Origin of the sequence: Nonomuraea sp. C10 (genome assembly GCF_008017515.1) — a bacterium.
Lineage (GTDB): Bacteria > Actinomycetota > Actinomycetes > Streptosporangiales > Streptosporangiaceae > Nonomuraea > Nonomuraea ferruginea.
This window is the reverse complement of record NZ_VPFF01000001.1, coordinates 3400085-3455419: the sequence shown is the minus strand read 5'-3', so window position 1 is coordinate 3455419 and position 55335 is coordinate 3400085. Positions and strand designations below refer to the sequence as shown.

The window sequence follows — 55335 nt, the reverse complement described above, 5'->3', positions numbered from 1 at the left end:
GCTCGCGAACAGCTTCACCACCTGCCAGTCGACCGTCTCAGAACACCTGGGCATCCTGCGTCGGGCCGCTCTGGTGAGCTACACCGAGCACGCCGGTCGCCGCATCTACACCCTCGCGCCTTCTCCGCTTGCCGAGATCGCCACGTGGTCCGCGCAATACGCCCGGCACTAGGCCGCCCCAGGCGGGCGCCGGGGTCAGTGCGGGTGCCTTCTGAACCCGGCACCCGCTCACCGACGATCGGAGTCCCTGGATCGGACTGCGAAGATCAGCCGAGCGTGAACGTCCTGGCGCGGGTACGGCGCCGGCTGGGAGGGTGGACCTCATGATGGAGGACTTGCGGGACGCCGAGCGCCGACTCCAGGCCGCGCAGCTCGCTGGAGATGCCGAGGCGCTGGATCGGCTTCTGGATGATCGGCTGATCTTCACCTTCGGTGGGAACGTCGCGACCAAGGCGGACGACCTGGAGCTGCACCGCACTCGGGCGCAGGTGATGACGAAGGTGGCCGAGGAGGAGTTGACCGTGCTCGCCGATGGGCACACCGGGGTGACGTGGTTTCTCGGCACCGTCGAAGGGACCGTCTCCGGTACGCCGTTCGCGGCCAGGATGCGCTACACCCGTACGTGGCTGTACGGCGAGGAGCACGGCTGGCGCATCATCGCCGTGCACGCCGGCACGACCGATTGACCTAGCCGACCACCTTCAGTTCGCGTGAAATCTGGGCCTTGTCAAGATTCACTCATGGTGGGTCCGAGGCTCATGCGTGCTGGAGGGCGACGAGCTTCCGGTGACACGAACCGGGTCGCGAGACACTACATCCTGCTGTTCCAGCCACTTGAGGATCGCTTGGTTCGTGTCTTCGGGCTTTTCCTGCTGGATCCAGTGACCGCAGTCCAGGCCGACCACTTCCACGTTGGGCACGAACTCTGTCAGGTTCTCGGACCTCGGGATCGCCAGGTCCCGGTCGCCGTAGATCATGAGGGCGGGCTGTTGGATGATCGGGTTCACGTCCGCCAGCAGACGCCAGTTGCGGTCGAGGTTCCTGTACCAGTTGATGCCGCCCGTGAATCCCGATGATTCGAATGCCGAGACGAAGACGGCCAGTTCGCTGTCGCTCATGACGGGCTCGCCGAGTGGTGTGTCCGCCCTGGCGAGATTCATCAGCGCCATGCCCGGCTCAGGGGCCGCGAAGGGCACGTTCTTGCGGTACATGTTGCGAAGAAATTGGAAGGTGTTGTCGTCGAATACGGCGTCCGCGACGCCCGGCCGCCGATTGAAGTGGACGAAGTAGAAGTCGCCGCCGAGCATGTCTTCCATGAACTCGATCCACGGCCTTTCTCCGCGCTCCTGGTAAGGCAGGCTCAGGTTGATCACCTTGTTCACACGGTCGGGGTGCAACAGGGTCAGTCCCCAGACGACGAACGCACCCCAGTCATGGCCGACGAAGGTGGCGTCTTGGTATCCGTAGTGGTCGAGAAGCGCGACGAGGTCACCCGACAGGTGTTCGATGTCGTAATCCGTCACCTCCGTCGGGCGGGACGAGTTGCCGTAACCCCGCTGGTTCGGTGCGATGACGTGGTAACCGGCCGCGGCGAGGGCGGGCATCTGGTGACGCCAGGAGAAGGCGTGCTCCGGCCAGCCGTGGCAAAGCACGACAGGCTTTCCCTCGTTTTCTCGGCCTGCTTCGAAGACTTCGAGTTCCACACCGTTGACCGGAATAAGGGTGGGCTCAGGAAAATCGGTTGGTTCGAGCATCGCGTGTTCCTCATTGTCTTTGCGGATGATCGGGCGCCGGCGCACCCCTGACAGGCCCGGGTGTTCGCTTGCGGTCGACCTCGCCGGTGAGGTCGTATCGCCATCCTGCCGACCGAAACCGGTCACCCCACGACCGGTTTCGTGTGAGAGTTTTGTCGGCGTGCGAACCGACCGGCTGGTGGCCATCCTTCTGATGCTGCAGCGGCGCGAGCAGGTGACAGCAGCAGAGGTCTCCCGAGAGCTGGAGGTCTCCGAGCGCACCGCCCGCCGCGACCTCGACGCCCTGGCCATGGCCGGGGTGCCCGTCTACTCGGTGCAGGGCCGAGGTGGCGGCTGGCGCCTGGTGGGCGGCGCCCGTACCGACCTGTCCGGATTGACCGCGAGCGAGGCCCGCGCCCTGTTCCTGGTCGCCGGCCCGGCCTCGGCTGCGACGCCGGCCGTGAAAGCGGCTCTGCGCAAGCTCGTCCATGCCCTGCCGGAGCCCTTCCGGACGCAGGCCGAGGCGGCAGCGTCGTCATTGGTCATGGACCCGCAGCGATGGGGGTCGAGCCCGGTCGAGCGCCGACCGCCTCGCTTCCTCGACGAACTCCAGGACGCGGTGATCCGCGGCGTCCAGGTGCGGCTCGGCTACGTCGACCGCGACGGCGCCGAAACCGAGAGAACCGTCCACCCGCTGGGCATCGTCGCCAAAGGCCCGTCGTGGTACCTCGTCTCCACCACCGAGACCGGCCGGCGGACCTTCCGGATCGACCGCGTGTCATCCGCCGACCCGACCGGCGATCCCGTGCGCCGGCCCGAGGACTTCGACCTCGCCGAGAGCTGGCGCGAGATCGCCGACGAGGTCGACCGCAAACGAACACCGGTGGAGGTCCAGGCGGTCTGCGCTCCCCACGGGATCGGCATACTCCGGATGGGGCTCGGTGCTCGGCTCGAGGTGGGAGGTTCCACGACCGACGGCCGCATCGAGGTCGTGATCCGCGGCTACGACGAGTACACGCTCGCCGGCGAGCTCGCGGGGCTGGTCGAATGGCTCGAGGTGACCGGCCCTCCGGGTGTCCGAGACCACCTGGCCTCGATCGGCAACGCGCTCGCCGAACGCTACCGCTGAGACCGTCACCTGAGCAGACCGAGTACGTCGGAACCGTAGGGTGGTTTGCTCCAATGAGCACATCAGGCGGCGGTCTCAGGGTGGTCGGTCGGCGTCGGGTCCTGCGATGTCGGCCGCTTCGGGCGCGCCCACCGAGGTGAACAGGGTGAGGGCGCGCTTCCTGGCGGCGTCGGCGGCGGTCCGGTCGCCGTGGGCCTCGCGCGCGTCGGCGAGCGCCCGGTACGCCCGCCCGCTCCACAGCGGGATGCCGATCGCGTCGAAGATCCCGGCGGCCTCCGTGAGATGGCCGATCGCCTGACGCGGCTGCCCGTTCCGGCAGTGCAGGATGCCGAGCGCGGTCCGGATCCGGCCCTCGGTCAGCGGTTCGCCGAGAGGCCGGTTCAGCGCCAGGGCCTGCCTGAAGAGGCCGGCCGCGGCACCGAGCGCCCCGGTGTTCAGACGGACCAGGCCGAGACCGTAGCGGGCCTCGGCCTCCTCGCGCGGGTCGGCGAGGTCCTCCGCGATCGCGAGCATGTCCTTGAACGCCGACCCGGCCGGTCCCACCTCCGCGGCGGCGAGGTGGAGCTGCCCCAGCCAGTACAGGACCTCGGCGTGCACCCGCCGGTCACCGTCGCGTCCGGCCAGGGGCGCCCGCTCCAGGTGCGGCCTGGCGTGCTCCAGGCGGCCTATCTCCACCAGGAGCTGCCCGAGCGAGCGCAGCAGCAGGAGGGCGTCGAGCTCGCCGGGCAGGACGCGCAGCAGGTAGCCGCCGCGCCGGGTCTCCAGCGTCGTGGCCGGGACGCCGCCGGCGACGAGCGTCCGGCGCAGGCGGCCGACGCTGTTCTGGATCTGCCTGCGGGCGGAGGGAGGGGAGCGGCCCGGCCACAGCGAGTCGATCATGAAGTCGACCTCGACCGGCCGGTTGGCCCTCAGCAACAGCACGGCCAGCAGTTCGCGCTGGCTGCGCCCGGCCACGGTCACCGGTCGCCCGGACGCCGTCACCTCCAGCGGGCCGAGTATGCCGAACCAGACGACGCCGTCCACGCTGTCCTCTGAACCGCAGCGGCACCGAGGAAATCGATCACGGCGAGTGTAACGTGTTCTGCCTCACAGACCTCCGGCTTGTTGACAGATCAGTGGCGGCAATTGACAGGCGCGGGAAATGGCGCGCGCCATTTTCAGGCCGGCGCTCAGCCGGGCCTGCAGTGCCGATCCGTACGGGGACGCCAGGTCCAGTTCGGTGTCGTCCTGCCGCGGATGGAAATGGTGAGGCACCCGCCCCTGTTGTGGTCGATGTCCACGAGCGCCCCACGGAAGTCCGACCACCGGCCGCCGCCGGTCGCCTCGTTGCACTTGGCCCTGATGGCTTGGTTGCGGATGTCACGGCACGCGGGCCGCAGGATGTCGCTCAAGGTCTTCCTGGCGGCGGATTCGACGGAGCGGCCCCGGGCCCGCAGGTTCTTGTAGTGCCCGAGAATGATCGAGGAGACTCCGAGATAACGGCCGCTGCCGTTCCTGTAGAGCGTGATGTCGTATGACTGCGGATCGCCGTACCGCAGGGTCCACTCCCCGACGCGTTTGCCGCCGACGAGGACGTACGACTCGTCCCACTTACACGCCGACGCGACCAGCACCGTGACCATGAGCAGGGGAATGAGTAATCGCTTCATGGCGCCTCCTCAGGGGGGTTTCCCCCAGTGTCCGCAGCGGCGTCATAAGCGAGTCATACGACGGCGGTCAGGTGGCGGCCTCCTCACGGCGGCGCTTGGCGAAGTGGCCGCGGCAGTGGGGGCAGCAGAACCCGTACGTGTGCCCGTCCAGCTCCAGCGTGACCGCCTTCTCCTTCGCCACCGTGGCCCCGCACACGGGGTCGACGTAGGTCCCCGGTGGCGCCTCCGCGGGCGCTTCCCGCTTGGCTTCCTCGATCATGGTGAGCACGTCGGACGCCCGGCGCACCCGCCCTCCGATGCCGTACCCGCCCTGAGGGACGCCGAAGACGTGCACGATCGCGTCGCCGCCCGGTACGGCGGCGGTGACCTCTGAGACGAGGTGCTCGCTCATCTCCTTGGCCCAGGCCGGCGCGTACACGTTCACCACGCACCGCGCCGAACCTTCGGTCACCCAGATCGCGGGCTCGTGCACCACCACGTGGCCGAGCGAGTCGAACAGGGCCAGCACGCCGGGGTCGGCGGCCTCCTCGTCGCCCTCGGTCGCGGCGAAGATCCGGCTGGGCGCCAGCCTGGCGGCGATCTGTCGCAGCTCCTCCTGACCGAACGCGCCCCGGCGGGCGTAACCCTCGATGAAAAGCATGATTGTCCTTCCCGGTGTGGTGTCGTCTCCGAGGCTGCGTGGACGCGCTGTCAGATCACGCACAAGCTCCTGTCAGCCGGCTCCAGAGCGTCCTCCAAGGGACCGTCAGCAGCTCAGATGAGGATGAACAGGTACGAACAGCCCTTATGCTGAGTCCAGATCGTTACCGGATGGGCCCGCGGTTCACGTGTGATGACCCCTGCTGCGGGCACTGTCCATCGACCGGAAGAGGACGACAGCCACACGGCGCTGTCTGGAGAGGGTGGCGGTGCCGGAATGATCGCTGGGGATCCCCCCGCTCTTCCGCTGGTGCTTTTGGTGGAGGACGACCCCCAAGACGCGTTCATCGTGCGGGAGCTGCTGGAAGACGGCGACCTGTCGGTGCGGCTGGAATGGGCGCGATCGCTGGACGAGGCGCGGCACCTGCTCGCGCGGCAGCGGGTCCAGTGCGTGCTGCTCGACCTGGGCCTGCCCGACGCGCGCGGTCTGTCGGCGCTGGCCGCGATGCGGGAGGCGAGCGGCGACGCCGCGGTGGTCGTGCTGACCGGGCTGGCCGAGGAGCAGGCGGGCCTCGCCGCGGTCACCGCGGGCGCCCAGGACTACCTGGTCAAAGGGCGCGTCGAAGGCGAGTGGCTGGGCCGCACCCTCCGTTACGCGATGCAGCGCAAGCAGGCCGAGCAGGCGGCGGTGGCGCTGCACGCCGAGCGGCTGCGCGCCGAGGAGAACGCCCGCCTGGAGCGCGGCCTGCTGCCGACGCCGCTGCTGCAGCAGATGCCGATCCAGGTGGCCACCCGCTACCGCGCCAGCCGCGTGTCGGGCACGCTCGGCGGCGACTTCTTCGACGTGGTGGAGGACGACGACAAAGTCGTGCACGCGATGATCGGAGACGTGTGCGGCCACGGCCCCGACGAGGCCGCGCTCGGCGTGTGCCTGCGCATCGCCTGGCGCACGCTCGTGCTCAGCGGCGTGACGGGCACCGCCCTGCTGCGCCAGCTGGAGCGCGTCCTGCGGGCCGAGCGCGGCGGCGACGAGATCTTCGTGACCATGTCGACGCTCGCGCTGGAGTCCGACCAGCGCACGGTCCGTGTGTGGCGGGCGGGCCATCCGGGGCTGCTGGTCCACTCCGGCAGCTCGGTCACCTGGGCCGAGCCCGGCATCGGCCCGGCGCTGGGGCTGCCGCTGGAGTCGGAGTGGGAGCCGACCGAGCTGGAGCTGCCCGCGGGCGGCGGGCTGACGCTGTTCACCGACGGGCTGTTCGAGCGCCGGCTGCCCGGCGACGGCATGCGACTGCTGGGCGAGGAGGGCCTGCTCGCGGTGGCGCGCAGGCACGCCCACCTGAACGGAGAGGAGTTCGTGGACGCGTTGATCTCCGGCACCGAGCAGGCCACCGCGCCCGACGCGTCCGCCGACGACGTCGCCGTCGTCCATCTGCGCTGGAAGGAGGAGCAGTGAACGCCAGCACCGCGTGGCGGCGACTCACCGTCCATCAGTGGTTCCTGCTCGTGCTCGCCGCGATCATGATCGTGGTCATGATCTTCGGCGTGATCGCCGCGGTGATGCTCCAACGCACCACCGACCTGGCGGACGACCTGGTCGACCGCATCTCGCCGGCGCGGATCGAGGCCGCCGAGCTCCAGGGCACCCTGCTCGACCAGGAGACCGGCGTCCGCGGGTTCCTCCTGACGGGGAACCGGCAACTGCTCGAACCGTACGAGCGCGGCATGGCCGACGAGCAGCGCCAGTACGAGCGCGTCGAGGAGCTCGTCCGCGACGAGCCGGAGATCCTCTCCCACCTGCGGCAGATCAGTGAGGCGTCCGCCGCCTGGCGGCGCGACTACGCCGAGCCGCTCGTCGCGGAGCGGCAGGCCGCCAGCCCGATCAGCAACGCGCAGATGGAGAGCGGCAAGCCCGCGTTCGACCGCATCCGGGCGCTGACCGAGACCTTGAACGACAGCCTGGCGCAGAGCCGTCAGCAGGCGCGCGACGAGCTGATCCAGGCGCAGACCCTGCGCAACTGGATGTTCGTCGCCATGATCACGACGTTCCTGGTGGCCGGGCTGGCGATGGCAGTGCTGCTGCGCCGGGCCGTGGTCCGGCCGCTGGACGAGCTGCGCATGGCCTCGCGCGAGGTGGCCGAGGGCAACTTCGACCACCCGATCCCGGCCCACGGACCGGCCGACATCCGCGAGGTCGCGCTGGACGTGGACGCGATGCGTACCAAGCTCGTGGCGGCGCTGGAGACCTCCCGCGAGCACGAGGCGACGCTGAGCACGCAGGCCGCCGACCTCGACGCGCAGGCGGTCGAGCTGCGCCGCTCCAACGCCGAGCTGGAGCAGTTCGCCTACGTGGCCTCGCACGACCTGCAGGAGCCGCTGCGCAAGATCGCCACCTTCTGCCAGCTGCTGGAGAAGCGCTACACCGACGCGCTCGACGACCGCGGCCGGCAGTACATCCGCTTCGCCGTCGACGGCGCCACCCGCATGCAGGGCCTGATCAACGACCTGCTGAGCTACTCGCGGGTGGGCCGGTTGTACGACGCGCGCCGGGCGGTGAACCTCAACCTGAAGCTGGACAAGGCGCTGGACAACCTGGCCACCGGCATCGAGGAGTCGGGCGCGACGGTCGAGCGGCCGGACGACCTGCCGGAGATCACCGGCGACCCGATGCTGCTGACCATGCTCTGGCAGAACCTCATCGGCAACTCCATCAAGTTCCGCCACCCGGACCGCCCGCTGGTCATCCGGATCGACCATGAGCAGGTGGAGGAGAGTGAGTGGCGCTTCTCACTCACCGACAACGGCATCGGCGTCGACCCGGAGTTCGCCGACAAGATCTTCGTCATCTTCCAGCGTCTCCACAGCCGCGAGGCCTACAGCGGCACCGGGATCGGTCTGGCGATGTGCAAGAAGATCGTGGAGAACCACGGCGGACGAATCTGGCTGGACACCGCATATCAGGACGGCGGAATCCGGATCTGCTTTACGCTTCGTTCTGACACGCTCTCCTCGGAGGCCCGATTCGCGGCCGCCACAGCCAGCTCAGAAGGATCCCGTACATGAGCTCCATCGGACAACCCATCGAAGTGCTCCTCGTCGAGGACGACCCCGGCGACGAGCTCATCACCCGGGAGGCCTTCGAGGACAACAAGATCGGCAACAACCTCCACGTGGTCCGTGACGGCCTGGAGGCGCTCGACTTCCTCTACCGGCGGGGCGGCTACGAGGGCAAGCCGCGCCCCGACCTGATCCTGCTCGACCTCAACCTGCCCAAGTACGACGGCCGCCAGGTGCTGGAGAAGATCAAGGGCGACCCGGAGCTGCGGGCCATCCCGGTGGTGGTGCTCACCACGTCCTCCGCCGAGGAGGACATCCTGCGCAGCTACAAGCTGTTCGCGAACGCCTACGTGACCAAACCCGTCGACCTGAGCCAGTTCATGGCCGTGATCCGGCAGATCGACGAGTTCTTCGTCACCGTGGTGCGGCTGCCGGGCCGCAGCCACTAGCCCGGATCAGCCCACCTGCTCCAGGTAGTGCGGGTTGTACATGACGCCCAGGATGTTGCCGAACGGGTCGACCACGGACCCGGTCACGAAGCCCGCACCCCGTTCGGTGATCTCATGGTGCTCCTTGGCGCCCATCGCCAGCAGCCGCTCGTAGGCCGCCCGCACGTCGTCGACGTGCCAGTACGCGACCACCCCGGCCTGTTCCCCGCCGTGCGGGCGCCAGGCGCTGTCCACGAGGCCGAGCTCGGCCTCGTGGTCGCCGATGCGGAACTCGGTGTAGCCGAGCCGCCCATCGGGCCCGTTCCGGTGGAAGTACGGCTCGACGCCGAGGAGTTCGGTGTACCACCGCTTGGCCGCCTCCAGGTCGTCGGCCCAGTAGCTGATCGTCGCGAGTCCGCGCAACATGTGTTGCCCCTTTCGTTCGGTAGGTACCACGCTAGGAGTCGTTGAGGAACGTGCGTTTCCTCAACGGCTGGCATCATCGGGTCATGCTGGAAACCTCGGTACGGCTGCTGCGGCTGCTGTCGCTCTTCCAGGCCCGCCCCGGCTGGACCGGCGCCGAGCTGGCCGGGCGGCTCGGCGTGACCACCCGCACCGTGCGCAACGACGTCGAGCGGCTGCGCCTCATGGGCTACGAGATCTCCTCGACCACCGGCACCGCGGGCGGCTACCGGCTGGGGGCGGGGGCCGCGCTGCCGCCGCTGCTGCTCGACGACGAGGAGGCCGTCGCGGTGGCGGTCAGCCTGCACGCGGCCGCCGGTGGCACGGTCACCGGTATCGAGGAGACCTCGCTGCGCGCGCTCGCCAAGCTGCGGCAGCTGCTGCCGTCGCGGCTGCGCCACCGCATCGAGGCGGTACGGGACGCGACGGTCTCGGTCACCGGCCGCGGCCCCACCGTGGACGCGGCGACCCTGACCGCCGTCGCCGACGCCGTCCGCGCCAGGGAGACGCTCCGCTTCGACTACCGGGGCCATGACGGGACCGTCAGCACTCGGGCCGCCGAGCCGCACCGGCTGGTCCACACCGGCCGCCGCTGGTATCTGCTGGCCTGGGACACCGCGCGGGGCGACTGGCGGACGTTCCGCGCGGACCGCCTCACCCTCCGCGTCCCCAACGGCCCCCGCTTCACCCCCCGCGAGCTGCCCGACGAGGACGCGGCGACCCGCGTGGTCCGCGGCGCGGGCTCCACCGCCTGGCGCCACCAGGCCAGGGTCCGCCTGCACGCCCCCGTCGAGGTGGTGGCGGATCGGCTCACCCCGGCCGCCGGGCTGCTCACCGCGGACGGCGACGGCGCCCTGCTGGAGACCGGCGGCGACTCGCTGCACGACCTGGCGGGCTTCCTCGGCAGCCTGGGCGTCGGGTTCGAGGTGCTGGACCCGCCCGAGCTCCGCGCCCACCTGCGCGAGCTGGCCGCCCGCTACGCGAGCGCGGCCGGGGTCAGCGGCTGAGCGCCGCGCGGGACTCCTGCAGGAACGCCCGTTCCGCCCCGTTCTCCGTACGGGCGATCGCCTCCTCGTACGCCCGAGCCGCCTCCCGCGTACGGCCGAGCCGCCTGAGCAGGTCGGCGCGTACGGCGTGGAAGAGGTAGTAGCGGTCCAGGTCGAGGGCCTCGACCAGGTCGAGAGCCTCTCGCGGGCCGGACACCTCGGCGACCGCGACCGCGCGGTTGAGCGCCGCCACCGGGCTCGGCGCGACGGCCATCAGCAGGTCGTACAGCGCCACCACCTGCCGCCAGTCCGTCGGCGGCTCGCTGTGCACGGCGTTGATCGCCGCCTGGATCTGGTACGGCCCCGGCCGGTCGCGCCGCAGGCAGCGGCGCACCAGCTCCCGCCCCTCCTCGGCCAGCTCGCCGTTCCACAGCCGCGGGTCCTGGTCGGCGAGCCGGACGAGCCGGCCGTCGGGGGTCGTGCGGGCCGGGCGGCGCGACTCCAGCAGCAGCATGAGCGCCAGCAGGCCGAGCACCTCCGGCTCGTCCGGCATCAGCTCCGCCAGCAGCCGCCCCAGCCGGATCGCCTCCGCGCACAGGTCCTCGCGCACCAGCCGCTCGCCGGACCCGGCCGCGTACCCCTCGTTGAAGATCAGGTAGAGGACGGCCAGCACCGGTCGCAGCCGGTCCGGCAGGTCCGCCTCGCGCGGGATCCGGTACGGGATGCGCGCGTCGCGGATCTTGCCCTTGGCGCGCACCAGCCGCTGCGCCATGGTCGTCTCCGGCACCAGGAAGGCACGCGCGATCTCGGCGGTGCCCAGGCCGCCGAGCAGCCGCAGCGTCAGCGCCACCTGGGCGGGCCTGGACAGGGCCGGATGGCAGCAGGTGAAGATCAGGCGCAGCCGGTCGTCGCGCACGGGCCCCTCCTCGGCGGGTTCGTCACGGGCGTGCAGCAGGGCCGCCTGGGCGTGCTTCCCGGCCCGCGCGGACTCGCGGCGCAGCCGGTCGACGGCGCGGTTGCGGGCGGTGGTGATGATCCATCCGGCGGGGGAGGGCGGCGGCCCTTCCTCGGGCCACCGCCGGACCGCGACGGCGAACGCGTCCTGGACCGCCTCCTCGGCGAGGTCGATGTCGCCGAGGATGCGGGTGAGCACGGCCACGGCCCGGCCGTACTCCTCGGCGAAGACGCGTTCGACGTCGGTCATCGGAACGGGCGGACCTCGATCGGCAGCCCGACGGCCTCGGCCAGCCTGCCGCCCCAGCCGAGCGCCGCGTCGAGGTCGGGCGCCTGGATGACGGTGAAGCCGCCCAGGTGCTCCTTGCCCTCGGTGTACGGGCCGTCGGTCATCAGCACGTCGCCGTCCTTCGCCCGCAGTACGGTGGCGGTGCTCGGCGGGTGCAGGGCGGCGGCGAACACCCACGCGCCGGCCGTCCGCATCTCCTCGTTGAGCGCGTCCAGCTTCCGTATGACCGGCTCCAGGACCTCGGGCGGCGGCGGGTCGCCGTCAGGCTGGTAGATGCTGAGCAGATACTGCTTCATCGGCTTTTCCTCTCTCTCACCCGTTATACGAACGGCCCGCGCCGGGATCGACAGCGGGCCGGCCCGTTTTCCGGCAGCGGTCAGCGTGCCGTCAGGCGAAGTGGAGGATGGGGACCGTGAGCGGGCCGCCGGTGGTTACGGACGTGGACTGTAGTAGCCCTCGACCGGGGCCCGCGCCTCCTGCGGCAGCGCCGGGCCTTCCTGGGGCACCGGCGGGAAGCCGCCGCCCGGCTTCATCGCGTCGAGCTGCTCGCCGGAGAGGGCGAACACGACGCGGCCGAGGCCGGAGCGCTCGATGGCGCCCGCGCACATGCCGCACGGCTGGCAGCTCGTGTACATGGTGGTGCCGGCCGCGGTGGCGGGGTCGAGCTCGCGCGCGGCCCAGCGGGCCAGCTTCAGCTCAGGGTGGGCGGTGATGTCGCGGTCGGCGACGGTGGTGTTGCGCTCCTCGGCCAGCACGGTGCCGTCGGGGCCCACCAGCAGCGACCCGAACGGCGGGTTGCCGGCGTCGCGGGCGGAGGCGGCCAGCTCGATGGCCCTGCGCAGGCGGCGCTCGTCGTCGTGGTTCACCGGAGTTCCCTTCGGGCGGCGACGGCGGCCAGCGCGTGCCAGGCCGTCTCGGGGTGCGCGGTCTCGGCGGGGTCGCCGTTGAACGGGTCGAGCACGACCGTGGCGGCGCCGAGGTCGCGCAGCTCGGCGAGGTCGCCGATGATCTGGTCGAGGGTGCCCTCGCCGGCCAGCCGGTCGGGGCCGGTGACGGGGGTGTCGGTCATCCGGAGGGCGATGCGCGGCACCAGCTCCGGCACCTCCGCCCGGCCGAGCGTCTCGCGCAGCCAGGGGAGCCGGAAGCGCAGCGGGTGCCAGGCGTCGCCGAGCCGGGCGGCCCGGCGCAGGGCGGCGTCGCTGTTGCCGCCGACCCAGATCGGGATGCGGCCGGGCCCGTAGTCGCGCTCGTCGGCCCAGGCCGCGCGCATCGCCTCGACGTACTCGTCGGTGAGCGCGCCGCGCCGCCCGAACGGCACGCCGAGCGCGTCGAACTCCTGCCGCGCCCAGCCGACGCCCACGCCGAGCACCAGCCGCCCGCCGCTGAGCTGCTGCAGGTTGGCGGCCATGCGGGCGGTCAGCAGGGGATGCCGGTACGGCACCACCAGCACGGTGGTGCCGAGCCGGATCCGCCGCGTGACGCCCGCCAGCCAGGCCAGCGTGGTGAACGGCTCGTAGAACGGCGCGGGGTACTGTCCGGCCACGTCGGGGGTGATCACGAGGTGGTCGGAGAGCATGAGCAGGTCGTAGCCGAGCCCTTCGACGGTCAACGCCCAGCGTTCGAGCGTGCCGGGATCGGTGCCGGGTCCGAAGTTGGGAACGTTCACCCCGAGGCGCATCGGATCAGCTTAGAGCCTGATCGCCGGAGCCTCCAGCGGCCCCGGTGGATCGAGGCGGCGGCCCGCCCGCGCCCGGATGTGCGCGGTGGCGTCCTCCAGCGCCTCCCCGGTGAGGGTGGTGTTGTCCTCGTACGTCACTCCCGGCGGGACGGCGTCGCTGCCGACCGGGTCGGCGTCCCAGAAGTTGCCCCGGTACGTGACGTTCTCCAAGGGCGGGAAGACCTGCAGGACCGCGGTGTTGTCGGCGCGCGCCACGACGTTCCCCTCGACCGTCACCCAGGCGGCGCCGTAGTCGGTGTAGAGGGCGAAGTGGTACGGGGTGCGGGTGTCGGTGATGACGTTGCCGCTGATCAGCGCGGCGTCGGCCGCCGTCGCGCCCTGCGGGCCGGAGACGTAGACGCCGCCGCCGTCGGCGAGCACCCGCATCGCGCCGGTGACCAGGTTGCGCAGGATCCGGGTGCCGCCGGCGGGCCCGGCGGCGATGCCGCAGTGGGCGGCGTCGGTGATCTCGTTGTGCGCGATCGTGCACCCGGTGGTGCCGGACACGGCGATGCCGGGGGAGCCGGGGTAGTCGAGGCCGGGGCGTTCGATCAGGTTGTCCTCGATGACGACGCCCGCGGAGCCGTCGGCGGAGACGGCCGAGGCGGAGAGGTCGTCGAAGACGCAGGCCCGCACCGTCAGGCCGGAGCCGCCGGACAGGCCGAGCGCGGTGGCGCCCATCCGGGTGAACCGGCACCGCTCGAACGTCACGCCCGCGCAGCCGTCGAGGGTGACGGCGGCGGGGATGCTCTTCGACTCGCCCGGTACGGTGACCCACGCCTGGTCCTCGACCATGACGACCTTCTCGATGGGGCCGCCGTCGTAGTAGCCGGTGCTGTGGTAGTGCAGGAAGCCCTCTGGTGAGCCGGGCCGGGACCAGGTCGTGTCGGCGAAGGTCAGGCCGCGCACGGTGACGTTCCTGGCTCCGGTGGCGCGCAGCACGGTCCCGGCTTCGGCGGCGACGGCTGCTCCCGGCCGCTCGCCGCGGTACAGGAGCCTGCGGCGGGAGCGGTCGAGGACGAACGTGCCCGGCTCGGTGAGGAAGGACGGGTCGTTCTCGATCCTGGTGGGCAGGCCGGGGCCTGACTGGGTCTGGCCGTCCCAGGCCGAGTTGTACAGGTCGAGCGCCCAGCCGAAGGCGGGCTGCGCCATGACGACCTCGGTGCCGCCGGCGGTGACGGCGGCGACCGGGCATCTGGCCTCGGTCCAGGGATAGACGCCCCGGTAGACGAACTCGACGCCGGCCGGGTTCTCCCAGGCGAGCGGCTCGGACGTGACGTAACCCGTGACGGTCTGGGTGGCGTCGCCGGGGAAGCCTTCGATGCCCGCGCGCTCGGCCCTGCGGCCGTCGACGTGCAGCCCGCGGGTGTCGAGGTCGCCCGCGTCGGCGGCCCACACGCCGTCCTCCCAGGTCCAGCCGGTGATCGTCCGGCCGCCGCTGATGACGGCCTCCTCCTGGTCGTGGGGCTGGAGGGTGAGGTCGCGGTCCTGGTCGGTCAGCTCGAACGGCGGGTACGAGCCCGCCCTCAGATGGATGACGGCCTCGCCGCCCTGCCTGGCGGCCTCAAGTGCGCGGGGGATGGTGGCGAAGGGACGGTCGAGGGTGCCGGGGGCGTCGTCGTCGCCGGTGGGGGACACGAAGATGTCGTTTATGGCGTACACAGGTATATACCATAAACCATGGCGTACGTAGATCCGGTGGAATTGTTGTGGCGGGACGCGGACAGCGATCCGCGGCAGGGGTTGAGCGTGGACGCGATCGTGCGGGCGGGCATCGAGGTGGCCGACGCCGAAGGGCTGTCGGGACTGTCGATGCGCAAGGTGGCCGAACGGCTCGGCTTCACCACCATGTCCCTCTACCGCCACGTCCCCAGCCGCGACCACCTCGTCGACCTCATGCGCGACACCGCCATCGGCGAACCCCCCGGCACCTCCGCGCCGTCCTCTCGGTCGCGCGCCGGTGGAACGGGCACCGCTGCGGGGGAGGCCGCCGAGGGGGCAGATGCTGTTCCGGCGAGGGCAGCCGAGAGGGCGGACGTCGGAGCGGCCGGTGGCTGGCGGGAGGAGTTGGAGGCGTGTCTGCGGCAGGGCTGGGAGGTGCGCAGGCGGCACCCGTGGCTGGCGGAGGTCCGGGGGACCCGGCGCCTTCCCGGCCCGAACGCCGTCGCGTTCTACGACCGCCTGCTCGGCATACTCTCCGGCGCCGGCCTCACCCCGGCCCGGACGGTCGCGGCCGCCGACCTGCTGGGGAGGTTCGTGGACGCCGAGGCGTTGCGCCTGGTCGAGGTCGCCGCGGCAGAGCGGGCCAGCGGCGTGGGCGAGGAGGAGTGGTGGGGCGCGCGGGACTCGCTCTACGAGCGCCTGAGCGCCTACCCGGTCGTCACCGCCCTGTGGGAGGCGGGCGCCTGGGACGAGCCGGCCGACCCCTTCGAGTTCGGCCTGGCTCGGCTGCTGGACGCCATAAAACTGCTCGCGGGTGACGAAACGCGTGACGAAACCTGCGGCGTGTGCGGGACTCCTCTGCCGGGCGCCATGACCGGCCGGCCGCGCGCGTACTGCTCCAGGGCCTGCCGCCAGCGCGCCTACCGGGAACGGCGGGCCCGGCGATGACGGCACGCCCGGGGCCCGCGCGGGCGTGCGAAATCAACCCCCGTGCTGAGACTGACGTTCACCGAAGCCGATCTGCGCAAAATCACCTTCGCCCCCGAGCCGAACGCCGTGTTCGAGACGGCGCTCAGCGTGCGACTGCTGTCCAGTGCCCGCGGCGGAGGCCGGTGGCGGCCCGGCGCGCGACGCCCGCCCCGCGGCGACTTACCGGCCCGGTCGGGCGTCATCAAGGAGCTGGTCAGCGCCGACGGCTTCGTGCCGGACTTCCTGCTGCAGCCGGACTGCCATGATTTCGCCGCCGCAGTGGAGCGGATCGGCCAGATCCCCGCCGACCGGATCGCCGCCGAAGTAGGGCTGTTGTCCGCCCGCGACCCGAGCCGGGGATTACGGGAGCTGGCCGCCGGGTCGGACGCCGGGCGGCGGGCGCTGACGACCGACCTGCGCGCCTATTTCGCCTCGTCGCTGGCGCCCATGTGGCCGGCGGTGCGGGCGGCCGCCGCCGCCGACCGCTCGGTGCGCCTCGAAACCATGCTCCGCGGCGGGCTCGACGCCATGCTGGCCACGCTCAGCGTCACGTGGCCCTGGGACCCGCCCGTCCTGCACATCCCTTCGGCTCACACGTACGACGTCCGGCTGTGCGGGCGCGGGCTGCTGCTGATCCCCTCGTACTTCGCGCCGTCGCCCGTACTGACGTACCGGCCCGACGACTCCACGGTGCTCGTGTACCCGATATGCCGCGGCGAGGAGTCGTCGGGTTCAGCGGACGCCCTCGGCCCGCTGCTGGGCCGCACCCGGGCGGCGGTCCTGGCCGCCCTGCGCGTCCCGGCCACGACGACGGCGCTGGCGGAGCGCGTCGGGATCTCCCTCCCCTCCGCCAGCCAGCACGCCACCGTGCTGCGCAACGCCGGCCTGATCCGCACGTCCAGGATCGGGGGAGCCGTCCTGCACACGCTGACCCCGTCGGGCGAGTCACTCCTGCGGGGGGACCCGGCGGCCCGGTAAGGGTCAGTACGGGTGATGGTCCTTCCGCCACGGGTCCCGCAGCGGCGTCGAAGTCCTGTCGGCCCCGGGCTTCGTGTAGAGATCCAGGAAGACCATTCCCCCGCTGCCGGGTTCGAGGGCCAGGGACGTGGATCGCCACACCCCGTCGCACTCCTTGGTCGACGTTTCCTCGATCTTCCAGCTGTTGATCGACGTGTGCAGCCCGAAACGGGCGCAGTAGCCGTCACCGGGGCCGGAGTCGCGGAGCCGGCCGCTGACCGTGACCCAGACCCGCCGGTCGGCGCGGTCCCTGCGCCAGGTCACGCGGATGTTCTGGAGCTCGAAAGGGTCGTCCGCTCGCAGGCGAAGGCCGCCGACTCCAGCATCGCGACGAGCGCTTCGGCCGCGGCCCCGGCGTCATAGGCGGGGTCCTGCAGGCGCTCGCCGACGATCGCGTCGATCGCCCCGCCGGTGATGATCGCGAGCGTGCGCAGGTCGGGCCCGGGGCCGAGACCGCGGGCTTCGCGGGCATGACCCAGTAGGGTGGCGAGCGGCTTCCAGCGGGCCGAGGAGTCGGGGCGGTGGTCGTGGATCATCGCCTCGATGATCATCCGGGCGTGGTCCGGCCGCTCGGCCAGGTGCCCGACCATCCGCCGCACGTACGCGGCCGGTGCCCCGTCGGCCGGCGCGGCATCGACCGCCGCCCCGATGTCGGCCACGAGCGCGTCGAGCACGTGCGCGTGGGCCGCCGCCACGACCGCGTCCTTGGATGCGAAGTGGTAGAGCACCGCGCCCTTGGTGATCCCCGCCGCCTCCGCGATCCGGGCCAGCGAGGCGGCGGCATGACCGTGCTCGGCCACCACGCCGATGGTGACCTCCACGAGCTGGTCGCGCCGCGCCTGCTCGATGAAGCTGAGCGGCCGGTCCTCGGTTCGCCTTCCTGCCATGGCCACCACCGTACCCGCCCCTCGCGTATGCTCTGACCGTGTGGTCAAAAAATTGACCCTAGTTCAGCAGGGAGGGAAGGATGACCGAGCAGACCGTCGGAACGACACCGCCGAAGCGCCGTCGCCGGAGACTGAAGATCGCGGGTGTCGTGGTCGCCGTGGCGGCCGTCGCCCTGGCCTTCGCCTTTCGCCAGTCGTCACCGGTGGGACACTGGAACAGCGCCGAGGGCCACGCCCGCTTCACGGCCGCCTACGACAGGGCGATGGCCGACATGCCGCGGGCCGCCGAGACGATCGACGTGCGCACCGGCTTCGGTTTCGTGCGGGTCCACCGCTACCAGGGCGCCTCCGGCCGGGCCGGGCCGCTGGTGCTGCTGCCCGGCAGGGCGTCCGCGTCGCCGGTCTGGGCCGACAACCTGCCGCACCTGCTCAAGATCGGTGACGTCTACACCATCGACCTGCTGGGCGAGCCGGGCAAGAGCGTGCAGGAGGCGCCGATCACCTCCGACGCCGACCAGGCGGCCTGGCTCGACCAGGTGCTCGCGCAGCTTCCGGAGGAGTCCTTCCACCTGGTCGGGCTGTCCATCGGCGGCTGGACGGCCGTCAACCTCGCCGTCCACCGGCCGCGGCACGTCGCCACGCTGACCCTGCTCGACCCCGTGTACACCTTCTCGGGCATCCCGGCCGGCACCGCGATCCGCGCCATCCCCGCGTCCGTGCCGTGGCTGCCGAAGTCCTGGCGCGACTCGTTCAACTCCTACACCGCCGGCGGCGCTCCCGTGGAGGACGTGCCGGTGGCGGACATGATCGAGTCCGGGATGGAGAACTACACGCTCCGCCTGCCGCAGCCCTCGCTCATCGCCGAAGGGGCGCTGAGCGGCCTGACGATGCCGGTGCTGGCGATCCTGGCCGGCGAGTCCGTGATGCACGACCCCGGCGTCTCCCGCGAGGTCGCCGGGCGCGTGCTGCGGAACGGCACGGTGAAGGTCTACCCGGACGCCTCGCACGCGATCAACGGCGAGCACCCCGAGGAGGTCGCCGCGGACATCGCCGCCTTCCTCGACGCCCACTGAACCAGATGTATGCAAAACCTTGCCATTACTCCTCAGCACTCCCCATAATCGGGGAATTCGGCGTGAGGATGTATGCATGTCCGTCATCGATGATCTTCGGTCCCTGATACTCGGCGGCCGTTACGCGCCCGGCGACCGGCTGGGCGAGGTCGAGCTCGCCCAGCTGCTCCAGGTGAGCCGCACCCCCGTCCGTGAGGCGCTGCGCCAGCTGCAGTCGGAGGGCCTGGTCGAGGTCACGGCCAACAAGGGCGCCAGGGTCATCGAGTATCCGGCGGCGGACCTGGAGACCATCTTCGAGCTGCGGGCCAGGATCGAGGGCCTGGCCGCGCGGCAGGCCGCCGCGACCGCCACCGACGAGGACGTCGAGCGGCTGCACGAGGTGGCCGTGTCGCTCGGCGAGCACGCCGGCAGGCGGGAGCTCGACGCGGTCTACCGGCTCAACGCCGAGTTCCACCAGGAGCTGGTGCGCCTGGGCGGCAGCACCGTGCTCGCCCAGTCGATCAGCGCCCTGGTCCACTCGCCCGTCCTGCTGCGCACGTACAGCGCCTTCGACGAGGAGGCGATGCGGCGCAGCGTCAACCACCACATCGAGATCGCGGCGGCCGTACGGGCCGGGGACCCCGAATGGGCGGAGGCCGTCATGCGGGCCCATCTGTTCTCGGCCCGCGCGTCCCTGCTCGGCCCGAGGAAGCCCAGGAAGCCGAGGAAGCAGGCATGACACATCTCCCGTTGGACGACGTCCGGGTCATCGAGCTCGGCCAGCTGCTGGCCGGGCCGTTCTGCGGGCAGCTGCTCGGCGACTTCGGCGCGGAAGTGATCAAGGTTGAGGACCCGGGCCGCGGCGACCCGATGCGGCAGTGGGGCAGGGAGAAGCCGCACGGCAAGTCGCTGTGGTGGCCGGTCGTGGCGCGCAACAAGAAGTCGGTCACCTGCGACCTGCGCACCCCGCAGGGCCAGGACCTGGTCAGGAAGCTGGTCGCCGGGGCGGACGTGCTGCTGGAGAACTTCCGCCCCGGCACGCTGGAGCGCTGGGGCATGTCGCCGGAGGAGCTGCACGCGGTCAACCCCCGGCTGGTGATCACGCGGGTGACCGGGTTCGGGCAGACCGGCCCGTACGCGCCGCGCGCCGGCTACGGGTCGATCGGCGAGGCCATGGGCGGCATCCGCTACGTCACCGGCGACCCCTGCCTGCCGCCGTCGCGGGCCGGGATCTCGATCGGCGACTCCCTGGCCGCCACCCACGCGTGCGTCGGCACGCTGGTGGCGCTGCACGAGCGCGAGCGCAGCGGCCGCGGCCAGGTGGTCGACTCGGCGATCTACGAGGCGGTGCTGGCGATGATGGAGTCGCTGCTGCCGGAGTGGCAGCAGGCCGGCTACCAGCGCGAGCGCACCGGCCCCGTGCTGCCGAACGTCTCGCCCAGCAACGTCTACCCCACCCGGGACGGCGACGCGATCCTCATCGCCGCCAACCAGGACAGCGTCTTCACCCGGCTGGCCCAGGTCATGGGCGCCAAGGAGCTGGCGGACGACGAGCGGTACGCCACCCACGGCGCGCGGGGCGAGCACATGGCCGAGCTGGACGAGCTCATCTCCGCCTGGACCGTCACGTATCCGGCCGACGAGCTGCTCCGCCTGCTGCACGACGGCGGCGTGCCGGCCGGGCGGATCTACACGGCCCAGGACATGTTCGCCGACCCGCACTTCGAGGCCCGCGAGGCCATCGTGCGGGTGCCGCATCCGGACTTCGGCGAGGTGGCCATGCAGAACGTGGTGCCGAAGCTGTCGGGCACCCCCGGCCGGGTGCGCAGCGCGGGCCCCGCGCTCGGCCAGCACAACGACGAGGTCTACGGAGGACTGCTCGGTCTCTCCCCCCAGGAGATCGCCGGCCTTTCCACGGCCGGAATCATCTAGAAGCGAGGAACCCCCCATGCGCTACCGGCTCGGGGTGGACGTCGGAGGGACGTTCACCGACATCCTTCTCATCGATCAGGAGTCAGGGCAGACCTACCGCGCCAAGACTCCGTCCACTCCCCATGACCAGTCGATCGGTGTCCTGGCCGGCATCCGGAAGGCGTGCGCGGTGGCGGGCGTCTCCCCGGACGAGATCGGGGAGATCCTGCACGGCACCACCGTCGCCACCAACGCCATCCTGGAGGGCAAGGGCGCCAGGGTGGGCCTGGTCACCACGGCGGGCTTCCGCCAGGTGCTGCAGATCGCCCGCTCGTTCGTGCCCGGCGGCCTGGCCGGATGGATCATCTGGCCCAAGCCGGAGCCGCTGGCCGCGCTGGAGGACACCGTCGAGGCCGTCGAACGGGTCGCCGCCGACGGCTCGGTGGTGACGCCGCTGGACGAGGACGACCTGCGGGCCAAGCTGCGCTCCCTGCGCGGCGTGGAGGCGCTGGCCGTCTCGCTGATCAACTCCTTCGCCTTCGACGGCCACGAGCGCCGCATCGCCGAGCTGGCGGCCGAGGAGCTGCCGGGCGTGCCCGTCTCGATCTCCTCCGAGGTGCTGCCCGAACTGCGGGAGTACGAGCGGACCGTCACCACGGTCGCCAACGCCTACGTCCAGCCGAGGGTGGCCAGGTACCTCGACAACCTGGGCCTGGACCTGTACGCGCTGCGCAGCGACGGCGGCCTGGCCTCCCAGGCGAGCGCCAAGGCGGCGCCGGTCAACATGCTGCTGTCCGGCCCGGCGGGCGGCGTCGCGGGCGCGACCTGGGTCGCCGAGCAGGCCGGATTCACCGACTTCCTCACCTTCGACATGGGCGGCACCTCCACCGACGTGGCGCTCGTCCAGGACGCCCGGCCGCGGGTCGGCCGCGAGACCAAGGTCGGCGACCTCACCGTCCGCTCGGCCTCGGTCGACGTGCGGACGGTCGGCGCGGGCGGCGGCTCGGTCGCGCACGTCCCCGAGCTGACGCGGGCGCTGCGCGTCGGCCCGCAGTCGGCGGGCGCGGAGCCCGGACCGGCCGCCTACGGCAAGGGCGGCACCGATCCCACCGTCACCGACGCCAACGTGGTGCTCGGCTACCTGCCGTCGCGGCTGGCCGGCGGCGAGATCGTGCTGGACCGGGAACGGTCCCGTGCGGCCGTGGCCCAGGTCGCGGACGCGATGGGGCTGTCGGTCGAGGCCGCCGCGCAGGGCATCGTCGACATCGTCAACGAGAACATGTTCGGCGCGCTCCGCCTCGTCTCCGTCCAGCAGGGCTTCGACCCGCGCGACTTCGCGCTGGTCGCCTTCGGCGGGGCCGGGCCGCTGCACGCCAACGCGCTGGGCCGGCTGACCGGCTCGTGGCCGGTGATCATCCCGCCGTCGCCCGGCGTGCTCTGCGCGTACGGGGACGCCACCACGTGCCTGCGCGACGAGGCGTCCAGGACCAGCATCAAGCGTTTCTCCCAGCTCACCGACGACGAGCTGCGGCAGATGCTGACCGAGCTGGCCGAGCGGGCCGCCGCCACGCTGGAGGCCGAGGGGGTGGGCCGCGCCGACCAGACCGTCACGTACCAGGTCGACGTGCGCTACCACGGCCAGGGCTTCGAGATCCCCATCGACCTCGGCCTGGACACCGGGCTGGAGGCGCTGGGCAAGGCGTTCGACGCCGAGCACGAGCGGCTGTTCTCGTTCCTGCTGAGCAACGAGCACGAGGTCGTCAGCGCCCGCGCCTCGGTGAGCGGGCCGCGCCCCGACGTCCGGCCGGTCCGCCTCGACCAGGGCGGCCCCGCCGCCGAGCCGGTCGACAAGCACGAGGTATGGATCGACGGCGGCTGGGCCGAGGCCTCGATCTACGACCGCGGCACCCTGCTCGCGGGCAACCGGATCGAAGGTCCCGCGATCGTCACCGAGATGGACTCCACCACGCTCGTCCTGCCCGGCCACGTGGCCGACGTGCACGAGAGCGGCAGCCTGCTCATCCGGCCACTGGAGGCATGATGGCCCAGATCATCCAGACCGCGACGGGACCCCTGGCCGAGACCGAGGTCGACCCCGTCACGCTCGACATCATCGAGAACGCGCTGCGCAACGCCCGCTACGAGATGGACGAGGTGCTCTTCCGCACCGCCCTGTCGCCGGGCATCCGCGAGCAGCACGACGAGTTCCCGCTCATCGCCGACGCCGAGGGGCGGATGGTCGCCGGGCAGTTCGGCCTGTCGATCCCGGCCCTGCTCGACCGGTTCGACGGGACGGTGGAGGAGGGCGACGTGCTGCTCACCTCCGACCCGTACTCCTGCGACGGCGCGATCAGCCACGCCAACGACTGGCTGGTGGTCATGCCGGTGTACGTGGACGGACGGGTGGTCGGCTGGGCCTCGATGTTCGGCCACATGTCGGACGTCGGCGGCAAGACCGCCTGCTCGATGCCCACCGACGCGCGCACCATCTTCGAGGAGGGCGTGGTCATCCCGCCCTTCAAGCTCTACTCCAAGGGCGTGCTGAACGAGGACGCGCTGCGGATCATCCTCAACCAGGTGCGCAGGCCCGACTGGAACCGGGCCGACCTCAACGGCATCGTGGCGGCCTGCCGCACCGCCGGGCGCCGGATCCAGGAGCTGTGCGCCCGTTTCGGCGCGGACACCTACACCTCGGCCCTGCGGGCCCTGCTCCAGCGCAACCACGACGCGATGCGCGTCCTGCTCACCACGCTGTTCGAGGACGGCGAGACGCTCACCTTCAAGGACTACATCTGCGACGACGGCGTCGGCAACGGCCCGTACGAGCTGTCGCTGTCGCTGACGCGGACCGGCGACAAGGTGCTGCTCGACTTCACCGGCAGCTCCGAGCAGGCCGAGGGGCCGATCAACTACTACCTGAACGAGAACCTCGCCCGGATGTTCTTCGGGATCTACCTCATCACGGTGGCCGACCCGCAGATCCTCTGGAACGACGGCTTCTACCCGCTGGTCGACGTGCGGATCCCGGAGAAGAGCTTCTGGAAGCCGGAGTATCCGGCCGCGCTCAACGCCCGCAACCATGGCATCGGCCGCATCTTCGACCTGTTCGGCGGGCTGCTCGGGCAGAAGACGCCCGACCTGCTGAACGCGGCCGGCTTCTCCTCCTCACCCCACTTCATGTACGCGGGCGAGGGGTTCCAGCTGTACTCCATCGGCTTCGGCGGCATCCCCGGCAGGCCGATCGGCGACGGCCCCGACGGGCACTCGCTGTGGCCGTCGTTCACCAACATCCCGTGCGAGTTCCTGGAGTCGTACTACCCGCTGCGCATCGAACGCTGGGAGACCGTCGCCGACACCGGGGGAGCGGGCCTGCACCGGGGCGGCAACGGCGTGGACGTGGCGTACCGGTTCCTGAAGCCGGGCACCATCGCCATCCACGACGACCGCTGGCTGACCTACCCGTGGGGCGTCAACGGCGGCGAGCCGGGCGCGCGCGGCCGCAAGTGGATCGAGCGGGCGGACGGCGGCAAGGAGATCCTGCCGAGCAAGGTGCACGACGTGCCGGTCCGGCCGGGTGACGTGCTGCACTTCGTCACCTGGGGCGGCGGCGGCTGGGGCGATCCGCTGGCCCGCGACCCCGCCCTGGTCGGGCTGGAGGTGCGGCGCGGCCTGCTGACGGCCGGCGGCGCCCGCCGGTACGGGGTGGTGTGCGCGGCCGACGGCACGGTGGACGAGGCGGCCACCCGCGACCTGCGGGCGGAGCTGGAGGGCACCAGGCCGGAGCTCAAGGTGTTCGACATGGGCCCGCCGATGGCGGAGATCCTGGCCAGGTGCGAGGAGGAGACCGGCCTGCCCGCCCCCCGGCCCCCGGCCAGGGCGTGAACCCGTTCGACGGGACGCTCCCGTTCGGGGAGCGTCCCGCGCTCATCCTCATCGACCTGATGCGGGCCTACTTCGAGCCCGGCGCGGACCTCTGCATGGGGTCGCGCGACTGCCTCGACAGCGCCGCCCGGGTGCTGTCGGCGGCCCGCGCGGCCGGCGTGCCGGTGGTCCACACCCGGGTCGCGTTCGGCGCGGGCGGCCTCGACGGCGGGCTGTTCTACCGGAAGGTGCCGCCGCTGCGGCACCTGGCCGGCCCGCTGGGCGAGCTGATGCCGGAGGTGGCGCCCGCCGACGGCGAGGTGGTGATCGTCAAGCAGTACGCGAGCGCGTTCTTCGGCACCACCCTCGCCTCCACGCTGACCGCGCTGCGGGTGGACACGCTGCTCATCGCCGGGGTGTCCACCAGCGGGTGCGTACGGGCCAGCGCCGTGGACGCGGTGCAGCACGGCTTCGTCCCGGTCGTGGTCCGCCAGGCGGTCGGCGACCGCGACCCGGGGCCGCACGAGGCGAACCTGTTCGACATCGGCGCCAAGTACGGCGAGATCTGGGACGAGGAGGCGGTGCTCCGGCGCCTGGGAGCCTAGAAAGCCGGGTGCCGGCTCGGCCGGCACCCGGCTTCGCACGCCGCCTCATGTTAAAGATTATTGACACCATGTCTGCGCTGCTTTACCTTTGACCATGTAAAAGTTTCTTTACATGGGAGCAGGGCATGTCCTCCGAAGAGAAACGCTCGTGGATCTACCTCGTGGTGGGCGTCGGCGTCTACGCGGTCTACTTCGTCGTCGTCCTGTCGCAGGTGCCGGGAGCGGACGTCGCGCGGATCGCCTACGTGCGGCCGATGCTCATCGCGATCGGCGCCGGGATCGGCCTGGGCATCGTCGCCAACATCGCGGCCGCCGTCGCCTCGCCGAAGGAGGCCGGCCGGACCGACGAGCGCGACCGGCAGATCAACCGGCTGGGCGATTACGTCGGCTTCTACGTCATGAGCATCGCGGCGCTCGTGCCGCTGGCCCTGGCCATGGCGGAGGCCGCCCACTTCTGGATCGCCAACGCGCTGTACCTGGCGTTCGTCCTGGCCACCGTCGTCTCCTCGGCCGTGAAGATCGTCCTGTACCGCCGGGGCTTCTGACCATGGTCAAGCCCACGAAGGTCACGAACTCGATCCGAGCCCTGCGGTTCGCGCACGGCGAGATGACGCAGGCACAGCTGGCCGACCGCATCGGGGTCACCAGGCAGACCGTCATCGCCATCGAGCAGGGCCGCTACTCGCCGTCGCTGGAGGTGGCGTTCCAGATCGCCCGGGTGTTCGGGGTGCCGCTCGACGACGTCTTCCAGTACCCGGACCCCCAGGACTGACCACACCCCATGACCACCCCGGCCAGGATCGAGACGACCATGACGAAGAAGACGATGACCGCGATCGCCCGCGACGCCTACTGCGCACCGGCGCAGCTCCAGCTGCGCGACATGGCCGTCCCGGCCGTCGGCGCCGGCGACGTGCTCGTCCGCGTCGAAGCCGCCGGCGTCGACCAGGGCGTGTGGCACGTCGTCACCGGCCTGCCCTACGTGGTGCGCGCCGCCGGTTTCGGGCTGCGCCGGCCCAGGAACCCCGTCCCCGGCATGGACGTGGCCGGCCGCGTCGCGGCCGTCGGCGCCGACGTCACCCGGTTCCGTCCCGGCGACGAGGTCTACGGCACCTGCGACGGCGCCTACGCCGAGTACGCCCGCGCCCACCAGGACAAGCTCGCCCCCAAACCGGCCTCCCTCAGCTTCGCCCAGGCCGCCACCGTGCCCATCTCCGCCTGCGCCGCCCTCCACGGGCTGCGCGACGCCGGCCGGCTCACCGCCGGGCAGCGGGTCCTCATCACCGGCGCGGGCGGCGGCGTGGGCAGCTACGCCGTCCAGATCGCCAAGGCCGACGGCGCCCACGTCACCGGCGTGTGCCGCACCGCGAAGACCGGCCTGGTCCGCTCCCTCGGCGCCGACCACGTCATCGACCACACCCGCGAGGACTTCACCACCGGCGCCGACCGGTACGACCTCATCCTCGACACGGCCGGCAACCGCCGCCTGGGCCGGCTGCGCCGCGTCCTCGCCCCCCGGGGCGCGCTCGTCATCGTGGGCGGGCCCGGAGGCGGGCGCGTGCTCCAGGGCGCCGACCGCCAGATCCGGGCGATGCTGCTGTCGCTCTTCGTCGGCCAGCGCCTGACCGGCCTCATGTCCACCGAGTCCGCCGCCGACCTGGAAACCCTGACCGGGCTCATCGACTCCGGCGCCCTCACCCCGGCTCTCGACCGCACCTACCCCCTCGCCCAGACGCCCGACGCCTTGGCCTACCTCACCACCGGCCAGGTCGCCGGCAAGATCGCCATCACCATCTGAGCCGCCCCTAGAGGTCGGCGTCGTGGACGAGGATCGCGGCCTGCACCCGGTTGGCCAGGCCCAGCTTGGCCAGCACCCGGCTGACATGCGCCTTCACCGTCGCCTCGGTCAGCCGGAGCTGCCGGCCGATCTCGGCGTTCGACAGGCCGCGCGCGACAGCCCTCATCACGTCCTCCTCCCGGGCGGTCAGCGCGGCCAGCCGCTCGCGCGCGGACACGGCCCGCGAGGGAGCCTTGCCGGCGAACGAGCTGATCAACCGCTTGGTGACGGCGGGGGAGAGGATGGCCTGGCCCGCCGCGACCGTGCGGACCGCGGCGGCGAGGTCCCGCGGCGGGGTGTCCTTGAGCAGGAAGCCGACGGCGCCCAGCCGGAGCGCCTCGTGGACGTACTCGTCGAGGTCGAACGTGGTGAGCATGATCAGCTTCGGCGGGCCGGGCAGGGCCAGGATGCCGGCGGCGGCGGTCAGGCCGTCGGTGCCCGGCATGCGCACGTCCATCAGCACGACATGCGGCCTGAGCCGGACGGCTGCGGTCACCGCGGCCGCGCCGTCGCCCGCCTCGCCGACCACCGCGATCTCGCCGGACGCCTCCAGGATCATCCGCAGTCCTGACCTGACCAGCGCCTCGTCGTCGACGACCAGTACGCGGATCATGCGGTGGGAATCCCGGCCAGCACCCGGAACCCGCCCTCCTCCTGCGGCCCGGCCTCCAGCCTGCCGCCGAGGAGCTCCACGCGTTCGCGCAGCCCGACCAGCCCCCAGCCGGAGCCGGGCAGGCCGCCCTCCGCCGCCGTGGCGGGCCGGTTGCGGACGAGGACCTCCAGCTCGGCGCTCCGGAACCGCAGGTGCACGTCGGTCTCGGCGTCGCCCGCGTGTTTGTGCACGTTCGTCAGAGCCTCCTGGACGACCCGGTACGCGGTGCGCTCCGCGGTGGGCGGGAGCGGGCGGGCCTCGCCCTCGTCGTGGCGGTTGACCACGATGCCCAGGGCCCGGGACTGGTCGAGCAGCCGGTCCAGGTCGGCCAGCGTGGGCTGCGGGCCGCTCACCGGATCCGGCGAGCGCAGCACGCCGAGCACCTCCCTGAGGTTCGTCAGGGCCTCCCTGCCGACCTGGCCGATCAGCGCGGCGGCCTCCGCCGTACGGGCGTCGGAGGCGTTGACCTCCAGAGCCCCGGCGTGCAGGACCATCAGCGACACCCGGTGGGCGACCACGTCGTGCATCTCCCGCGCGATGCGCGACCGCTCCTGCTCCCGCGCCTGCCCGGCGCGGAGCACCTGCTCGCGCAGCAGCTGCGCGGCCTGCTCGCGCGCGGCGTCGAGCACCTGCCGCCTGGCGCCCACCCACAGCCCGGCGACCAGCGGAAGCCCGAGCATCGCGCCGCCCATGAGCAGCGCGTTGAGCGGGGTGCCGGCGACCAGGGCGCGATAACCCTCGCTCCAGTACGAGACGAGCCCGGCGAGCGCGTGCACCACCACCGCGCCGGCGACGTAGAGCCACAGGTCGCGGCGGCGCAACCGGGTGCCGGCGTAGTAGGAGGCCACGACGGCGGCCGGCCACATCACCAGCCAGAGGTGGGCCACGGCCGCCACCGCGACGAGAGGCCACAGCGCCCGCCCGGCGAAGGCCGCGGCCACACCGCAGCACGCCGCCACGGCCACGAGCACCGGGGCGGGCAGCGCCGAACGCACCCCCATGGATCCGGTGACCGCGGCCATGGACAGCAGGAACACCGTCAGCCCCAGAGCCCAGGGGGTGATCCGTTCGGCGATCCTCGATGCCCCGTCAAGCATGGCCAGAGACTACAAGGCGCAACGATTCAGACATCCCCTACGAAAGTCGCAGACACCGCGCAGCTTTCGTCGGGGACGGTACGGCGGGACCACCCGGCACGGTGGGACGCATGAGGAAAACCGTTGCCACGCTCGCGCTCTCCGCATCACTCGCCACCCCGGCCGTGGCCGCCCTGCCGGCAGAAGCCGTCCCCGTGGCGAAGAAGCCCGTGACCGCCCTGCCGGCGCCGACCGGTGACCACCCGGTCGGCAGGACGGACCTGCACCTGATCGATGACAGCCGGCCCGACCCCTGGGTCCCCAGCCGGAAGGCGCGCGAGCTGATGGTCTCGATCTGGTACCCGGCGCGCAAGGCCACCGGGAAGCCCTCCCGGTACCTCACGCCACGGGAATCAGAACTGGTCATCAGAAGCGTGCCGCAGCTCAAGGACGTACCGGCGGACACCCTCGCCAAGACCAGGACGCACGCCCGCGCCGACGCTCCCGCGTTGCCGCGCAAGGGCGGCCGGCCCCTGGTGGTCCTGTCACCCGGCATGACGATGCCCCGCGCGACCATGACCTCGCTGGCCGAGGAGTTCGCCAGCCGCGGTTACCTGGTGGCGGGCATCGAGCACACCTACGAGTCGCTGGCGACCACGTTCCCCGGCGGCCGGACCGTCACCTTCGAGGCGGGAAAGGCCGGTCAGACCCCCGAGACGGGCGCGAAGGTGGCCCGGGTACGGGCCGCCGACACCGAGTTCGTGCTGGACCGGCTGGCCCAGAGCAAGCGCTGGAACCGGCTGATCGACGAGAGGCGGATCGCGATGGTCGGACACTCGGCGGGCGGCCAGAGCGCCGCGCACCTGCTGCCCTCCTCCAAGCGGATCAAGGCCGCGGTCAACCTCGACGGCACCTACCACCCCGGCACCCCGGCCAAGCCGCTGGACAAGCCCTTCATGATGATCGGCAATCCCCGGCACGCGCCGGGATACGGCGGGAGCGACGGCTCGTGGGACACGTTCTGGCCGCACGTGACCGGCGACTGGAAGCGCTGGCTGACCGTGACCGGCGCCGAGCACGCGAGCTTCACCGACTACGCGGTGCTCCAGCCCCAGCTCGGCCTGCCCGCGGCGCCGATGGACGGCGCGCGGTCGATCGGGATCACCCGCGCGTACGTGACCGCCTTCCTCGACCTGCACCTGAAGGGCGAGCGCCGGCCCCTGCTGGACAAGCCGTCGAAGGACTATCCCGAGGTGCGGTTCTGGTGATGGTGGAGTTCGTCGTCTCGGAGATCGCCTGGGAGGCCGACGACGCGATGGACACCGGCTCGCGGGGCTCAGTGCGTCACTTGCCACCAGAAGCCGTCCGGGTCGGTGAAAAAACCGGAATATCCCTCGGTAGTCCGCGTGGCGGCGACGGTGGTCCGGCCTCCGGCAGCGGCGGCCGCCGACAGGAGGAGATCGACTTCTTCCCGGGACTCGGCCCTGTGGGTGAGGACCATCGAGGGGAAGCCGTCGCCGTCCTTGGCCGTGCCCGCATCCCTGGCCAGGACCCCGCCTTCCATCAGGCACAGCCTGGCCGCGCCTGCGGCGGGGTGGAAGTCGATGTACTTGCTGCCGTAGTCCCGGTCGACCGACATGCCCAGGGCCTCGTAGAAGGCCTTCGACGCCTTCGGCGCGGATACGCCGAGAATGAGGGTGGTCTCAGTCGGCAGCGGACTTTCCGCCGCGGGGCCGGTGTCCTTGCCGGTGGCCGCCGCCAGCTTCCAGATGGCGCCGTCCGGTGCCCGGAACACCCCGGAGAACGAACCGAAGAGGGCCTTCTTGGCGGGCTTGAGAACCTCCGCGCCGCCGCGGACGGCGGCGTCCATCAGCGTCTTGACCTCGGTGGGCTGGTTGACGACATAGGTCAGCACGTAGCCGCGGAATCCCGGCGCCGCCGGTTGCGCGCCCGCGCCCGCGGCGAGCCTCTCGGCCGCGGACAGAGTGAGTCGCCCGGTCCCGTGCAGGTCGAGGTTCACCGAGTCGTCGTCGTCGGCGACGGTGGGGGAGAGCGTCGTGCTGTAGAACCTGCGCGCGGCCTCCACCTCGGGCGTCCCGAGGGTGATGACGTCGAGCGTGAGGCCCATGGAAGCTGGGGTGGCTGTGCTGTTCACGCGGGCAACGCTAGGTCCAGCCTGGAGGGCGACGCTTCTCGATTCCTGACCACTTCGGGATCGCGCCCTCGCCGCAGGGCGGGGCCCTCAGGCCGGGAAGTCGCCGGCGCGGCCGAGCAGGGCGGGCACCGGCGCGCCCAGCCGTTCGCCGATGTAGGCCGCGGCCTCGGTCAGCCGGCCCAGGTCCACTCCGGTACGGACGCGCGACCGGCGCAGGGCGTAGGCCAGGTCCTCGGTGGCGATGTTGCCGGTGGCGGCCGGGGCGAACGGGCAGCCGCCGATCCCGCCGCTGCTGGCGTCCAGCGCGCTCGCGCCGGCCTCGACGGCGGCCAGCGCGTTGGCGTACCCGGTGTTGCGGGTGTTGTGGAAGTGGAAGCGCAGCGGCAGGCCGGTGACGGCGCGCACCGCCTCGACCAGGCGGCGCACGTCGGCGGGCACGCCGACGCCGATCGTGTCGGCGAGCGCGATCTCGTCGGCGCCCGCCTCGGCGCAGCGCCGCACCATCGCGGCCACGTGGTCCGGCGACACCTCGCCCTCGAAGGGGCAGCCGAACGAGGCGCCGACCGTCGCGGTGACCGGCAGCCCGGCGGCGTGCGCGCGGGCCGAGACGGCGGCGAAGGAGTCGAGCGCCTCGGCGATGCTCATGCCCTGGTTGCGCCGGGAGAAGGTCTCGGTGGCGACCACGGTCATGTTGACCTCGTCGACTCCGGCGTCCAGCGCCCGGTCGAGGCCGCGCGCGTTGACGATCAGGCCGATGTAGCTGAGCCCGTCGCGTCTCGGCACCCGGGCCATCACCTGCTCGGCGTCGGCCATCTGCGGCACCAGGCGCGGGTGGACGAAGCTGACCGCCTCGATGCGGGTCAGCCCGGCGTCGGCCAGGGCCTCGATGTAGGCGACCTTGTCATCGGTGCCCACCAGGACGGACTCGTTCTGGAGCCCGTCCCTGGGGCCGACTTCGACGAGGTTCACTTCGGGGGGATGCATGCTTCCTGGATACCAACATGTATGCAAAAAATCCAGATATAAGGTCATAAAGGGAGATATCTGTCGTTGATGCATACAATCCTCATCCGGCCGCCCGGTCGAGGTCGTCGGCCTGGCGGGCGTACAGGCGGGCGTAGGCGTCCTGGCGGGCCAGGAGCTCCTCGTGGGTGCCCTGCTCCACCAGGCGGCCGCGGTCCAGCACGAGGATGCGGCCGGCGCCGGTCACCGTGGCCAGGCGGTGCGCGATGACCAGGAGGGTCCGGCCCTCGGCCAGGTCGTCGATCTGCCGCTGGATCTCGGCCTCCGTGTGCGTGTCGAGCTCGGAGGTCGCCTCGTCCAGGACGATGATCGGGGCGTCCTTCAGCAGGGCGCGGGCGATCGCCAGCCGCTGCCGCTGGCCGCCGGACAGCCGTTCGCCCATCTCGCCGATCACGGTGTCGTAGCCCTCGGGCATCGCCGTGATCGTGTCGTGCAGGGCGGCGCGGCGGCAGGCGGCCTCCAGCTCGTCCTGGGTGGCGGCCGGCCGGGCGAGCCTCAGGTTGGCGGCCACGGTGTCGTTGAACAGGTAGGTCCGCTGGCCGACCACGGCCACCAGGTCGCGCAGGTCGCCGAGGCCGAGCCGGTCGACCGGGACGCCGCCGACGCGCACCCTGCCGGAGTCCGGGTCCCAGAACCGGAGCAGGAGCGAGACCAGCGTGGACTTGCCCGAGCCGGACGCGCCGACGACGGCGTACCGCTCGCCCTCGGGGACGGTGAAGGAGACGTCCCGCAGCGCGGGAGCCGGCCCGCCCGGGTAGGTGAAGGTCACCGACTCGAAGGCGATCGACCGGCCGGCGGGCCGGGGCTCGGGGGAGCCGGGGTCGACGACCAGGGGCGGCCGGTCGGTGATCTCCCAGAGGCGGCGGGCGGCGGCGAACGCCTGCTCCAGGTCGGCGACGAACTCCTCCACGCCCAGCACCGGCCCGAAGGCCGCCAGGCCGATCGCGACGGTGATCGCGATGTCCTGCCAGCCGAGGCCCTGCGCGTGGCCGGTGAACAGGACCGCGATCATCCCGGCGGCGACGAGCAGCTCGTTGAGGCCCCGGCGCAGCGCGATCAGGCGGCCGAGCCGGCCGACGGCCGACGCGCCGGCGCCGCCGAGCGCGCCCAGCTCGGCCAGGCGGCGCGGCCCGTACCCGAAGGCGAGCACTTCCCTGATGCCCTGGACGCCGTCGGTGAGGTGCTGGGAGACCTCGCCGCGCGAGCGGCGCAGCTCGGTGGCGGCGGTGGCGGCGGCGCGGTGGCTCAGCCACGGGACCCCGATGCCCACCCCGATCAGGAACGGCGCGAGCACGAGCGCCACCACCGGGCTGAAGACCGTCCCCAGCACGGTCAGGGAGATCACCGGCACGACGGCGGCGGCCAGCGCCGGCGCGATGGTGTGGGCGTAGAACACCTCGATGCGGTCGATGTCCTTCATCACGCGGGCGAGCAGGTCGCCGGAGCGGCCGCCCTCGGTCCCGGCGGGCGCCTGCGGCTCGATCCGCTCGTAGAAGTCGTCGCGGAGCAGGGCGAGCAGCTTGAAGGCGACGAAGTGCCCCGAGTACTGCTCGACGTAGCGGAACAGGCCCTTGGCGAAGGCCATGACGACCATGGCCACGGCGATCCCGCCGATCACCTCCGGCTCGCCGGACACGACCCTGACCACGCCCCAGGCGCCCACGCCGTACAGGGCGATGCCCAGGCACTGCTGCAGCACGCGGAAGAGGACCGAGACGGCGAGCGGGACCAGGAGGGGCCGGCCGAAGGCCAGCAGCCGCCGGCTGATCTGGATCCTGGTCATCGTGACCTCACCGCCCTGGCGTAGTGGCCGTCGCCTGTCATCAGTTCCTCGTGCGTGCCCTGCTCGGTGACGGCTCCGTCCTCCAGGACCGCGATCCGGTCGGCGTCGCGGACGGTGGACAGCCGGTGCGCGATCATCAGCACGGTCCGCCCGGCGGTGAGCCGGTCCAGCGCGGCCAGGATCGCGGCCTCGGACTCCAGGTCCACGTTGGAGGTCGGCTCGTCGAGGACGAGGATGGGCGCGTCCTTCAGCGCGGCCCGCGCGATCGACACGCGCTGCGCCTGGCCGCCGGAGAGGGTCAGGCCGCGTTCGCCCACCGGCGTGTCGAGGTCCAGGTCGAGGTCGGCCACGGCGAGCGCCTCGCGCAGCCGGTCGTCGTCGGCGTCGGGCGCGGCGACCTTGAGGTTGTCCCTGAGCGTGCCGGTGAACAGGTAGGTCGTCTGGGCGACGACGCTGATCTGCTCGCGCACCCAGGCGGCGGGCACCGCGGTGACGTCGTGACCGCCGACGCGGATCGTGCCCTCGCCGGGGTCCAGGTTGCGCTGGAGCAGGGCGGCGACGGTGGTCTTGCCCGATCCCGAGGGGCCGACCAGCGCCAGTTTCTCGCCGGGCGCGATGGTGAAGCTCACCTCGCGCAGCACCGGGGTGTCCGGCAGGTAGCCGAAGCCGACCGCGTCGAAGGTCACCTCGGAGGTGGTCCTTGCCGGGTGCCCGGCGTCGGCGTCGGTGACCGAGGGCCGCTCCGCGAGCAGGGTCCTGATCTCCTTGGCGGCGGCCATGCCGCCCATGCCGACGTAGAAGAACTGGCCGACCTTGTCCAGCGGCTCGACGAGCTGGGTGGCCAGCAGCACCAGGGCGACCGCCTCGCCCGTGCCGATCGCGCCGTCGCGGAAGCGGATCATCGCCAGGACCGTCGCCGCGGTGATCATCCCCAGTGAGAAGACCGTGTCGATCACGAAGAGGATGACCTGGTTGCCGGCCAGCAGCCGCATGATCGCCTGGCGCAGGTCCTCCGAGGCTCTGGCCAGGGTCCGGCCGTGCGCGGTGCCCTGGTTGAAGAGCTTGAGCGTGGTCAGGCCCTGCAGGGCGTCCAGGAAGCGGGCGGCCAGCCGGTTGGCGGTGTCGCGGTAGCCGTCGCTGACCCTGGCGAAGGCCCGCTGGAAGACGCCGACGGTGAGCGGGATGGCCGGGACCGCGACGGCCAGGACGAGCGCGGTCCACGGGTCGACGAGGATCGCGATGGCGGCCAGCACGAGGATCGGCACGGTCATCGAGGCGAGGATCGGGCCGAGGAAGGTGGCGTAGTAGGTGGCGACGAGCTCGACGGCCTCGGTTCCGGTGGAGACCAGGCGGCCGGTCTGCTCGCTGGAGCGCAGCGGGGCGCCCAGCCGGAGCAGGTGGCGGTAGACCCGGTCGCGCAGGTCGAGCTCCAGCCGCCCGCCGGCCCTGACGGTGATCGCCGGCACCCAGGCGGCGCACAGCGCCCGGGCGACGGCCGCGACGGCCAGCCCGGCGACGACGCCGCCGTCAGGCGGCCCGCCCGCGGCGATCCGGCCGATCGCGTGGCCGGTGAACAGCAGCAGCGCGGTCGTGGCCAGGGCCTGGAGCCACGTGCCCAGCACGGACAGCAGGACCGGCCCGCGGATGGGCCGCATCAGCGACTCCACGTGAACCTCCGCGAATGTGCCACAGGCGACTTCGTCCGCGTCAGGAGCCAGACCCCCAGGGCGAAGGCCGACCAGTTCAGCGTGTTGAGGATCTCCTCCGCCCACTGCAAGGCGATCGTCTGCTCGGGCCGCGAGGCCAGCAGGCCCATCACGTACGTGCCGAGAAGGTTGAACCCGAACAGGTAGACCGCGGCGGCCGCCCCGGCCCGGCGGGACAGCAGCAGGAGCCGGATGCCCACGAGGGTGGCCGAGACGGTGGTCACGATCAGCATCGGCCAGGTGTCCATGACCGCGATCGCGGCGGCGACGCCCAGCAGGGCGAAGCCGGCGAACGCCCACGCCGGCGGCCGCCGGCCGGATCCGGTCCCCAGCAGCGCCCAGGCCATCAGCGTGAACCCGGTGCCGAGCAGGAAGAACTGGGCCTCGGCCAGCCACACGAGGTCCGGCCCGCGGATCGCCATGATCAGTTTCCAGACGGCCTTGAGCGCGCCGCCCAGCACCGTGAGCCAGCCGCCTGCGGCCACGGCCGGATGGCGGGCGTAGGGGACGAGCAGCGCGACCCCGACGGCCATGGCGATGACCGGCAGGAAGTCGACGAGGGCGAGGGAGAGTGGGTATTCCATGGCAACTCCCATTGGGGAAACGTCGTTTCCAAGTAAGACACGAGATCCATTGACGGGAAACAGTGTTTCCATAACGATGTGCGCATGGCGGGCGCTGACGACTACGTCGAGATCCCCGTCGCGGGCAGGGGCCCCCGGCGGGTGCGCCTGGACGCGGCGGCGCCGTTCGGATGGTGGCCCGCGATCTGCGTCGCGCTGATCGCCTTCGTCGACCGGGTGGAGTACAACCTGATGGCGGGGGCGCTGGCCGATATCCAGCGGGATCTCGGGTTCGGCGACACGGCGGGCGGCGCCATCGCGACCTCCGCCGCGCTGGCCGGCGTCATCCTGCTGATCCCCGCCGGGCGGCTGGCCGACCACGGCCGCAGGACCTGGACGCTGTTCCTGGTGGTGGCCGTCTGGTCACTGCTGACGCTCGGCAGCGGGCTGGTGACCTCGTACGCGATGCTGTTCGCCGTGCGGGTGCTGCTCGGCGGCACGGGGCTGCTCTACAACCCGGCCGCCTCCAGCCTGCTGGCCGACTACTTCCCGGGCGGCAGCCGGACCCGGGCGTTCTCGCTGGAGCGGTTCGGCTACTTCGCCGGGCCGCCGGTCGGCATCGTCGCCGGAGGCGCGCTGGCGGAGGCGTACGGCTGGCGGACCATGTTCTTCCTCGTGGCGGTGCCGGGCATGGTGATCGCCCTGCTCTGCCTGACCCTGCGCGAGCCCGAGCGGGGGACCGGGGACCGCATCGAGATGCTCAGGACGGGCCGGCGGCCGCAGCCCGCCGCCGCGCCGGAACGCCGCGGCCCGGTCCTGGCCGAGATGCGGGAGCTGCTCCGGATCAGGACCCTGCGCGCCATCGCCGTCGGGCTCGGCACGGTCTTCTTCGGGCTGGGCGGGCTGATGTTCTGGCTGCCCACTTTCTACCAGCGCGCCTTCGACCTGTCCGTGGGCGCCGCCTCGGGGCTGGCAGGCGGCGTCGGACTGCTCGGCATGGTCACCGGCAGCGTGCTCGGCGCCCGGCTCGGTGACAGGGGGCACCTGGTCAGGCCGGGATGGCGGGTGACCGTCGGCGCCTGGGGGCTGCTCGTCGGGGCGCTGGCCCTGACGGGTGTCGCCCTGCTGCTGGTGCTGCCGGTGCAGTTGCTCTGCCTGGCGGTCGCCTCGGGCGGGTTCCTGGTGGCCATCCCCAGCCTGACGGCGGCGGCCGCCGACGTGGTGCCCGCCGCGCGGCGAGGGCTCGGGTTCGCGCTGCTGCAGTTCCTGCTCTCCCTGGCGGGATCGGCTGGACCGCTGCTGGTCGGCGCGTTCTCCGACGCCACCGGATCGCTGCGCTGGGCGTACGCCATCCTCGCCGTCCCGTTGCTGGCCGGCGCGCTGCTGGCGTTCCGGGGCAGGGCGAGCCTGGAGGACGACAGGGGGACCGCCCTCCGGGCCCTTCAGTGATCGCGCAGGAGGGAGCCCGCGCCGTACACCTTGTCCTCGATGCCGTTGTCCCGCAGCGCCATCCACCAGGTGGCGGCGTTGATGGCGATGACGGGCTTGCCCAGCCAGCGCTCGGCCTCGTCGGCCAGCCGCACCATCGACAGGTTCGTCCCGCACTGCACCAGCACGTCCACCTCGGCGGAGTTCACCTCCACCAGCGCGTCGCGCAGCTCGGCCTCGCCCACGTGCGCGATCGACACGGCGGTGGGGCACTTGAGTCCCTTGATCGCGGTCACCTCGAAGCCGATCTCAGAGAAGAAACGGACCACGTTCTCGTCGCCGACCGGCTGGTAGGGGGTGACGACGCCGATCCGGCGGGCGCCGAAGAGCTTCAGCGCGCGCTCGCAGGCCTCGGCGCCGGTGGCGACCCGCAGGCCGGTGAGGCCGTGGATCTGCTCGACGAACTGCCGGTTGCCCTCGACGCCGCCCCAGAAGGTCTCCGCGGACATGCCCATGACCATGTAGTCGGGCTCGCAGGTCATCACCCGTTCGCAGGCGGCGCCGAGCTCGTCGCGGATCTGGCCGAGCAGGCGTTCCATGCCCTCATTTCCGGACATGTTCTGATCTCTGATGTGGATCCTGCCGAAGTGCGCGGTCACCCCCGGCACGGTCATCGCATAGAAGTCCGGCTCCACGATCGTGTTCGTCGACGGCGCGATCACGCCGAACTTGCGTCGCCAGCCGAGCGCGTCGGTCACGGCAGCACCTTTCTCCTCGTGAAGGGGGCGGTGGCGAAGCGGGCCATGACCTTGCGGTTGGTCAGCCAGCGGACGTGCGCGCCGTTCCCGATCCGGGCGAGCGCCTGCTCGGCCAGCCACGGGGTCACGGTCTCGACCCGGTCGGCCAGGATGTCGAAGATCTTGCGGGACTTCGGGTTCAGGTCGCGGACGAGCAGGTCGGTGACGACCATGCCGGGGCTGAGCAGCCCGACGGACACCCCGTCGGGCACCTCCTTGGCCAGGGCCTTGGTCAGGTAGGTCAGCGCCCGCTTGGTGGACCCGTACACCGACAGTCCGGGCACCGCCCGGCCGTCGCTGCCCAGGCCCTCCATGTTCCACACGTGGCCGTGGCCCTGGCCTGCCATGCCCGCCAGCGCCACCGCGCAGCCGTTGATCACCCCGTTCAGGTTGACGTCGACGACCGCGCGGGTCTCCTGCTCGGTCAGCTCCCACAGCGGCACGCGCCGCTGGGTGACGCCGGCGTTGTTGATCCACACGTCCACCCGGCCGTACTCGGCGACGGCCGTGTCCCACAGCTCGCGCACCTGGGCCCGGTCGGTGACGTCGGCGACGACGCCGAGCCCGTCCTCGGGCGCCTTGGCGCTGCCGCAGGTCACCACCTGGTGGCCGCGTGCCAGGAACTCCCTGACCAGGCCGCGCCCGATGCCGCGGCTGCCGCCGGTCACGACGATGACCATGTCAGCACCCCGTGCATCACCGCGGCGAGCGTGCCGCCCTCGAACAGTTCGTAGACCACCGCCAGTTCCGTCCCCGAGCCCATGCCGGGCGTGGCGTCGAGCATGAACTCCCGGCCCTTCAGCTTCCACACGTCCGCGAAGTGCACGCTGGGGTAGTCGGCCCGGCCGAACGCCTGGGCGTTGCCCCACGCGTCCGGCCCCTCGTAGAAGGAACGGCAGCCGTCGCGCCGCACGTCGGCCGCGTACTCCCGCTCCAGCGCGCCCGACCAGGTGACGCGCCGGCGGGTCCTCAGCAGGTCGAGCGGCTCCAGCTCGACCCGGACCTCGACCGTGCCGGCGGGCTTCTGGTCGGCGCCGAACAGCTCGCAGTCGCCGGCGAACGCGCCGCCGGTCTTGGTCGGCAGGATGTACGGGACCGGCCCGTTCCGCGTCTCGGCGGCGAGCCAGTCGGCGGTCCTGGCCGGGTCGCGGGTGTAGAGGCCGTTGAAGCAGCCCACGACCGCCGGCCCCTGGTAGAGCATCGAGGAGTAGACCTGGGTGTCGCCGATCACCTGGTTCCAGGTGTTGAGGTCCACCTGCCAGCCGGGGCCGTAGTAGTGCGCGTCGACGAAGGTCCCGTACGGCTGGCCGGTGCCGTAGAAGTCGGGGCCGGTGTAGATCCGGCTGGCGTCGGAGTCGACCACCCCGAAGGCGAACGGCGCGCCCAGCCGGAACCGGCCCGCCATCGGCCCGCCGCCTTCCAGGCCGCCGTCCATGTAGTAGGTGGTCACGCCGTCCTCGTGGACGGAGGAGCGGCGGATGTCCTCGTACCCCTGCCACGTCCCTGTCGCGTCGAACAGGGACGGCCTGCCGACCCATTCGCCCTCGATGCGCCGCTGCCACTCGCTCGGCTCGGTCAACGCAGAAGCTCCTCACGTACGGTCTCGGCCTGTTCCTCGCCGATCAGCCGGGTGACCTGGTGCCAGACGGGGTCCACGGCCGGGGAGAAGAGGTTGGCCCGGTTGACGCCATCACGCCCCGCCAGGTCACCGGAGGGCTCGGGCACTCCGCCGGCGACGAGCGCGAGCCAGTGGTCCAGGTAGGCGTCCACGGTGCCGCCGAGCTTGGCGAAGGCGTCCTCGGTGGCGCGGCACACCAGCATCCAGGGCGACATCATGGCCCGCTGCCGGGGGCCGATGGCGGCGGGGGAGAGGCCGTCGAGCTGCCAGGCTCCGTCGAGCGGCTCGGTGAGCGGCAGGAAGCAGGCGTCCAGATACTCCAGGCTGACGGCCAGGTCGGCCCGCGGGATCAGGTCCAGGTGCATGGCGTGGTACTCGGCGGAGGCGACCGAGTCCAGCGTGAAGTGCGGCACCGCGGAGCCCGGCCGGGTGAACACGAAGATCATGTGGCTGTCCAGCCCGATCTGCGGCACCACCAGGCCGACCGCGACCGCCTTGTCGACGACGGTCTCCTCCGCGGGGCGCAGCACCCGCAGGCGGCCGACCGGGGCGGGCGACATCGGCGAGGTGAGCGGCACGTCGCGGGCCGGGCGGAGCTCCAGGGCGTCGGTCAGCCGCTCCAGGACGCGCTCACTCAGCGCTTCGGGCAGGCTCATGGCTGTCTCCTCGGGTCTTGTGCACCCACGCACGGGCGAGTTCGGGATTGTCCCGGCGGGCCGGCGAAGGGATGACGGTGGCCTCGCGGCGCGGCACGTCCCCCATCACGATGTCGTCGCCGCCCAGCCACCAGCCGTCGTCGATCAGCTCCTGGCGGCGCCGCCGGTAGGCGATCTGCAGGGCGTCGCTGCGCAGGTGCAGCTCGGCCGCGAGGTCGAAGGGCAGCAGTTCGGGCCGCTGCGACTCCACCACCACCCGGTCCTGCTCGAAGATCCGCTGGATCCGCTTGACGGCGTTGCGGTCGGCCCACTTGCCGGTGAAGAAGTTGCGGTAGCCGACGAGCTTCACCATGGTGCGGCCCTGGGAGATCGGGATGTTGTGGTCGTACATGATCAGGTCGCCGAACGGGAGCCGGATGTGCAGCTTGACCACGTTCGGCAGGTACCAGCCGTTGGTGACCACGACGGGGTCGAGGCGCTTGGGGGACAGCATGCCCCACAGGCCCTTCGGCGCCGGCGGGTTGAGCAGGATGTCGGCCTCCGCGTGCCATTCGCCCTGCGTCACCTCGTAGTCCGGGATCTCCGGCTTGTCGGGGTTGCCGAAGGCGGTGCCGTGCACGAACGGGGTGTGCGCCGCGTCCACGACGTTCTCCATCGCCCGCTCGTAGTTCGCCTCGACGACGGTCTGCCAGTAGACGGCGCGGAAGGAGGGGTCGTCGTGCTCGGCCATGTGCGGGATCGGCGGGCGCTTGTCCTCGGGCAGGTCGCCCAGATAGGCCCAGACCAGGCCGTACTTCTCGACGATCGGGTAGGCGTCGACCCGGGCCTTCTTCGGGATGCCGCGGCCGGGCGGGTTCGCGGGGATCTTCACGCAGGTGCCGTCGGGCTCGTACTCCCAGCCGTGGTACGGGCAGGCGACGCGGTCCTCGACCAGCGTGCCCAGCGACAGGGCGCCGCCCCGGTGCACGCACAGGTCGGACAGGCAGGCCACCGAGCCGTCGCGCCGCCGCCAGATCACGAAGTCCTGCCCGAGGCAGGTGACCTTGCGCGGCCGGTGCTCGACGACGTGGCTGAACTCGATCGCGTACCAGAAGTTCTTAAGCATGCTTCCTCCTTACGGGCAGGCCGGACAGGACGGCCCGTGCCTCCGGTTCGTCGTGCAGATGGGTACGGAGGAACGCGGTGACCAGCCGGGCCAGTTCGGGCCGGGGCTGGGCGGTGGCAGGCAGATCCAGGAAGGCGCGCGCGGCCGTCGGATCCACCGGGTCGGCGATCATGAAGTGGTTGGCGCCGTCGAAGACGGCCAGCAGGTGCTCGCCGTCGCCGAGCGCCTCCTCGAAGGTCCGGGTGACGGGGTCCGTGGCGTGCCCGTCCTGGCCGTAGCGGTCGGCGCTGCCCATGATGACGCCGTCGCGGGTGCCGACCGACAGCAGCACGGGGCAGTCGGCCTGGGCGGGCACCACGGTGCCCGCGGGCCAGCCCAGCATGGTGGCGACCATGGTGTGCGCCCCGTAGGAGAAGACCGCCTTGACGCCGGGGAAGAAACTGGCCGACTGCATCGCCACCGTGCCGCCGGCGGAGTGGCCGCCGATGGCCACCCGGTCGAGGTCGAGCACGCCCTTGAGCAGCTCGATCTCCGCCAGCGAGGCCAGGACGGCGCCGATGGCCGGGCAGGTCGGGCGGGTGCCGTACTGTCCGGGGGCCGCGGCCTCCAGGTCGACGCCGGGGGTGAGCCCGTACTCGCCGCCGAACAGCTCGCCCACCCGGTCGAACGTCACGCACACGAACCCGGCAGCGGCGATCTCGACCGCGAGCCAGCGGTAGGCGTCCTGCCCGACGTTGATCCCGGACAGGAACAGCACGACCGGGTACGGTCCGCCGTCGGGCGGGAACGTGCCGGTCAGGCGGTCGCCCTCGGCGGCCGCCGGGTAGTGGACCTTGAGATGGGCGGTGCCGAACGGCGGCTCGCCACCCGTCTCCGCGGCCCACCACAGCGATCTGATCACGACGGCCTCGGCAGCACCCGGTCGCCGCCCCACAGGGCGCGGACGAGTTTGCCGGTCAGCTCCTCGCCGAAGAACCGCACGCCCATGACGTTGGCCGGGTCGCGGTCGGCGATGTTGCGGCGGATGGCCAGGTCGGTGGCGGCGAGCGCGGGCCGCCGTTCCTCCGGCACGGGCTCGGCCTCGTCCACCCAGGTCAGCCAGCGGTCCACGCGGTCGTCGAGCAGCTTCGCGACCAGGTCGATGTTGTCCTGGGCGCGGGGGAAGGAGTAGCAGTGCGCGACGGGCGACAGACTGGCCCGGATGAACCCGGCGCGGCTGGTGAACCAGGTGAAGTCCGGGTGCTCCTCCTTGAACCGGAGCCAGTCGGCGTCGAGCGGCGCGTAGTAGCGGTCGTAGTAGTCGCCGTCCTCGGTCAGGTTCACCCGGGGGATCGCGTCGGTGTAGAACCAGCCCTCCGGCCACACCAGCAGCGCGATGCCCAGGTGCGGCACGTCGATCTGCGGGCCGAGCCACACGGTCAGGTGCAGGTTGGCGAAGCTCGCCGTGGGGTTGCCCAGCCAGGAGTGGACCATCCAGTCCACCTCCGGGCCGGTGTAGGCCTCGATCCGGCCGCCGGGGCCGTCGGGGTAGGTGCCGTAGCTGTCGAACTGCTCGCTCGACGGGTCCCGGGTGAGCACGAACTTCGCCTCGATCCTGGCTTTGAGCCGGGCGAGGATGCCGCGCATCTGCTCGAAGGTCTCGGTGACGTCGACCACCGGGGACTCGTCGAGCATCTGCTCGACGTGCTGAAGCGTTTCCTTCACAGCTGATCTTCCCCAGTCTGTTACCGGTAAAGAAACGGTGTTTCCTTTGCAGGATCCCCCGAAAGCGTGACCCGTGTCCAGGACATCGGGCTATCCCTCGTGATCGACGACCGCCCGCGCGGCCAGCCTCGGACGCAGCCAGCCGGCCAGCTCCAGGTGGTCGGGATGCTCCTGGTAGCCGCGCAGTTCGTCGGCGGACTCGTGCCTGGTGACCAGGCACAGGTCGTAGGAGACAGGCGAGTGGACCACGTCCAGGTGCGCGGAGAGCTCCCTGATCTGCGGCACCCTGCCCGCCAGCGCTTCGAGCCGCTCCTTGGCCTCGGGCGCGTCGGCGGGATCGGTGAACTTCATCAGCACGACGTGGGTCAGCACAGGCTGCCTCCTCTGGACATCTCGCCCTGTTTCGCGAGATTGTAGGCATTGGAAACGCCGTTTCTCTAGATGTAACAGGGAGGCGCTGTGGTGCGCGTCGCCGCGGTGCAGTTCGAGGCCGGCCAGGACGTCGCCGCGAACCTCGCCACCAGCCTTCGCATGATCGGCGAGGCCGCCGGCCGCGGCGCCGAGCTGATCGTGTTACCCGAGTTCTGCAACCATCTGTCCTGGTACGAGAGCCGCGAGCACGCCCGCGAGATGGCCTGCCGGCACGGGGACCCCTTCCTGGCCGCCGTCGCCGGCGCCGCCCGACGGCACCGCGCCCACGTCAAGATCGGCGTCACCCTGGCCCGTGACGACGGCCGCACCACCGGCGCGTCCCTCCTCTACGGCCCCGGCGGCGAGCTGCTGGGCGAGGCGGACAAGCAGATCCTGATGGGCGCCGAGAACGACCACCTCGACCCGGCGACCGCCCCCGGCCCGGTGGTGGACACCGCCGCCGGCCGCGTCGGCATGTACGCCTGCATGGAAGGCGTCATCAACGAGGTCACCAGAGGGCTGGCGGTGCGTGGCGCGCAGATCCTGCTCAACAGCCTGAACTCGTTCGCCACCGACGAGGCCTCGCTGCACGTCCCGGTCCGCGCGGCCGAGAACAAGGTGTGGGTCGTCGCCGCCAACAAGGTCGGCCCGCTGATCCCCGCCGACCGGCTGGCGCAGGTCGGCGCCGGTCTCGGGGTGCCGGTCGGCTGGCTGCACGGCGCGGGCGAGAGCCAGATCGTCGCCCCGGACGGCACCGTCGTGGCCCGGGCCCCGCGCACCGGCGAGGCCGTGGTGGTCGCCGACATCGACCCGGCCGCCGCCGACGCCGGCCGCGCCCGCCTCCTCGCCACCCGCCGTCCCGCCCGCTACGCCGCCATCACCCGGCCCCCGCGCGGCCGCACCGCCCCGCCGGGCGCGGCCGTCCTCCCGGTCGCGGTGGTCCGCGCCGGCGCCCCCGCCGTCCGCCGGGCCGCCCGCGACGGCGCCCTGCTCATCGTCCTGCCGGAAGGCTCCCCGCTGTCGGCGGCGGAGGCCTCGGCCGCGGTACGGGACACGCCGGCCCATGTGGTGACCGGCACCGGCGCCCTGGTGAACGCCACCGGCGAGGTACCCCGCGAAGACCCACCCGGGCCCAGCGCCGGGGACCCCGGCGGGTCCGCTGGGGACGCTTCCGGCGTCGGCCCCTGCCCGATCCACCGGTTGCCCTGGGGACGGCTGGCGATCGTCGCCGGTGAGGACGCGCGGCATCCGGAGGAGTTCCGGCTGGCGGCGCTGGCCGACGCCGACGTGGTCGCGGTCCCGTACACCGCCAGGGAGCCGTGGGAGCTGCGGCTCGGCCTGCTGGAGAGGGCGGCGGAGAACCGGCTCAACCTGGTGGTGGCCGGGCAGGACGGCCCGGACGGCGTGGCGGGGCTCGTCCTGGCCGCGCCCCGGGACTTCACGCTCTGGACCGCCTGGGAGGGGCCGTTCACCGGCCGCATCAGCCACCCCGTGGTGACCACGGTGAAGAACGCGGACGAGGTCGTGCACGCCGTGGTGTGGCCGGAGCAGGCGGTCAACCGGCACGTCTCCCGGGGCACCGACCTGGTGGACGGCCGCCCCTGGCACCTGTCCGGAGCCTTGCTCGGCCAGGCAGGCTGACGAGCACCGGGTCGGTGCTCGTCAGGCCGGGTAGGCGGTCGCGGGCAGGCCGGCGCCGCCGTCGCGGAAGGCCGCGGGGGCGTGCACGACCGCGCTCTGGACGTACTCCAGGAGCCCTTCTTCGCCGTACTCCCGGCCGTAGCCGCTGCGCTTGACACCGCCGAAGGGGGCGCGCAGGGACATGCCGGTGCGGTTGTGGGTGTTGACGAAGACGTAGCCGGCTTCGAGGCGGGCGGCCAGGTCGAAGGCGCGGTCCTCGTCGGCGGACCACACCGAGGCGGCGAGGCCGAGATCCCCCGCGTTGGCCCTGGCCGGCAGCTCCTCCTCGGTGTCGTAGGGCAGCAACGGCACCGCCGGGCCGAACTGCTCCTCGGTGACCAGGGGCGCCTGGTCGTCCAGCCCGGTCACGAGGGTTGGGGTCACGAAATATCCGGATTCGAGGCCGCCGACTGCCCGCCCGAGCGGCACCGCCGTACCCCCACGGGAGAGCGACCCCGCGACCAGCGCCCGGATCCGGTCGGCGGCCGGGCCGGAGATGACCGGCCCCATGGTGACCCCGGGCGTGAGCGGATCGCCGACGACCAGGACCCGCTCCGCCGCCGCCGTGTACGCCTCGGTGAACTCCGCCATCCGGGCGCGCGGCACGTACAGCCGTTTGGCGGCCATGCACACCTGCCCGCTGGTCGCGAACGTCGCCATGACCAGCCGCTCGTAGTCGTCGCCGGACAGCGCGAAGTCCGGCAGGAAGATCGCCGGGTCGTTGCCGCCGAGCTCCATGACCGAAGACGTGAGCATCGAACCGGCCGCCGCCGCGATCTCCCGCCCGGCCGCGTCGCCGCCGGTGAAGGCCACCTTGCGGACCGCCGGGTGGGTGACGAGCGCCCGCCCGGCCGGCGCGCCCCCGTGCACCACCTCCACTGTGGGCAGCGCCGCGGCCACCTCGCTCACGGCCAGCGGCGCCAGCGGCGACGGCTTGAGCACCACCGCGTTGCCCGCCGCCAGCGCGGGCGCCAGCTTGACCATGGCCAGGATGACCGGGGCGTTCCACGGCGTGACGCACCCCACCACCCCGTACGGTGCGCGCCGCACGACCAGGCGGCCCGCGGCGTCGTCGATCTCGGCCGGAGCGAGCACCCGGGGCGCGTTGTCGCACACCCAGCGCAGGTACGTGAGCGCGAACGAGATCTCGCCCCGGCAGTCGGCCAGCGGCTTGCCCGACTCGCGCGCCAGCAGCATGGCCAGCTCGCCGGTCCTGCCGTCGATGACCCCCGCGGCCTCCCGCAGCACGGCCACCCGATCCCCGATCGGCCGCGCCGCCCACTCCCGCCGCGCCTCGCCGGCCCGCCGCACCGCCGCGTCCACGCCGTCCGCGCCGGTGACGGGAACCCGGCCCACGACCTCGGCGACCCGTGCGGGGTTCTCCCGCCTGATCACGTCCACCACGCCTCCTTTCCGCCCGCTACCCGGCCGTCCAGCGGGATGTTCCTCGTGCCCAGGCGGTGCTTGCCCGCCCCCTCTGAGAGCGGGCTTCTCTCCCGAGCGGTGCTTGCCCCCCGGCGGGGAGCGGAGTGTCATCTGAGGGACGTGATCAGGCAGGCGCGCAGCAGGTGCGCTCTGGCGGCCTTCGGGTCGGCGGCCAGGGCGCGCAGTTCGGCGTGGTGGGCGGCGGGGTCGGCCGAGCGCAGCTTCTCCCAGTTGCCGTGACTGATCGCGCGCACGTGCTGGAGCGCCACCTGCCGCCTCCTGGCGGCGACCGCGTCGACCGCCCCGGGATCGTCCTGGAGCAGGGCGCCGGCGAGCAGGACCGCGTCGTGGATGCCGCTGTTCATGCCGAGCCCGCCCAGCGGGTTGTTGACGTGGGCCGCGTCCCCGGCCAGCAGGACGGGCCCGTGCCGGAAGCGGGCGGCCACCCGCTGGTGGACCCGGTAGAGCGAGGCGTGCGCGACCTTCCAGTCACGCCCGGGGTCGGCGACGGCCCGCAGCCGACCGGCCAGCCGGGCGAGCTCCGCCTGGTCGGAGGTGCCGCCGGGGGTGGGCAGCAGCACCCGCCAGTGGTCGGGCGTGCGCAGCAGGACGAGCCACTCCTCTGGGTCGAAGACGTAGTTGATCGGCGCGATGCCCGGCAGCAGCCCGTCCAGGTCCTCGTCCGTGGAGGCGACCAGGAACCGTTCGGGGTACGTGATGCCTTCGAACGGGATCCCGAGCGCCCGCCGTACCGTCGAGTGGGCGCCGTCGGCGGCGATCAGCCGGTCGGCGGCGAACCGCGCGCCATCCGCGGTGGTCACCAGCACGCCGCCGCCGCGCGGCAGGACCTCGCGGACCGCCGACCCGAACAGCACCTCGCCGCCGTGCCGGACCAGGTGCTCCATCAGGATCGGGGTCAGCTTGCTCTGCTCGCACTGCACCCGGTACGGGTACGGCGTGTCCGCGGCGAGCACGCCCATGTCGAGGGTGGCGATGGCGCCGCCCCGCCGGTCGCGGTACTGGAAGGTACGCGCGACCAGGCCGAGGGCCATCAGCTCCGGCAGCACGCCGAGCCCGGCGAGCATCTCCAGCGTCGGCGGGTGGAAGGTGGAGGCCCGCGACTCGGCGGCCAGGCCAGGCCCGGCTTCCAGGACGGTCACCGGCACCCCGCCGCGCGCCAGGGTGAGCGCCGCGGTCAGCCCCACCGGCCCGGCCCCGGCGACCAGCACGCGGCTCACGGCGCCCGCTCGACGCCGACCACGCGGGTGCCGGTGAAGAACCGGATGGTCTCCGCCGTGCCCTCGTCCACCAGCCCGGACAGCCCCCACGCCGGTCGCGGCGTGAACAGGTGCAGGCTCAGCACACTGGACCCGTTGACCTTGACCTCGCCGGCGCGCACCCGCCGGGCGACGTCCAGCGCCCGTTCCTCGTCGGCGCCGACGACATACCCTTCGAGCCCGTACGGTGTCGCGTTGGCCAGCGCGACCGCCTCCTCCTCGGTGTCGTAGGGCACCACGGCGGCGACCGGCCCGAAGATCTCGTCGGCCAGGTCGGCTCCGGTGATGAGAGCGGGCGCCAGGTAGTTGCCTTTGCCGGGCATGTCACCGTACGAGATGGCCTGTCCTCCGGCGTTCTCCGTCGCGTCCCGTACCCGCCGGAGGTGGGCGGAGTGGACGAGCGGGCCGTACTCGGTCTCCGGATCGAGCGGGTCGCCGGCGCGCAGCGCGGCGAGCCGCTCGCCGACGGCCGCCACCAGCTCGGGCAGGCGCGGGCGGGGCACGATCAGCCGGCCCAGCGCCCGGCACCACTGGCCGTTGAGCGAGGTGAGCAGCTCGGCGGCGGACGCGGCGGCGGCGCCGGTGCCGGCGTCGGGCAGCACCACGAGCGGGTTGTTGCCGCCGAGCTCCAGCTGGGCGGGCCGGAGCGCGCTCGCGCAGGCGGCGGCGACGGCGCGGCCGCCGGCCAGGCCGCCGGTGAAGGAGACGGCGCGGATCCGCGGGTCCGCGGCCAGCAGGGCTCCAGTGCGGGCGTCGCCCATGACGAGCTGGAAGACGCCGGGTGGCAGTATCTCGCCGAGGACCTCGGCCAGCACCCGGGTGCCGTAGGGGGCGTACTCGCTGACCTTGAGCACGACGGGGCACCCCGCCGCCAGCGCGCTCGCGGCCTTGTGGGCGGCCATCGGGGCGGGCGCGTTCCACGGCACCAGGCACAGGGCGGGGCCCCAGGGCAGGCGGTGCACCTCGACCCCGTCACGGTCGGCGCGCAGCAGCCCTTGCCTGATCTGGGCGGCGGCCAGCGCGAACGCGCCGTGCACGATCAGCCCGAGCCCGGTGGTCTGCCGGATCGGCACGCCGGTGGCGAAGGACTCCAGGGCGGTGATCTCGCCGGTCCGGTCCCGCAGCGCGGCCGAGGCGGCGTCGAGCAGGTCGGCCCGCCGCTCGGCGGGGGTGCCCGCCCAGGCGGCGGCCACCCGGTCGGCGGCCGCGAGCGCCGCCTCGGCGCGCGCGCCGGACGAGCCGAGCGCGCGGGCGGCGGGCTCGCCGGTGGCGGGGTTCTCCAGGTCGAAGCCGAGGTCCTCGGTGCAGCGGGCCCAGCGGCCGTCGACGAGGTCGGCGGTCTCCGGCAGCTCGATCATGGCCGCTCCGCGGTGGCGAACAGCGCGTTCTCCTGCGCCTGGGTCACCAGCTGGGCGACCTCCAGCCTGCCGCGTTCGGCCGGGAACGTCATGACCAGCCCCATCGCCAGGTCGCGCAGCGCCCGGCCGGCCGTGCCGCCCATCATGGCGCCGGAGGTGCCCGAGGCCTTGAACGCGCCGAGCGCCACCTGGAAGCAGGCCTCGGTGACCGACCCCTTGCCCATCCGCCACTGGCGGAAGACCTCGGGCTTGGGCCGCAGCGGCGGCTCGGAGGTCTCCAGCACCAGCTGGCGGCGCAGCCACAGGTAGGCGGTCTCCAGCTGGACGGTCATCTCGCCGATGAGCTGCTGGTGCATGGGCGAAGAGGCGATCGGCCGGCCGGTGTCGGCGAACGTCTTGCGGGTGAGCTGCTCGACGGTGACGTCGTAGACGTTCTGCGCGCAGCCGGTGTAGACGGCGGCGATGGCGAGCTGGTTGCCGACGAAGCTGCCGCGGCTCATCCTGAGCATCCGGGTGAACGCCCCCGGCACGGTCAGCGCCTCGTCCTCGGGGACGAACACCCGCTCCAGCCTGATGCCGTTGTTGGCGGTGGCCCGCATGCCGAGCCCGTCCCACGGCGCGCGGGTGGAGACGCCCGCCGCGTCGCGCGGCACCAGGAACGTGACCAGGCCCTCGGCGGTGTCGTGGCCCTCCAGCTTGGCCGTGGTCAGGTAGTAGTCGGCGACGCCGGTGGCGCAGCCGAACGACTTCTCGCCGTCCAGCAGCCAGCCGCCGTCGGTGCGGCGCGCGGTGGTGGCGATGGTGATGTTGGCGGTGGAGCTCTTGACGGACTCGGAGGCGAAGTTGGCCAGCCAGACGCCGGAGGCCATCCTGGTCAGCACCTTCTCGGCGAACGCCCGTACGGCGGGGATCTCGCCGTCGTCGAACAGGCCGGCCTCGATCGCCTCCAGCGGCAGCAGGCCGCGGGAGGCGCTGGTGTTGTGGAAGAAGTAGGCCAGGGCGGTGGACGGGCAGGCGGTGCCCATCGCGAACGTCGCGGCGGCGAGGTCGCGCAGCGTGCCGCCGAGCCCGCCGTACTTCTCCGGCACCACGAGGCCGAGCAGCCCGGCGTCGCGCAGCAGCGCGACGTGCTCGATCGGGAAGCGGGCCTCCTCGTCGGCCTTGACGGCGGCGGCGCGCAGCGCGGGCAGCACGGCTTCGACGCGTTCCGCGCGGGCGCGTTCGGCCTCGGTCATGTCGTCGACGAGCCGTTCACCGGTCAGATCGTGGGTCACGTTCTCCCCTTAGTTGGCGAATCTGTAGGTGCGTCCGGGCAGCACGGACCCCCAGGTGCTCTCCAGCTCGGCGGCGCTGGCGACCAGCACCGACCGGTCGACGGCGCTGTCGACGTCGAGCTGGCCGGCCAGGAACAGCACGTCCTCGGCGGGCAGCGCGCCGTCGAGGCCGCCCAGCGTGGTGTCGAAGTGCCGCACCCCGCTCTTCATCGCGACCAGCGCGTTGACCAGGCCGATGCCGTGGCGTTCGCGCAGGCCGACGCGGACGGTGGCCTGTCGCGCGGCCGCGGCGGCGTCCTGGAGCAGGCCGCGGACCCGGACCGGGGTCGCGGGGACGGCGCCCTCTTCCAGCCCGATCTCGTCGCAGCCGAGCTCGGCCAGCCGGGCGACGGTGGCCATGACCTGTTCGGCGCGGTCCGCGGCGAAGGCCTCGGGGACGTGCCCGACGGTGGCCAGTCCGGCGCGGCGGGCGGCCTCCAGGACGCGGGCGGCCGGTCCGGGTTCCGCGGCGGTGAACTCGGCCACTCCCGCTCCTGCCGAGGCCACGGCCCGCACCTGGGCGGGTTCGGTGATCAGGGCCGAGGCGGTGGCCGGGTCGAGGTCCCGCGCGAACGCGTACGGATCGAACTCGTACGGGTCGAACAGGCGTACGCGGCTGCCGGCGGCGCGCAGCGCGCGGGCGATGCCGGCCATCCGGGCGCCGGTGAAGCCGCGGGCGCGCAGCACGGCGAGCAGCCCGGTGTCGGCCACGCCGATGTGGTCGGGCAGCGGGTCGGCGAGCTGGCCCCAGGCGCGCGAGTGGAACAGCACCGGCGCCACCCGGCGCGGGGTGGCGCTCGTGAGCACCTCGCCGACGAAGATCGTGTGGTCTCCTCCCGGGTACGCGTGCGCGACCCGGCAGTCGAGCCAGGCGACGGAGTCGGCGAGCACGGGGGAGCCGCTCGGGCCCGGGGTCCAGGCGGTGCCGGCGAACCTGTCGGCGGCGGGCTCCTGGCCGGCGAACCTGCGGCCGATCGCGACTTGGTCCTTGCCGAGCACGCTGACGGCGAAGAAGCCGTGCTCGGTCACCAGCCGGTGGGTCCTGGTGCCGCGTGCCAGGCAGATGAGCACCATCGGCGGGTCGAGGCTCACGCTCGCGAAGGAGCTGGCGGTCATGCCGTGCCAGGCGCCCGCGGCCCCGGTGGTCACGATGACCACGCCGCTCGGCCACTGCGCCATGGCCGCGCGGAAGGACTCGCCGTCTGCAGTCACCGGTCTCCATATGTTCCATTGATGGAAACAGTGTCACGCTGAAGGTAACGAACGGCCATTTTCGTGTCAATGTGACGGCGTTTCCCCAAGGGAAATAGACTGGGCGTGTCGTCGATCTACGAGGGGGTCAGGTGCACGCCCAGGCCGAGTCGGAGAACCAGAGCCGTTCCATCGCCGCGGTGGAGCGTGCCATGGACGTTCTGCTGCTGTTCGGCCGGAGCACGCGCCCTGACCTGGGGGTCACCGAGATCGCCACCGAGCTCGACCTGACCAAGGCGGCGGTCCACCGCATCCTCACCGCGCTGCGCAACCGCGACCTCATCGCCGTCGACCCGGTCACCAGGCGCTACTCGCTGGGCCACGCCGCCATCGCGCTCGGCCGGGCCTACCTGGCGCGCACCGACCTGCGGGCGATGGCCGGTCCCGAGCTGCGCCGGCTGTCGGCCCAGTCGGGCGAGACCGCCACCCTGTCGGTGCGGCGCGGCGACACCCGCCTCTACGTGGAGCAGGTCGTGCCCGACCATGACCTGCGCATGGAGGTCTCGCTGGGCATCCCCTACCCGCTGCACGCGGGCAGCTCCTCCAAGGCCATCCTGGCGTTCCTGCGCGAGGAGGAGATCGAGGGCTTCCTGTCCAGGCACCAGCTCACCGCCCTCACCGGCAGGACGATCACGGACGCCGTCAGGCTGCGGGCCGAGCTGGCGGCGATCCGGCGGCGCGGCTACGCCTCCTCGCTCGGGGAACGCCTGGAGGGCGCGGCGTCGATCGCCGCCCCCGTCTTCGACCACGACGGGCTGGTGATCGCCGCGGTCAGCGTCGCGGGGCCGAGCAGCCGCTTCAAGCCGCGCATGCAGGAGCAGGCGCCCCTCGTCGTGGAGTCGGCGTCCCGGCTGTCGGCCCAGCTCGGCCACTCCGGCTGAGCGTCCTCCCACGTGCAAGGCGCCGCCGCCGGGGTAGATGCTCTGATGCCGGAGGGGGAAGGGGTGTCATGCGGAGTGACGGCGAGCTCATGCTGGGCGGCCTGCTGCGCAACAGCCACACCGCCTCCTTCGAGGACATCGTCCCGCTGCTCAACGAGCACGCCCCCATGGCGGGCTTCAGCAACCCCATGGTCTACGTCTCAGACCTGCAGCAGAAGTACCTGGTGCCGCTGCCGAACCAGTTCAGCGCCGGGGGCGAGCCGCTCACGCGGCTGAACATCGACACCACGATCGCCGGTCGCGCGTTCCGCAACGTCGAGCTGGTGCACGCCCGGCCCGACGAGGACCTCCCGCCCTGCGAGCAGGAGGACGGGCTGCGCCTGTGGTCGCCGCTCCTGGACGGCACGGAGCGGGTCGGCGTGGTGGGCGGCATCACGCAACGGGTCGACGAGGTCATCGAGTGGCGGTTCAAGCGGCTGTCGACGCTGCTGTCGCTGCTGGTGGTGAGCAAGCGCCAGACCAGCGACACCTACTCGCGGATGGTGCGCGAGAAGCCGATGACGCTGTCGGCCGAGGTGCTGCACAACCTGCTGCCGAACGGCAGCTTCGCCAACGACAAAGTGGTGATCGCCGCCGCGCTGGAGCCCGCCTACCAGGTGGGGGGTGACGTGTTCGAGTACGGCATCGAGGGTGACCAGCTGCACGTGTCGATCTTCGACGCGATGGGGCACGATCTGGCGTCCGGGCTGACGGCGAGCATCGCCGTCGGCTCCTGCCGCAGCAACCGGCTCAAAGGCGCCGGCCTGGTGGCGATCAGCGAGGCCATCGACGAGGCGATCGCCCAGCACTTCCAGCTGAGCCGGTTCGCCACCGGCATCATCGCCAACCTCGACATGTCGACGGGAACGCTGTCCTGGGTGAACCGCGGCCACCACCCGGCGCTGGTGGTCCGCAACGGCAAGCTGGCCGCCACCCTGGGAAGCGCCAAGCCCGCGCCGCCGATGGGCTTCAGGCTGGGCCGGCGCGCCGAGGTGGAGCACTACCAGCTCCACGCCGGCGACCGGCTGCTCTTCTACACCGACGGCATCGTCGAGGCGCGCAGCCCCGAGGGGGAGCCGTTCGGGCTGGAGCGGTTCATCGACTACATCGTCCGCAGGGAGGCCGACGGCCTGCCGGCGCCGGAGACGCTGCGCCGGCTCATCCAGTCGATCATGCGCTACCAGCGCGGCCGGCTGCAGGACGACGCGACCGTGCTGACGGTCGAGTGGATGTCCGGCAGACGCCCGGGCGTCACGCTCTGAGACGCGGTTCTTCGTCCCGGGTCACAGGCTCCGGTGAACCCGGTGCCGCCCTTCGGGAGACAGCACGGTGAGACACCGACTCACGAAGGAGAGGCGTTGGGTGCTGAGACGGTCGAGATCGACGACGGAGAGCTGATCCGTCGATCGGCGCACGACCCAGAGCAGTTCGCGGCGCTGTTCGACCGCTATGCCAGACAGATCCATCTGTACGCGGCCCGGCGACTCGGCACGCAGGCCGCCGACGACATCGTGGCCGAGACGTTCCTGGCCGCCTTCCGCAGGCGCGGGACGTACGACACGTCGTTCGCGCTGGCCAGGCCCTGGCTGTACGGGATCGCCACCACGCTGATCGCCAGGCATCGGCGGCAGGAGGAGCGGATGCTGCGGGCGCTGAGCCGTACCGGCGTGGACCCGCTGCCCGAGGCGCTGGCCGACACCGTGACGCGCCGGGTGACGGCGCAGGGCAGGGATCGCGAGCTGGCGGGGGCGCTGGCGTCGCTGTCACGCGGGGACCGGGACGTGCTGCTGCTGGTGGCGTGGGAGGACATGTCGTACGAGGAAGCGGCGCGAGCGCTGGACATCCCGGTGGGGACCGTGCGGTCACGGCTGCACCGCGCACGGAAGAAGGCCAGGAACGTGCTCGGGGACGAGGAGCTGTCATGAACGCGATCAGGGAGTTTCGCCGGAACACCCCGGCCATGACCGACGAAGCCGAGGCCGCCGCGAGGGCGCGGCTCATGACGGCGATCCACGAGCCGGAAGCCGCACCGAAGCGAGCCGTGACCCACGGGCTCGGCCGGCGCATCGTGGTGGCGGCGGCGCTGGCCCTGGCCGTCGGCGGGACCGCCGTGGTGTTCGGCGGCCGGCCGGACATGGCGCCGGTGGCCGGCGTGGCCGAGCTGGGCGAGCACGCCGCCCGGGCGGCCGAGAACGACCCCACGCCCGTCCCGGACCCCGCCCAGTGGTTCTACACCAAGGAACTGCGGCTGACCGGCGTCGCAGGGGACCAGGGTGACACCTGGGAACGATGGACGCGGGTGGACGGCAAGCGGTCTGCCTGGTACCAGGACGGCAAGCTGACGTTCTCGGGAAGCACGAGCTTCGACCCGGCCGAGCTGGCCCGGCCGCCTGTCACCCCCGCCGGGGTGCTCGCCAAGATCGAGGCGGCCGTCCTGGACGAGGACCGCAGGGGTTCGCAGGAGCTGAACGGCCAGGTCCCGCCGGGGATCCTCTGGATGGAGATCAACCAGCTCATCTCCGAGCAGTGGCTCGCCCCCGAGGTGCGTGCCGCGCTCTTCCGCGCGCTGCCCACGATCAAGGGCATCACCGTG

Annotated in this window: 57 protein-coding genes (2 of these 57 only partly in view); 25 read left to right on the top strand and 32 right to left on the bottom strand. The window is 72.2% G+C overall.

Annotated elements, in window-relative coordinates; genetic code table 11:
* Together FR742_RS15720 and FR742_RS15715 are read left to right on the top strand one after the other, a co-directional pair.
* Positions 1 to 172 carry the 3' portion of a helix-turn-helix transcriptional regulator gene (locus tag FR742_RS15720; protein ID WP_148031648.1) on the top strand. The gene continues 104 nt to the left of window position 1, outside the view, so only the last 172 of its 276 coding nucleotides appear in the window; the start codon falls outside the window, past its left edge; its stop codon occupies positions 170 to 172.
* 151 nt (positions 173 to 323) lie between these two features.
* A complete protein-coding gene (locus FR742_RS15715; RefSeq protein WP_261808557.1) occupies positions 324 to 686 on the top strand; it encodes a nuclear transport factor 2 family protein in 363 nt (120 codons plus the stop codon).
* Positions 687 to 734: 48 nt separating this feature from the next.
* Here FR742_RS15715 and FR742_RS15710 read toward each other — a convergent pair whose 3' ends face one another.
* A complete protein-coding gene (locus FR742_RS15710) occupies positions 735 to 1940 on the bottom strand; it encodes an alpha/beta fold hydrolase (protein WP_222708940.1) in 1206 nt (401 codons plus the stop codon).
* Here FR742_RS15710 and FR742_RS15705 point away from each other — a divergent pair.
* Positions 1915 to 2862, top strand: a complete 948-nt coding sequence (locus FR742_RS15705) for a YafY family protein (protein ID WP_148031647.1) — start codon at positions 1915 to 1917, stop codon at positions 2860 to 2862. The two genes, FR742_RS15710 and FR742_RS15705, sit on opposite strands and share 26 nt — an antisense overlap.
* A 75-nt stretch (positions 2863 to 2937) precedes the next feature.
* Here the strand turns inward: FR742_RS15705 and FR742_RS15700 are convergent, their stop codons facing one another.
* From FR742_RS15700 to FR742_RS45185, 3 genes are all read right to left on the bottom strand, one after another.
* On the bottom strand, positions 2938 to 3885 hold the full coding sequence (locus tag FR742_RS15700; RefSeq protein ID WP_148031646.1) for a winged helix-turn-helix domain-containing protein: 948 nt from the start codon (positions 3883 to 3885) through the stop codon (positions 2938 to 2940).
* Positions 3886 to 4031: 146 nt separating this feature from the next.
* The gene (locus FR742_RS15695) at positions 4032 to 4511 is read right to left on the bottom strand and encodes a hypothetical protein (RefSeq protein WP_148031645.1); all 480 of its coding nucleotides are present in this window, start codon (positions 4509 to 4511) and stop codon (positions 4032 to 4034) included.
* Between the two features lie 67 nt (positions 4512 to 4578).
* Positions 4579 to 5151 (bottom strand): hypothetical protein, encoded by a 573-nt coding sequence (locus FR742_RS45185; protein WP_222708939.1) that lies wholly within the window; start codon positions 5149 to 5151, stop codon positions 4579 to 4581.
* Positions 5152 to 5469: 318 nt separating this feature from the next.
* Here FR742_RS45185 and FR742_RS15685 point away from each other — a divergent pair, with 318 nt between their 5' ends.
* Genes FR742_RS15685 through FR742_RS15675 form a run of 3 tightly spaced genes read left to right on the top strand, consistent with a single transcriptional unit; the run spans position 5470 to position 8653 of the window.
* Positions 5470 to 6603 (top strand): PP2C family protein-serine/threonine phosphatase, encoded by a 1134-nt coding sequence (locus FR742_RS15685; protein ID WP_261808556.1) that lies wholly within the window; start codon positions 5470 to 5472, stop codon positions 6601 to 6603.
* A complete protein-coding gene (locus FR742_RS15680) occupies positions 6600 to 8210 on the top strand; it encodes a CHASE3 domain-containing protein (protein ID WP_261808555.1) in 1611 nt (536 codons plus the stop codon). The genes FR742_RS15685 and FR742_RS15680 overlap by 4 nt, the downstream gene beginning before the upstream one ends.
* Positions 8207 to 8653, top strand: a complete 447-nt coding sequence (locus tag FR742_RS15675) for a response regulator (RefSeq protein WP_148031643.1) — start codon at positions 8207 to 8209, stop codon at positions 8651 to 8653. The genes FR742_RS15680 and FR742_RS15675 overlap by 4 nt, the downstream gene beginning before the upstream one ends.
* Positions 8654 to 8659: 6 nt before the next feature.
* Here FR742_RS15675 and FR742_RS15670 read toward each other — a convergent pair whose 3' ends face one another.
* Positions 8660 to 9058: a VOC family protein gene (locus FR742_RS15670; protein ID WP_148031642.1), complete on the bottom strand. Its 399-nt coding sequence runs from the start codon at positions 9056 to 9058 to the stop codon at positions 8660 to 8662.
* Positions 9059 to 9141: 83 nt separating this feature from the next.
* Here FR742_RS15670 and FR742_RS15665 point away from each other — a divergent pair, with 83 nt between their 5' ends.
* Positions 9142 to 10101 (top strand): YafY family protein, encoded by a 960-nt coding sequence (locus FR742_RS15665; RefSeq protein WP_148031641.1) that lies wholly within the window; start codon positions 9142 to 9144, stop codon positions 10099 to 10101.
* Here FR742_RS15665 and FR742_RS15660 read toward each other — a convergent pair.
* From FR742_RS15660 to FR742_RS15640, 5 genes are all read right to left on the bottom strand, one after another.
* On the bottom strand, positions 10091 to 11284 hold the full coding sequence (locus FR742_RS15660; RefSeq protein ID WP_148031640.1) for an RNA polymerase sigma factor: 1194 nt from the start codon (positions 11282 to 11284) through the stop codon (positions 10091 to 10093). The two genes, FR742_RS15665 and FR742_RS15660, sit on opposite strands and share 11 nt — an antisense overlap.
* Positions 11281 to 11619 carry a YciI family protein gene (locus FR742_RS15655; protein WP_148031639.1) on the bottom strand — a complete coding sequence of 113 codons (339 nt, stop codon included), beginning with the start codon at positions 11617 to 11619 and terminating at the stop codon, positions 11281 to 11283. The genes FR742_RS15660 and FR742_RS15655 overlap by 4 nt, the downstream gene beginning before the upstream one ends.
* Positions 11620 to 11754: 135 nt before the next feature.
* Positions 11755 to 12189 carry a nucleoside deaminase gene (locus tag FR742_RS15650; RefSeq protein ID WP_148031638.1) on the bottom strand — a complete coding sequence of 145 codons (435 nt, stop codon included), beginning with the start codon at positions 12187 to 12189 and terminating at the stop codon, positions 11755 to 11757.
* The gene (locus FR742_RS15645; protein WP_148031637.1) at positions 12186 to 13001 is read right to left on the bottom strand and encodes an LLM class flavin-dependent oxidoreductase; all 816 of its coding nucleotides are present in this window, start codon (positions 12999 to 13001) and stop codon (positions 12186 to 12188) included. Before FR742_RS15645 ends, FR742_RS15650 begins: the two co-directional genes overlap by 4 nt.
* Before the next feature lie 9 nt (positions 13002 to 13010).
* A complete protein-coding gene (locus FR742_RS15640) occupies positions 13011 to 14702 on the bottom strand; it encodes a right-handed parallel beta-helix repeat-containing protein (RefSeq protein ID WP_222708938.1) in 1692 nt (563 codons plus the stop codon).
* An 18-nt stretch (positions 14703 to 14720) separates the two neighbouring features.
* Here FR742_RS15640 and FR742_RS15635 point away from each other — a divergent pair, with 18 nt between their 5' ends.
* A complete protein-coding gene (locus FR742_RS15635; protein ID WP_148031636.1) occupies positions 14721 to 15650 on the top strand; it encodes a TetR/AcrR family transcriptional regulator in 930 nt (309 codons plus the stop codon).
* Positions 15651 to 15692: 42 nt separating this feature from the next.
* Positions 15693 to 16649, top strand: a complete 957-nt coding sequence (locus FR742_RS15630; RefSeq protein WP_148031635.1) for a helix-turn-helix transcriptional regulator — start codon at positions 15693 to 15695, stop codon at positions 16647 to 16649.
* Positions 16650 to 16652: 3 nt separating this feature from the next.
* Here the strand turns inward: FR742_RS15630 and FR742_RS15625 are convergent, their stop codons facing one another.
* Both FR742_RS15625 and FR742_RS15620 read right to left on the bottom strand, forming a co-directional pair.
* Complete coding sequence (locus FR742_RS15625; RefSeq protein ID WP_148031634.1) at positions 16653 to 16952, bottom strand: hypothetical protein; 300 nt, start codon at positions 16950 to 16952, stop codon at positions 16653 to 16655.
* On the bottom strand, positions 16949 to 17575 hold the full coding sequence (locus FR742_RS15620; protein ID WP_148031633.1) for a TetR/AcrR family transcriptional regulator: 627 nt from the start codon (positions 17573 to 17575) through the stop codon (positions 16949 to 16951). Before FR742_RS15620 ends, FR742_RS15625 begins: the two co-directional genes overlap by 4 nt.
* A gap of 80 nt (positions 17576 to 17655) precedes the next feature.
* Between FR742_RS15620 and FR742_RS15615 the strand changes: the two genes are divergently transcribed.
* The 9 genes from FR742_RS15615 to FR742_RS15575 all read left to right on the top strand — a co-directional run bounded on the left by FR742_RS15615 (position 17656) and on the right by FR742_RS15575 (position 26802).
* A complete protein-coding gene (locus tag FR742_RS15615; RefSeq protein WP_148031632.1) occupies positions 17656 to 18648 on the top strand; it encodes an alpha/beta fold hydrolase in 993 nt (330 codons plus the stop codon).
* A 76-nt stretch (positions 18649 to 18724) separates the two neighbouring features.
* Positions 18725 to 19366 carry a GntR family transcriptional regulator gene (locus FR742_RS15610; protein WP_148031631.1) on the top strand — a complete coding sequence of 214 codons (642 nt, stop codon included), beginning with the start codon at positions 18725 to 18727 and terminating at the stop codon, positions 19364 to 19366.
* Complete coding sequence (locus tag FR742_RS15605; protein WP_148031630.1) at positions 19363 to 20559, top strand: CaiB/BaiF CoA-transferase family protein; 1197 nt, start codon at positions 19363 to 19365, stop codon at positions 20557 to 20559. Before FR742_RS15610 ends, FR742_RS15605 begins: the two co-directional genes overlap by 4 nt.
* Before the next feature lie 16 nt (positions 20560 to 20575).
* On the top strand, positions 20576 to 22579 hold the full coding sequence (locus FR742_RS15600; protein ID WP_148031629.1) for a hydantoinase/oxoprolinase family protein: 2004 nt from the start codon (positions 20576 to 20578) through the stop codon (positions 22577 to 22579).
* Positions 22576 to 24420 (top strand): hydantoinase B/oxoprolinase family protein, encoded by a 1845-nt coding sequence (locus FR742_RS15595; RefSeq protein WP_246640292.1) that lies wholly within the window; start codon positions 22576 to 22578, stop codon positions 24418 to 24420. The genes FR742_RS15600 and FR742_RS15595 overlap by 4 nt, the downstream gene beginning before the upstream one ends.
* Positions 24369 to 25004, top strand: coding sequence for an isochorismatase family protein (locus tag FR742_RS15590; protein WP_261808554.1), 636 nt, complete (start codon positions 24369 to 24371; stop codon positions 25002 to 25004). Before FR742_RS15595 ends, FR742_RS15590 begins: the two co-directional genes overlap by 52 nt.
* Positions 25005 to 25129: 125 nt before the next feature.
* The gene (locus tag FR742_RS15585; RefSeq protein WP_148031628.1) at positions 25130 to 25549 is read left to right on the top strand and encodes a hypothetical protein; all 420 of its coding nucleotides are present in this window, start codon (positions 25130 to 25132) and stop codon (positions 25547 to 25549) included.
* 2 nt (positions 25550 to 25551) lie between these two features.
* Positions 25552 to 25776, top strand: a complete 225-nt coding sequence (locus FR742_RS15580) for a helix-turn-helix transcriptional regulator (RefSeq protein ID WP_148031627.1) — start codon at positions 25552 to 25554, stop codon at positions 25774 to 25776.
* Positions 25777 to 25785: 9 nt separating this feature from the next.
* Entirely contained in the window at positions 25786 to 26802 is a 1017-nt protein-coding gene (locus FR742_RS15575; protein ID WP_261808553.1) for an NAD(P)-dependent alcohol dehydrogenase, read from the top strand.
* 7 nt (positions 26803 to 26809) lie between these two features.
* Here FR742_RS15575 and FR742_RS15570 read toward each other — a convergent pair whose 3' ends face one another.
* Positions 26810 to 27454, bottom strand: coding sequence for a response regulator transcription factor (locus FR742_RS15570; protein ID WP_148031625.1), 645 nt, complete (start codon positions 27452 to 27454; stop codon positions 26810 to 26812).
* Positions 27451 to 28590, bottom strand: a complete 1140-nt coding sequence (locus FR742_RS15565) for a sensor histidine kinase (RefSeq protein ID WP_148031624.1) — start codon at positions 28588 to 28590, stop codon at positions 27451 to 27453. The genes FR742_RS15570 and FR742_RS15565 overlap by 4 nt, the downstream gene beginning before the upstream one ends.
* 110 nt (positions 28591 to 28700) lie before the next feature.
* Here FR742_RS15565 and FR742_RS15560 point away from each other — a divergent pair, with 110 nt between their 5' ends.
* Entirely contained in the window at positions 28701 to 29837 is a 1137-nt protein-coding gene (locus tag FR742_RS15560; RefSeq protein WP_148031623.1) for an alpha/beta hydrolase, read from the top strand.
* A gap of 68 nt (positions 29838 to 29905) precedes the next feature.
* Here FR742_RS15560 and FR742_RS15555 read toward each other — a convergent pair whose 3' ends face one another.
* The 5 genes from FR742_RS15555 to FR742_RS15535 form a co-directional block, all read right to left on the bottom strand.
* Positions 29906 to 30724, bottom strand: a complete 819-nt coding sequence (locus FR742_RS15555) for a VOC family protein (RefSeq protein WP_222708937.1) — start codon at positions 30722 to 30724, stop codon at positions 29906 to 29908.
* 87 nt (positions 30725 to 30811) lie between these two features.
* Positions 30812 to 31708, bottom strand: coding sequence for a hydroxymethylglutaryl-CoA lyase (locus FR742_RS15550; RefSeq protein ID WP_148031622.1), 897 nt, complete (start codon positions 31706 to 31708; stop codon positions 30812 to 30814).
* Positions 31709 to 31790: 82 nt separating this feature from the next.
* The gene (gene cydC, locus FR742_RS15545; protein ID WP_148031621.1) at positions 31791 to 33530 is read right to left on the bottom strand and encodes a thiol reductant ABC exporter subunit CydC; all 1740 of its coding nucleotides are present in this window, start codon (positions 33528 to 33530) and stop codon (positions 31791 to 31793) included.
* On the bottom strand, positions 33527 to 35185 hold the full coding sequence (locus FR742_RS15540; protein ID WP_148031620.1) for an ABC transporter ATP-binding protein/permease: 1659 nt from the start codon (positions 35183 to 35185) through the stop codon (positions 33527 to 33529). The genes cydC and FR742_RS15540 overlap by 4 nt, the downstream gene beginning before the upstream one ends.
* Positions 35185 to 35820 carry a hypothetical protein gene (locus tag FR742_RS15535; protein ID WP_148031619.1) on the bottom strand — a complete coding sequence of 212 codons (636 nt, stop codon included), beginning with the start codon at positions 35818 to 35820 and terminating at the stop codon, positions 35185 to 35187. Before FR742_RS15535 ends, FR742_RS15540 begins: the two co-directional genes overlap by 1 nt.
* An 84-nt stretch (positions 35821 to 35904) precedes the next feature.
* Here FR742_RS15535 and FR742_RS15530 point away from each other — a divergent pair, with 84 nt between their 5' ends.
* On the top strand, positions 35905 to 37248 hold the full coding sequence (locus FR742_RS15530; protein ID WP_148031618.1) for an MFS transporter: 1344 nt from the start codon (positions 35905 to 35907) through the stop codon (positions 37246 to 37248).
* Here the strand turns inward: FR742_RS15530 and FR742_RS15525 are convergent.
* The 8 genes from FR742_RS15525 to FR742_RS15490 form a co-directional block, all read right to left on the bottom strand.
* Positions 37242 to 37985, bottom strand: coding sequence for an arylmalonate decarboxylase (locus FR742_RS15525; protein ID WP_148031617.1), 744 nt, complete (start codon positions 37983 to 37985; stop codon positions 37242 to 37244). The genes FR742_RS15530 and FR742_RS15525 overlap by 7 nt on opposite strands.
* Positions 37982 to 38704 carry an SDR family oxidoreductase gene (locus FR742_RS15520; RefSeq protein WP_148031616.1) on the bottom strand — a complete coding sequence of 241 codons (723 nt, stop codon included), beginning with the start codon at positions 38702 to 38704 and terminating at the stop codon, positions 37982 to 37984. Before FR742_RS15520 ends, FR742_RS15525 begins: the two co-directional genes overlap by 4 nt.
* Positions 38689 to 39603, bottom strand: a complete 915-nt coding sequence (locus FR742_RS15515) for a hypothetical protein (protein WP_148031615.1) — start codon at positions 39601 to 39603, stop codon at positions 38689 to 38691. The genes FR742_RS15520 and FR742_RS15515 overlap by 16 nt, the downstream gene beginning before the upstream one ends.
* Positions 39600 to 40298, bottom strand: a complete 699-nt coding sequence (locus FR742_RS15510) for a hypothetical protein (protein ID WP_148031614.1) — start codon at positions 40296 to 40298, stop codon at positions 39600 to 39602. Before FR742_RS15510 ends, FR742_RS15515 begins: the two co-directional genes overlap by 4 nt.
* Positions 40273 to 41403: an aromatic ring-hydroxylating dioxygenase subunit alpha gene (locus FR742_RS15505; RefSeq protein ID WP_148031613.1), complete on the bottom strand. Its 1131-nt coding sequence runs from the start codon at positions 41401 to 41403 to the stop codon at positions 40273 to 40275. Before FR742_RS15505 ends, FR742_RS15510 begins: the two co-directional genes overlap by 26 nt.
* Complete coding sequence (locus FR742_RS15500; RefSeq protein WP_148031612.1) at positions 41396 to 42304, bottom strand: dienelactone hydrolase family protein; 909 nt, start codon at positions 42302 to 42304, stop codon at positions 41396 to 41398. Before FR742_RS15500 ends, FR742_RS15505 begins: the two co-directional genes overlap by 8 nt.
* The gene (locus FR742_RS15495) at positions 42301 to 43107 is read right to left on the bottom strand and encodes an oxidoreductase (RefSeq protein WP_148031611.1); all 807 of its coding nucleotides are present in this window, start codon (positions 43105 to 43107) and stop codon (positions 42301 to 42303) included. The genes FR742_RS15500 and FR742_RS15495 overlap by 4 nt, the downstream gene beginning before the upstream one ends.
* A gap of 90 nt (positions 43108 to 43197) precedes the next feature.
* Complete coding sequence (locus FR742_RS15490; protein ID WP_148031610.1) at positions 43198 to 43479, bottom strand: Dabb family protein; 282 nt, start codon at positions 43477 to 43479, stop codon at positions 43198 to 43200.
* An 87-nt stretch (positions 43480 to 43566) separates the two neighbouring features.
* On the opposite strand from FR742_RS15490, the gene FR742_RS15485 reads away from it, so the two are divergent.
* Positions 43567 to 45159, top strand: coding sequence for a carbon-nitrogen hydrolase family protein (locus FR742_RS15485; protein ID WP_148031609.1), 1593 nt, complete (start codon positions 43567 to 43569; stop codon positions 45157 to 45159).
* Positions 45160 to 45180: 21 nt separating this feature from the next.
* Here FR742_RS15485 and FR742_RS15480 read toward each other — a convergent pair whose 3' ends face one another.
* The 5 genes from FR742_RS15480 to FR742_RS15460 form a co-directional block, all read right to left on the bottom strand.
* On the bottom strand, positions 45181 to 46599 hold the full coding sequence (locus FR742_RS15480) for an aldehyde dehydrogenase family protein (protein WP_148031608.1): 1419 nt from the start codon (positions 46597 to 46599) through the stop codon (positions 45181 to 45183).
* A 131-nt stretch (positions 46600 to 46730) separates the two neighbouring features.
* The gene (locus FR742_RS15475; RefSeq protein WP_148031607.1) at positions 46731 to 47861 is read right to left on the bottom strand and encodes an NAD(P)/FAD-dependent oxidoreductase; all 1131 of its coding nucleotides are present in this window, start codon (positions 47859 to 47861) and stop codon (positions 46731 to 46733) included.
* Positions 47858 to 49258, bottom strand: coding sequence for an aldehyde dehydrogenase (locus FR742_RS15470; RefSeq protein ID WP_148031606.1), 1401 nt, complete (start codon positions 49256 to 49258; stop codon positions 47858 to 47860). Before FR742_RS15470 ends, FR742_RS15475 begins: the two co-directional genes overlap by 4 nt.
* Positions 49255 to 50532 (bottom strand): acyl-CoA dehydrogenase family protein, encoded by a 1278-nt coding sequence (locus FR742_RS15465; protein ID WP_148031605.1) that lies wholly within the window; start codon positions 50530 to 50532, stop codon positions 49255 to 49257. The genes FR742_RS15470 and FR742_RS15465 overlap by 4 nt, the downstream gene beginning before the upstream one ends.
* Before the next feature lie 9 nt (positions 50533 to 50541).
* On the bottom strand, positions 50542 to 51783 hold the full coding sequence (locus tag FR742_RS15460) for a flavin reductase (protein WP_148031604.1): 1242 nt from the start codon (positions 51781 to 51783) through the stop codon (positions 50542 to 50544).
* 131 nt (positions 51784 to 51914) lie between these two features.
* Here FR742_RS15460 and FR742_RS15455 point away from each other — a divergent pair, with 131 nt between their 5' ends.
* From FR742_RS15455 to FR742_RS44560, 4 genes are all read left to right on the top strand, one after another.
* Positions 51915 to 52703 (top strand): IclR family transcriptional regulator, encoded by a 789-nt coding sequence (locus FR742_RS15455; protein WP_261808552.1) that lies wholly within the window; start codon positions 51915 to 51917, stop codon positions 52701 to 52703.
* Positions 52704 to 52771: 68 nt separating this feature from the next.
* Positions 52772 to 54004 (top strand): PP2C family protein-serine/threonine phosphatase, encoded by a 1233-nt coding sequence (locus tag FR742_RS15450; protein WP_148031603.1) that lies wholly within the window; start codon positions 52772 to 52774, stop codon positions 54002 to 54004.
* A gap of 96 nt (positions 54005 to 54100) precedes the next feature.
* Positions 54101 to 54667, top strand: coding sequence for an RNA polymerase sigma factor (locus FR742_RS15445; RefSeq protein WP_148031602.1), 567 nt, complete (start codon positions 54101 to 54103; stop codon positions 54665 to 54667).
* Positions 54664 to 55335: the 5' portion of a CU044_5270 family protein gene (locus FR742_RS44560; RefSeq protein ID WP_187281161.1), read on the top strand. The gene runs 246 nt beyond the window's last position; only the first 672 of its 918 coding nucleotides appear in the window; its start codon is at positions 54664 to 54666; its stop codon lies off the right edge, out of view. Before FR742_RS15445 ends, FR742_RS44560 begins: the two co-directional genes overlap by 4 nt.

What these genes read in the sequence shown, in the direction of transcription:
- FR742_RS15575 (WP_261808553.1), top strand. Translation starts at nt 25,786, where the DNA reads ATGACCACCCCGGCCAGGATCGAGACGACCATGACGAAGAAGACGATG.
- FR742_RS15470 (WP_148031606.1), bottom strand. Translation starts at nt 49,258, where the DNA reads ATGATCGAGCTGCCGGAGACCGCCGACCTCGTCGACGGCCGCTGGGCC.
- FR742_RS15635 (WP_148031636.1), top strand. Translation starts at nt 14,721, where the DNA reads ATGGCGTACGTAGATCCGGTGGAATTGTTGTGGCGGGACGCGGACAGC.
- FR742_RS15505 (WP_148031613.1), bottom strand. Translation starts at nt 41,403, where the DNA reads ATGCTTAAGAACTTCTGGTACGCGATCGAGTTCAGCCACGTCGTCGAG.
- FR742_RS15535 (WP_148031619.1), bottom strand. Translation starts at nt 35,820, where the DNA reads ATGGAATACCCACTCTCCCTCGCCCTCGTCGACTTCCTGCCGGTCATC.
- FR742_RS15610 (WP_148031631.1), top strand. Translation starts at nt 18,725, where the DNA reads ATGTCCGTCATCGATGATCTTCGGTCCCTGATACTCGGCGGCCGTTAC.
- FR742_RS15580 (WP_148031627.1), top strand. Translation starts at nt 25,552, where the DNA reads ATGGTCAAGCCCACGAAGGTCACGAACTCGATCCGAGCCCTGCGGTTC.
- FR742_RS15550 (WP_148031622.1), bottom strand. Translation starts at nt 31,708, where the DNA reads ATGCATCCCCCCGAAGTGAACCTCGTCGAAGTCGGCCCCAGGGACGGG.
- FR742_RS15530 (WP_148031618.1), top strand. Translation starts at nt 35,905, where the DNA reads ATGGCGGGCGCTGACGACTACGTCGAGATCCCCGTCGCGGGCAGGGGC.
- FR742_RS15565 (WP_148031624.1), bottom strand. Translation starts at nt 28,590, where the DNA reads ATGCTTGACGGGGCATCGAGGATCGCCGAACGGATCACCCCCTGGGCT.
- FR742_RS15595 (WP_246640292.1), top strand. Translation starts at nt 22,576, where the DNA reads ATGATGGCCCAGATCATCCAGACCGCGACGGGACCCCTGGCCGAGACC.
- FR742_RS15540 (WP_148031620.1), bottom strand. Translation starts at nt 35,185, where the DNA reads ATGCGGCCCATCCGCGGGCCGGTCCTGCTGTCCGTGCTGGGCACGTGG.
- FR742_RS45185 (WP_222708939.1), bottom strand. Translation starts at nt 5,151, where the DNA reads ATGCTTTTCATCGAGGGTTACGCCCGCCGGGGCGCGTTCGGTCAGGAG.
- FR742_RS15585 (WP_148031628.1), top strand. Translation starts at nt 25,130, where the DNA reads ATGTCCTCCGAAGAGAAACGCTCGTGGATCTACCTCGTGGTGGGCGTC.
- FR742_RS15510 (WP_148031614.1), bottom strand. Translation starts at nt 40,298, where the DNA reads ATGAGCCTGCCCGAAGCGCTGAGTGAGCGCGTCCTGGAGCGGCTGACC.
- FR742_RS15645 (WP_148031637.1), bottom strand. Translation starts at nt 13,001, where the DNA reads ATGCGCCTCGGGGTGAACGTTCCCAACTTCGGACCCGGCACCGATCCC.
- FR742_RS15665 (WP_148031641.1), top strand. Translation starts at nt 9,142, where the DNA reads ATGCTGGAAACCTCGGTACGGCTGCTGCGGCTGCTGTCGCTCTTCCAG.
- FR742_RS15615 (WP_148031632.1), top strand. Translation starts at nt 17,656, where the DNA reads ATGACCGAGCAGACCGTCGGAACGACACCGCCGAAGCGCCGTCGCCGG.
- FR742_RS15520 (WP_148031616.1), bottom strand. Translation starts at nt 38,704, where the DNA reads ATGGTCATCGTCGTGACCGGCGGCAGCCGCGGCATCGGGCGCGGCCTG.
- FR742_RS15715 (WP_261808557.1), top strand. Translation starts at nt 324, where the DNA reads ATGATGGAGGACTTGCGGGACGCCGAGCGCCGACTCCAGGCCGCGCAG.
- FR742_RS15570 (WP_148031625.1), bottom strand. Translation starts at nt 27,454, where the DNA reads ATGATCCGCGTACTGGTCGTCGACGACGAGGCGCTGGTCAGGTCAGGA.
- FR742_RS15710 (WP_222708940.1), bottom strand. Translation starts at nt 1,940, where the DNA reads ATGGCCACCAGCCGGTCGGTTCGCACGCCGACAAAACTCTCACACGAA.
- FR742_RS15660 (WP_148031640.1), bottom strand. Translation starts at nt 11,284, where the DNA reads ATGACCGACGTCGAACGCGTCTTCGCCGAGGAGTACGGCCGGGCCGTG.
- FR742_RS15675 (WP_148031643.1), top strand. Translation starts at nt 8,207, where the DNA reads ATGAGCTCCATCGGACAACCCATCGAAGTGCTCCTCGTCGAGGACGAC.
- FR742_RS15620 (WP_148031633.1), bottom strand. Translation starts at nt 17,575, where the DNA reads ATGGCAGGAAGGCGAACCGAGGACCGGCCGCTCAGCTTCATCGAGCAG.
- FR742_RS15560 (WP_148031623.1), top strand. Translation starts at nt 28,701, where the DNA reads ATGAGGAAAACCGTTGCCACGCTCGCGCTCTCCGCATCACTCGCCACC.
- FR742_RS15695 (WP_148031645.1), bottom strand. Translation starts at nt 4,511, where the DNA reads ATGAAGCGATTACTCATTCCCCTGCTCATGGTCACGGTGCTGGTCGCG.
- FR742_RS15450 (WP_148031603.1), top strand. Translation starts at nt 52,772, where the DNA reads ATGCGGAGTGACGGCGAGCTCATGCTGGGCGGCCTGCTGCGCAACAGC.
- cydC (WP_148031621.1), bottom strand. Translation starts at nt 33,530, where the DNA reads ATGACCAGGATCCAGATCAGCCGGCGGCTGCTGGCCTTCGGCCGGCCC.
- FR742_RS15655 (WP_148031639.1), bottom strand. Translation starts at nt 11,619, where the DNA reads ATGAAGCAGTATCTGCTCAGCATCTACCAGCCTGACGGCGACCCGCCG.
- FR742_RS15605 (WP_148031630.1), top strand. Translation starts at nt 19,363, where the DNA reads ATGACACATCTCCCGTTGGACGACGTCCGGGTCATCGAGCTCGGCCAG.
- FR742_RS15600 (WP_148031629.1), top strand. Translation starts at nt 20,576, where the DNA reads ATGCGCTACCGGCTCGGGGTGGACGTCGGAGGGACGTTCACCGACATC.
- FR742_RS15670 (WP_148031642.1), bottom strand. Translation starts at nt 9,058, where the DNA reads ATGTTGCGCGGACTCGCGACGATCAGCTACTGGGCCGACGACCTGGAG.